This window comes from Chryseobacterium sp. Leaf201 (assembly GCF_001421435.1).
GTDB lineage: Bacteria > Bacteroidota > Bacteroidia > Flavobacteriales > Weeksellaceae > Chryseobacterium.
Genome location: NZ_LMKA01000052.1, coordinates 1 through 57,671, shown reverse-complemented (window position 1 = coordinate 57,671; position 57,671 = coordinate 1). Strand labels below are relative to the sequence as shown.

57 protein-coding genes and 9 tRNA genes (1 of these 66 running past the window's edge) are annotated in these 57,671 nt (G+C 40.5%); 19 read left to right on the top strand and 47 right to left on the bottom strand.

Going from position 1 to position 57,671, the window contains the following annotated elements; all coding sequences use genetic code 11:
- The 3 genes from ASE55_RS04560 to ASE55_RS04550 all read right to left on the bottom strand — a co-directional run.
- Positions 1–270, bottom strand: partial view of a hypothetical protein gene (locus tag ASE55_RS04560; protein WP_056216082.1) — the 5' portion only. It extends 132 nt beyond the left edge of the window; the window shows 270 of its 402 coding nt (coding positions 1–270); the start codon lies at positions 268–270; its stop codon lies off the left edge, out of view.
- Positions 271–349: 79 nt separating this feature from the next.
- The gene (gene mqo / locus ASE55_RS04555; RefSeq protein ID WP_056216080.1) at positions 350–1,855 is read right to left on the bottom strand and encodes a malate dehydrogenase (quinone); all 1,506 of its coding nucleotides are present in this window, start codon (positions 1,853–1,855) and stop codon (positions 350–352) included.
- A 234-nt stretch (positions 1,856–2,089) separates the two neighbouring features.
- Positions 2,090–3,133: an NAD(P)H-dependent glycerol-3-phosphate dehydrogenase gene (locus tag ASE55_RS04550; protein ID WP_056216079.1), complete on the bottom strand. Its 1,044-nt coding sequence runs from the start codon at positions 3,131–3,133 to the stop codon at positions 2,090–2,092.
- Between the two features lie 226 nt (positions 3,134–3,359).
- On the opposite strand from ASE55_RS04550, the gene ASE55_RS04545 reads away from it, so the two are divergent.
- Positions 3,360–4,379, top strand: a complete 1,020-nt coding sequence (locus tag ASE55_RS04545; RefSeq protein WP_082474345.1) for a M23 family metallopeptidase — start codon at positions 3,360–3,362, stop codon at positions 4,377–4,379.
- 85 nt (positions 4,380–4,464) lie between these two features.
- Here the strand turns inward: ASE55_RS04545 and ASE55_RS04540 are convergent, their stop codons facing one another.
- The 6 genes from ASE55_RS04540 to ASE55_RS04515 form a co-directional block, all read right to left on the bottom strand.
- Positions 4,465–5,115 (bottom strand): NAD(P)-dependent oxidoreductase, encoded by a 651-nt coding sequence (locus ASE55_RS04540; protein ID WP_056216077.1) that lies wholly within the window; start codon positions 5,113–5,115, stop codon positions 4,465–4,467.
- A gap of 56 nt (positions 5,116–5,171) precedes the next feature.
- Positions 5,172–5,582 (bottom strand): Rrf2 family transcriptional regulator, encoded by a 411-nt coding sequence (locus ASE55_RS04535; RefSeq protein WP_056216076.1) that lies wholly within the window; start codon positions 5,580–5,582, stop codon positions 5,172–5,174.
- Positions 5,583–5,680: 98 nt separating this feature from the next.
- The gene (locus tag ASE55_RS04530) at positions 5,681–7,150 is read right to left on the bottom strand and encodes a serine hydrolase (RefSeq protein WP_056216074.1); all 1,470 of its coding nucleotides are present in this window, start codon (positions 7,148–7,150) and stop codon (positions 5,681–5,683) included.
- A gap of 86 nt (positions 7,151–7,236) precedes the next feature.
- The gene (locus tag ASE55_RS04525; protein WP_056216073.1) at positions 7,237–7,812 is read right to left on the bottom strand and encodes a helix-turn-helix domain-containing protein; all 576 of its coding nucleotides are present in this window, start codon (positions 7,810–7,812) and stop codon (positions 7,237–7,239) included.
- An 87-nt stretch (positions 7,813–7,899) separates the two neighbouring features.
- Positions 7,900–8,850, bottom strand: coding sequence for a hypothetical protein (locus ASE55_RS04520; protein ID WP_056216071.1), 951 nt, complete (start codon positions 8,848–8,850; stop codon positions 7,900–7,902).
- 144 nt (positions 8,851–8,994) lie between these two features.
- Entirely contained in the window at positions 8,995–9,429 is a 435-nt protein-coding gene (locus ASE55_RS04515; protein ID WP_051349344.1) for an FKBP-type peptidyl-prolyl cis-trans isomerase, read from the bottom strand.
- 230 nt (positions 9,430–9,659) lie between these two features.
- Here ASE55_RS04515 and ASE55_RS04510 point away from each other — a divergent pair, with 230 nt between their 5' ends.
- On the top strand, positions 9,660–10,661 hold the full coding sequence (locus tag ASE55_RS04510) for a catalase (protein ID WP_056216069.1): 1,002 nt from the start codon (positions 9,660–9,662) through the stop codon (positions 10,659–10,661).
- Positions 10,662–10,751: 90 nt separating this feature from the next.
- On the opposite strand, the gene ASE55_RS04505 is transcribed toward ASE55_RS04510, so the two are convergent.
- From ASE55_RS04505 to ASE55_RS04475, 7 genes are all read right to left on the bottom strand, one after another.
- Complete coding sequence (locus tag ASE55_RS04505) at positions 10,752–11,798, bottom strand: TerC/Alx family metal homeostasis membrane protein (protein ID WP_056216067.1); 1,047 nt, start codon at positions 11,796–11,798, stop codon at positions 10,752–10,754.
- 138 nt (positions 11,799–11,936) lie between these two features.
- A complete protein-coding gene (locus tag ASE55_RS04500; protein ID WP_056216065.1) occupies positions 11,937–12,548 on the bottom strand; it encodes a TerD family protein in 612 nt (203 codons plus the stop codon).
- An 87-nt stretch (positions 12,549–12,635) separates the two neighbouring features.
- The gene (locus ASE55_RS04495; RefSeq protein ID WP_056216063.1) at positions 12,636–13,583 is read right to left on the bottom strand and encodes a hypothetical protein; all 948 of its coding nucleotides are present in this window, start codon (positions 13,581–13,583) and stop codon (positions 12,636–12,638) included.
- Between the two features lie 15 nt (positions 13,584–13,598).
- Entirely contained in the window at positions 13,599–14,768 is a 1,170-nt protein-coding gene (locus ASE55_RS04490; RefSeq protein ID WP_082474344.1) for a toxic anion resistance protein, read from the bottom strand.
- Between the two features lie 5 nt (positions 14,769–14,773).
- Positions 14,774–15,328, bottom strand: a complete 555-nt coding sequence (locus ASE55_RS04485; protein WP_056216061.1) for a TerD family protein — start codon at positions 15,326–15,328, stop codon at positions 14,774–14,776.
- Entirely contained in the window at positions 15,318–16,142 is an 825-nt protein-coding gene (locus tag ASE55_RS04480; RefSeq protein ID WP_056216059.1) for a phosphoribosyltransferase family protein, read from the bottom strand. Before ASE55_RS04480 ends, ASE55_RS04485 begins: the two co-directional genes overlap by 11 nt.
- 4 nt (positions 16,143–16,146) lie before the next feature.
- The gene (locus tag ASE55_RS04475; protein ID WP_056216057.1) at positions 16,147–16,824 is read right to left on the bottom strand and encodes an HAD family hydrolase; all 678 of its coding nucleotides are present in this window, start codon (positions 16,822–16,824) and stop codon (positions 16,147–16,149) included.
- Positions 16,825–17,178: 354 nt separating this feature from the next.
- Here ASE55_RS04475 and ASE55_RS20280 point away from each other — a divergent pair, with 354 nt between their 5' ends.
- The 4 genes from ASE55_RS20280 (at position 17,179) to ASE55_RS04465 (ending at position 19,637) form a co-directional block, all read left to right on the top strand.
- On the top strand, positions 17,179–17,355 hold the full coding sequence (locus ASE55_RS20280; RefSeq protein WP_157844630.1) for a hypothetical protein: 177 nt from the start codon (positions 17,179–17,181) through the stop codon (positions 17,353–17,355).
- A complete protein-coding gene (locus tag ASE55_RS19820; RefSeq protein WP_082474343.1) occupies positions 17,352–17,558 on the top strand; it encodes a T9SS type A sorting domain-containing protein in 207 nt (68 codons plus the stop codon). The genes ASE55_RS20280 and ASE55_RS19820 overlap by 4 nt, the downstream gene beginning before the upstream one ends.
- Positions 17,559–17,846: 288 nt before the next feature.
- Complete coding sequence (locus ASE55_RS04470) at positions 17,847–18,152, top strand: hypothetical protein (protein ID WP_128414498.1); 306 nt, start codon at positions 17,847–17,849, stop codon at positions 18,150–18,152.
- 57 nt (positions 18,153–18,209) lie between these two features.
- Positions 18,210–19,637 (top strand): hypothetical protein, encoded by a 1,428-nt coding sequence (locus tag ASE55_RS04465; RefSeq protein WP_056216054.1) that lies wholly within the window; start codon positions 18,210–18,212, stop codon positions 19,635–19,637.
- A gap of 279 nt (positions 19,638–19,916) precedes the next feature.
- On the opposite strand, the gene ASE55_RS04460 is transcribed toward ASE55_RS04465, so the two are convergent.
- The gene (locus ASE55_RS04460) at positions 19,917–21,455 is read right to left on the bottom strand and encodes a SulP family inorganic anion transporter (protein WP_056216052.1); all 1,539 of its coding nucleotides are present in this window, start codon (positions 21,453–21,455) and stop codon (positions 19,917–19,919) included.
- Between the two features lie 529 nt (positions 21,456–21,984).
- Here ASE55_RS04460 and ASE55_RS04455 point away from each other — a divergent pair.
- Together ASE55_RS04455 and ASE55_RS04450 are read left to right on the top strand one after the other, a co-directional pair.
- The gene (locus tag ASE55_RS04455) at positions 21,985–22,401 is read left to right on the top strand and encodes a hypothetical protein (RefSeq protein ID WP_056216050.1); all 417 of its coding nucleotides are present in this window, start codon (positions 21,985–21,987) and stop codon (positions 22,399–22,401) included.
- Positions 22,402–22,413: 12 nt separating this feature from the next.
- Positions 22,414–22,755 (top strand): hypothetical protein, encoded by a 342-nt coding sequence (locus ASE55_RS04450; protein ID WP_056216048.1) that lies wholly within the window; start codon positions 22,414–22,416, stop codon positions 22,753–22,755.
- Positions 22,756–23,671: 916 nt separating this feature from the next.
- Here ASE55_RS04450 and ASE55_RS04445 read toward each other — a convergent pair.
- From ASE55_RS04445 to ASE55_RS04435, 3 genes are all read right to left on the bottom strand, one after another.
- Positions 23,672–23,965, bottom strand: coding sequence for a phosphate ABC transporter substrate-binding protein (locus ASE55_RS04445; RefSeq protein ID WP_185116273.1), 294 nt, complete (start codon positions 23,963–23,965; stop codon positions 23,672–23,674).
- Positions 23,966–24,584: 619 nt separating this feature from the next.
- A complete protein-coding gene (locus ASE55_RS04440) occupies positions 24,585–25,160 on the bottom strand; it encodes a hypothetical protein (protein ID WP_056216047.1) in 576 nt (191 codons plus the stop codon).
- 171 nt (positions 25,161–25,331) lie between these two features.
- A complete protein-coding gene (locus ASE55_RS04435; protein WP_056216045.1) occupies positions 25,332–26,849 on the bottom strand; it encodes a TROVE domain-containing protein in 1,518 nt (505 codons plus the stop codon).
- Positions 26,850–27,188: 339 nt separating this feature from the next.
- On the opposite strand from ASE55_RS04435, the gene ASE55_RS04430 reads away from it, so the two are divergent.
- Positions 27,189–27,635: a VOC family protein gene (locus ASE55_RS04430; RefSeq protein WP_056216043.1), complete on the top strand. Its 447-nt coding sequence runs from the start codon at positions 27,189–27,191 to the stop codon at positions 27,633–27,635.
- A gap of 58 nt (positions 27,636–27,693) precedes the next feature.
- Here ASE55_RS04430 and ASE55_RS04425 read toward each other — a convergent pair whose 3' ends face one another.
- From ASE55_RS04425 to ASE55_RS04310, 25 genes are all read right to left on the bottom strand, one after another.
- The gene (locus tag ASE55_RS04425) at positions 27,694–28,245 is read right to left on the bottom strand and encodes a 3'-5' exonuclease (RefSeq protein WP_056216041.1); all 552 of its coding nucleotides are present in this window, start codon (positions 28,243–28,245) and stop codon (positions 27,694–27,696) included.
- Positions 28,246–28,344: 99 nt separating this feature from the next.
- Positions 28,345–28,890, bottom strand: coding sequence for a 3'-5' exonuclease (locus ASE55_RS04420; protein WP_056216039.1), 546 nt, complete (start codon positions 28,888–28,890; stop codon positions 28,345–28,347).
- An 85-nt stretch (positions 28,891–28,975) separates the two neighbouring features.
- Entirely contained in the window at positions 28,976–29,539 is a 564-nt protein-coding gene (locus ASE55_RS04415; protein WP_056216038.1) for a metallophosphoesterase family protein, read from the bottom strand.
- A gap of 215 nt (positions 29,540–29,754) precedes the next feature.
- Positions 29,755–30,699, bottom strand: a complete 945-nt coding sequence (locus tag ASE55_RS04410; RefSeq protein ID WP_056216100.1) for a peptidase — start codon at positions 30,697–30,699, stop codon at positions 29,755–29,757.
- 128 nt (positions 30,700–30,827) lie between these two features.
- Positions 30,828–31,841 (bottom strand): RNA ligase, Rnl2 family, encoded by a 1,014-nt coding sequence (locus tag ASE55_RS04405; RefSeq protein WP_056216036.1) that lies wholly within the window; start codon positions 31,839–31,841, stop codon positions 30,828–30,830.
- Positions 31,838–32,410, bottom strand: coding sequence for a DinB family protein (locus ASE55_RS04400; protein ID WP_056216035.1), 573 nt, complete (start codon positions 32,408–32,410; stop codon positions 31,838–31,840). The genes ASE55_RS04405 and ASE55_RS04400 overlap by 4 nt, the downstream gene beginning before the upstream one ends.
- Entirely contained in the window at positions 32,397–32,780 is a 384-nt protein-coding gene (locus tag ASE55_RS04395) for a cyclic-phosphate processing receiver domain-containing protein (RefSeq protein WP_056216033.1), read from the bottom strand. Before ASE55_RS04395 ends, ASE55_RS04400 begins: the two co-directional genes overlap by 14 nt.
- A gap of 75 nt (positions 32,781–32,855) precedes the next feature.
- Positions 32,856–33,665, bottom strand: coding sequence for a hypothetical protein (locus tag ASE55_RS04390; protein WP_056216031.1), 810 nt, complete (start codon positions 33,663–33,665; stop codon positions 32,856–32,858).
- A gap of 12 nt (positions 33,666–33,677) precedes the next feature.
- Positions 33,678–33,965, bottom strand: a complete 288-nt coding sequence (locus tag ASE55_RS20730) for an ATP-grasp domain-containing protein (protein ID WP_056216029.1) — start codon at positions 33,963–33,965, stop codon at positions 33,678–33,680.
- An 8-nt stretch (positions 33,966–33,973) separates the two neighbouring features.
- On the bottom strand, positions 33,974–34,453 hold the full coding sequence (locus tag ASE55_RS20725) for an ATP-grasp domain-containing protein (RefSeq protein WP_056216027.1): 480 nt from the start codon (positions 34,451–34,453) through the stop codon (positions 33,974–33,976).
- A 121-nt stretch (positions 34,454–34,574) separates the two neighbouring features.
- Complete coding sequence (locus ASE55_RS04375; protein ID WP_056216026.1) at positions 34,575–35,060, bottom strand: ribonuclease H-like YkuK family protein; 486 nt, start codon at positions 35,058–35,060, stop codon at positions 34,575–34,577.
- Positions 35,061–35,222: 162 nt separating this feature from the next.
- Positions 35,223–35,296 (bottom strand) — tRNA-Leu (locus ASE55_RS04370).
- Between the two features lie 50 nt (positions 35,297–35,346).
- Positions 35,347–35,419, bottom strand: a tRNA-Glu gene (locus tag ASE55_RS04365).
- Between the two features lie 80 nt (positions 35,420–35,499).
- Positions 35,500–35,585: transfer RNA gene (locus tag ASE55_RS04360), tRNA-Tyr, on the bottom strand.
- Between the two features lie 157 nt (positions 35,586–35,742).
- Positions 35,743–35,824: transfer RNA gene (locus ASE55_RS20275), tRNA-Cys, on the bottom strand.
- A gap of 649 nt (positions 35,825–36,473) precedes the next feature.
- Positions 36,474–36,546 (bottom strand) — tRNA-Glu (locus ASE55_RS04355).
- Between the two features lie 192 nt (positions 36,547–36,738).
- Positions 36,739–36,812: transfer RNA gene (locus ASE55_RS04350), tRNA-Arg, on the bottom strand.
- Positions 36,813–37,706: 894 nt separating this feature from the next.
- A complete protein-coding gene (locus ASE55_RS04345; RefSeq protein ID WP_056216024.1) occupies positions 37,707–37,925 on the bottom strand; it encodes a hypothetical protein in 219 nt (72 codons plus the stop codon).
- A 25-nt stretch (positions 37,926–37,950) separates the two neighbouring features.
- Positions 37,951–38,970 carry a tetratricopeptide repeat protein gene (locus tag ASE55_RS04340; RefSeq protein WP_056216022.1) on the bottom strand — a complete coding sequence of 340 codons (1,020 nt, stop codon included), beginning with the start codon at positions 38,968–38,970 and terminating at the stop codon, positions 37,951–37,953.
- A complete protein-coding gene (locus ASE55_RS04335; RefSeq protein ID WP_056216021.1) occupies positions 38,963–40,669 on the bottom strand; it encodes a hypothetical protein in 1,707 nt (568 codons plus the stop codon). The genes ASE55_RS04340 and ASE55_RS04335 overlap by 8 nt, the downstream gene beginning before the upstream one ends.
- Positions 40,659–43,046 (bottom strand): hypothetical protein, encoded by a 2,388-nt coding sequence (locus ASE55_RS04330; RefSeq protein ID WP_056216019.1) that lies wholly within the window; start codon positions 43,044–43,046, stop codon positions 40,659–40,661. The genes ASE55_RS04335 and ASE55_RS04330 overlap by 11 nt, the downstream gene beginning before the upstream one ends.
- On the bottom strand, positions 43,037–43,780 hold the full coding sequence (locus ASE55_RS04325) for a hypothetical protein (RefSeq protein WP_056216017.1): 744 nt from the start codon (positions 43,778–43,780) through the stop codon (positions 43,037–43,039). The genes ASE55_RS04330 and ASE55_RS04325 overlap by 10 nt, the downstream gene beginning before the upstream one ends.
- Positions 43,753–44,886 (bottom strand): AAA family ATPase, encoded by a 1,134-nt coding sequence (locus ASE55_RS04320; RefSeq protein WP_056216015.1) that lies wholly within the window; start codon positions 44,884–44,886, stop codon positions 43,753–43,755. Before ASE55_RS04320 ends, ASE55_RS04325 begins: the two co-directional genes overlap by 28 nt.
- Positions 44,887–44,915: 29 nt before the next feature.
- On the bottom strand, positions 44,916–45,443 hold the full coding sequence (locus tag ASE55_RS04315; protein WP_056216014.1) for a DUF4919 domain-containing protein: 528 nt from the start codon (positions 45,441–45,443) through the stop codon (positions 44,916–44,918).
- On the bottom strand, positions 45,421–46,089 hold the full coding sequence (locus ASE55_RS04310; RefSeq protein WP_238584992.1) for a hypothetical protein: 669 nt from the start codon (positions 46,087–46,089) through the stop codon (positions 45,421–45,423). The genes ASE55_RS04315 and ASE55_RS04310 overlap by 23 nt, the downstream gene beginning before the upstream one ends.
- A 154-nt stretch (positions 46,090–46,243) precedes the next feature.
- On the opposite strand from ASE55_RS04310, the gene ASE55_RS04305 reads away from it, so the two are divergent.
- From ASE55_RS04305 to ASE55_RS04260, 10 genes are all read left to right on the top strand, one after another.
- Entirely contained in the window at positions 46,244–46,954 is a 711-nt protein-coding gene (locus ASE55_RS04305; protein ID WP_082474341.1) for a DUF434 domain-containing protein, read from the top strand.
- A gap of 2 nt (positions 46,955–46,956) precedes the next feature.
- Positions 46,957–47,607 carry a hypothetical protein gene (locus ASE55_RS04300; protein WP_056216010.1) on the top strand — a complete coding sequence of 217 codons (651 nt, stop codon included), beginning with the start codon at positions 46,957–46,959 and terminating at the stop codon, positions 47,605–47,607.
- A gap of 176 nt (positions 47,608–47,783) precedes the next feature.
- A complete protein-coding gene (locus tag ASE55_RS04295; protein ID WP_056216008.1) occupies positions 47,784–49,148 on the top strand; it encodes an SDR family oxidoreductase in 1,365 nt (454 codons plus the stop codon).
- 7 nt (positions 49,149–49,155) lie between these two features.
- Positions 49,156–49,228, top strand: a tRNA-Asp gene (locus ASE55_RS04290).
- 8 nt (positions 49,229–49,236) lie between these two features.
- Positions 49,237–49,308: transfer RNA gene (locus ASE55_RS04285), tRNA-Gly, on the top strand.
- 182 nt (positions 49,309–49,490) lie between these two features.
- Positions 49,491–49,919 carry a hypothetical protein gene (locus tag ASE55_RS04280; protein ID WP_056216006.1) on the top strand — a complete coding sequence of 143 codons (429 nt, stop codon included), beginning with the start codon at positions 49,491–49,493 and terminating at the stop codon, positions 49,917–49,919.
- Positions 49,906–51,825, top strand: a complete 1,920-nt coding sequence (locus ASE55_RS04275; protein WP_056216004.1) for a hypothetical protein — start codon at positions 49,906–49,908, stop codon at positions 51,823–51,825. Before ASE55_RS04280 ends, ASE55_RS04275 begins: the two co-directional genes overlap by 14 nt.
- Before the next feature lie 5 nt (positions 51,826–51,830).
- Positions 51,831–51,899 (top strand) — tRNA-OTHER (locus ASE55_RS04270).
- Between the two features lie 19 nt (positions 51,900–51,918).
- Positions 51,919–52,236: a hypothetical protein gene (locus ASE55_RS04265; protein WP_056216002.1), complete on the top strand. Its 318-nt coding sequence runs from the start codon at positions 51,919–51,921 to the stop codon at positions 52,234–52,236.
- Complete coding sequence (locus tag ASE55_RS04260; RefSeq protein ID WP_185116272.1) at positions 52,233–53,018, top strand: TatD family hydrolase; 786 nt, start codon at positions 52,233–52,235, stop codon at positions 53,016–53,018. The genes ASE55_RS04265 and ASE55_RS04260 overlap by 4 nt, the downstream gene beginning before the upstream one ends.
- A 62-nt stretch (positions 53,019–53,080) precedes the next feature.
- Here the strand turns inward: ASE55_RS04260 and deoD are convergent, their stop codons facing one another.
- Complete coding sequence (gene deoD / locus ASE55_RS04255) at positions 53,081–53,791, bottom strand: purine-nucleoside phosphorylase (protein WP_056216001.1); 711 nt, start codon at positions 53,789–53,791, stop codon at positions 53,081–53,083.
- Positions 53,792–54,167: 376 nt separating this feature from the next.
- The gene (locus ASE55_RS04250) at positions 54,168–57,275 is read right to left on the bottom strand and encodes a VIT domain-containing protein (RefSeq protein ID WP_056215998.1); all 3,108 of its coding nucleotides are present in this window, start codon (positions 57,273–57,275) and stop codon (positions 54,168–54,170) included.
- Positions 57,276–57,671: the final 396 nt, after the last annotated feature.

Sequence of the window (57,671 nt, the reverse complement as noted above, 5' to 3'; positions counted from 1 at the left end):
AAAAACGAGGGTGAACCAAAAGTCTCTCATAAACGGAACGGGTGTCCAGTTCGGGTAAATGGTAATGTTTTCCGCATGAATGAGGCGGCTTTTGTGCTCCGACTGGTTATCATAAAGATAAGTGGTATTCCAGATCCTGATCAGGTTCCCCAAAAACGGTGATGCCGGAAAACAGCAATGGACAATGACCTGCTGCTCCTCTTCTATTTTTGCCTGAAGGGATTCTAAGAGTTCTTTTACAATAACCGGTTTTACAAGGGTATCAGACATCTTAATTTTAATGATAAGTAATGGGTAATAAGTAATCTGTAAAGATAATTGATTATCACCCATTGCTCATTACAGGGGTTTAGTATTCAAGTTTTAATTTTTCCTTTGTATAGTTCCTCACTTTTTCTGTAAGCTCAGGATTTGCAGAAAGCTTCTGACCGTAGGAAGGGATCATCTCCACTAATTTTTCTTTCCATTCCCCGTGCAGTTTTTCAGGAAAGCACCTTTCAAGGACATTCAGCATGGCATAGACTGCCGTTGATGCACCGGGAGAAGCACCTAAAAGGGAAGCAATGGTTCCGGCTTTATTGACCACCACTTCAGTACCGAACTCCAGCTTGCCGCCTGCTTTTTCATCTTTTTTGATGATCTGCACCCTTTGTCCGGCCACTTTCAGTTCCCAGTCCTCTTCTCTGGCATCTTTAACAAACTCCCTGAGGTGCTGTATCCGCTGGGCTTTGTTCATGGCTACCTGCTGAACCAGGTATTTTGTCAGCGCAATATTATGCCACCAGGCCCCGAAAAGAGATTTTATGTTTTTTGTATTGACACTTTCAGGAAGGTCAAGATAGCTTCCTTCCTTCAGAAATTTTGTTGAAAATCCGGCAAAAGGGCCGAACAGTAAGGCTTTCTGGCCGTCAATAATCCTTAAATCCAAATGCGGAACAGACATAGGAGGCGCATCAACAGTCGCCTGGGTATATACTTTCGCCTGATGTTTCTCTACCAGTTCCTGATTGTGGGTAACCAGCCACTGTCCGGAAACCGGGAACCCTCCGTAGCCCTCGCTTTCTTTGATATCGGAACTTTCCAGCAGCGGCAGTGCGTAACCGCCTGCACCGATGAAAACGAAGCCGGCTTCCACTTCCTGCTTATGGTTGTTGATCCTGTCTTTCACCTTCATTTCCCAGGTTCCGTCTTCTTTCGGATCAATGTCTTTTATTTCATGGTAGAGGAAAACCTCCACATTGGAATCTTCCAGCAGGTGCCTGCCCATTTTTCTGGTCAGGGTCCCGAAATTAACGTCTGTACCCAGATCCATTTTTGTAGCCGCCATCACTTCTGAAGGATTTCTTTTGCTCATTACCAGTGGAATCCATTCTTTCAGCTTTTCATGATCGGTAGAAAATTCCATTCCTTTAAACAGAGCAGAACCGGACATGATTTCATGACGCTTCTTTAAATATTCAGCATCTTTTTCACCGAATACCAGGCTCATGTGCGGACATGAATTGATAAAGTCTTTGGGCTCGTGGATATATCCTTTGGTAATTAAATAAGACCAGAACTGTTTGGAGATCTCAAACTGTTCGGCAATGCTTTCCGCTTTGGAAATATCTATGGTTCCGTCAGGCTTTTCAGGCGTATAATTAAGTTCACAAAATGCAGAATGCCCTGTTCCTGCATTGTTCCAGGCTGCGGTGCTTTCCTTGGCAAACCTGCCCAGTCTTTCAAATATGGCAATATCCAGATCCGGATTAAATTCATGTAATAAAGTAGCTAAAGTGGCACTCATGATTCCGCCACCGATAAGAACAACGTCGTATTTCGGTTTCGGCGTTCTGCTTGTAAGCGATTGTGACATAATTTAAAATTTAAATATGATATCAAATTTCGTGAAAAGTTCTCAGAGTAAAGACTTGTTTAAAAAGTTTAACAATCTTATTTTATATGAACCTTGATATAGCTTATGGAGTACAGGCAAAGCCATTAAGGCGTAAAATCTCAACCCTTATTCCATCCGGAATAAAGAAAACACCATTAAGTAACGGTTTTAAACGTCAGATGCAAATTCTCTAAACAGTCCGGCCTGCCTGAATTAATTTAGTTTTGTTGTGAGTTTTTTGTATTGCTTTTCTGCATTTTTCCCTTCATACAGGATTCCGTAGATGGTATCGATAATCGGAAGGGCGAGCCCTTTTTCTTTGGATGTCTTATAAATGGAATCCGCCGCATAATATCCTTCTGCCACCATGTTCATGGACTGAATTGCAGATTTCACCGTATAGCCTTTCCCGATCAGATTTCCGAGGTTCCTGTTTCTTGAAAACAATGAATACGCTGTTACGAGTAAATCCCCTAAATAGGCACTTTCATTCACGTCCCGCGGTGCTTCATAGATGGCTTCAAGGAAAGTCTCCATTTCCCGGATGGCATTTGAAACGAAAACAGCCGTAAAGTTGTCTCCGTATCCAAGGCCGCTGGCGATCCCGGCTCCGATAGCGAAAATATTCTTAAGAATTGCACTGTACTCGTTTCCTAAGATATCTTTGCTGGAACGCATCTTGATAAAATCAGAATTGAATATGTCTACCAGTTTCTGGGAAGTTTCTTCTTCTACGGTAGCAACCGTAAGGTAGGAAAGCCTTTCCATGGCTACCTCTTCGGCGTGACACGGCCCGGCAATCACCGCCTGGTTCCTGAACCCGATCTTGAATTCATCTCTCAGGTAATGGGCTACCACATCGTTTACTTTAGGGATAATCCCTTTAATGGCAGAAACAAAAATCTTATCTTTGTACTCACAGGTCATATTATCCATCATATCAGAAAGATAGATTGACGGCGTGGCCAGCACAATGGTATCACAGGCAGATACCAGCTCATTGATATCGGTAGTCAGCTTTAAATTTTTAAGGTTAAAATTAACTGCCGTAAGATATGTCGGATTATGGCCTCTCTGCTCAATGGCTCCTTTTACATATTCATTTCTTACGCACCAATGCACTACTTTACAGTTTTCAACAAGCATTTTTACAATAGCCGTTGCAAAACTTCCGCTCCCGACAACCCCTACCGCAACATCATTTTTGCTTTTTTTCGTATTCGATTTAGATTCTGTATCCGTTTTCTTTTTAGCCATGATAGAAAATATGAATTGCAAATATATTAAAACAAAGATTGAAGCATGCCTTTCGATGCATGATAAAATCTGGTTTCGGATAAAATTAATATTTAATCACAATTAAATATCTAATTCCCCGTTATTTACTTAAATACTTAAAGTGTTGTTAAAAATATGCCATAAAGTATATTTTTAATTAAATTTGCAGGCTTAAACCGTTTTGTAATATACTAAGAGAAGAAAAATGAAAAACTTTCTAAGCAGCAAAAGGAACATAAACATCCTTCTGGGAGGGCTTTTATCAGTAGTTTTTGCACAGGGCATGTTCATTGCCAAACTGTATTCTGAAAAAGACGATAAAAATTATGAAGTAAATCTTGTTAAAATAAATACTGAAAAAGACAGTGTTGATTATTTAAAAATGAAAACGGATCTTACTTTGGTAGATCAGACGGTTACAGAACTGAATTCTTTCCTGAAATCCAAAGATGTGCCCAGCGAAAGACTGACGATCCTGAGTAAAGACAGTATTTCCAATTCCATTTACCTGGCCAAGCAGGCCAACCGGTACAGCCAGTACCTGATGGACCTTCAAAAAAAACTGATGCAGGTACCTCTGGGAATGCCTACTGAAGGATATATTTCATCAAATTTCGGGATCCGAAAGAATCCGATCCCTTTTAAAACCGTTTTGGCCTCTGTAAAGTCCACTCCGGGGAATACACCAAAGCCTGCCGCGGCTCCTGCTGTTCCGGAAGTAAAGGCTGAACCGGTAGAAAGAATTATTGAGGTTACCGACAGTTATGGCGAGAAAAGACAGGTCAAGGTGATGGTAACGCCGAAAGCGGCTCCTGCAACTCCTGCTCCTGCAGCTCCATCAACAAAAAATACAGCAGGCAGCAGTGCGGAAAAACCGGCAGAAAGGAACAATCCTCCGGCGGAAGCGGACCAGATGCAGTTTCATAAAGGACTGGATATCGCAGTGCCGTTCGGTTCAGATGTGGTGGCAACGGCTGCCGGAACAGTCATTTTCTCAGGCCAGAAAGGCGGTTACGGAAACTGTGTGATCGTATCCCACGGAAACGGACTGGCAACGCTTTACGGACATTTGTCCCAGCTGGTGGTTAAAGTGAACGACAAGGTAAAAGTGGGACAGGTAATTGCCAAATCAGGAAATTCCGGACGCTCTACAGGCCCGCACCTTCATTATGAAGTGCATAGAAACAATACGCCTGTAAACCCGAAACTGTTTATGAATTTATAAGAGATTAAATGATTATATTGAGCAATTACGGCGGCCTCGTTCAGAACGAGGCCGCCGTAATTTTTTAAGCCGATTCTAAAAAGATTTAATAGGCCGCTGTAAAACGCTCACGGATATGATTATTCTGCTCCAGTTCATCTACCAGTGCTACCGCAACATCTTCTACCGAAAGCACGCTTCGTCCGTTTTCATCAAATACCGGATTTTCAAGGGCTGTCCTGTAGCTTCCTGTTCTTACGCCTGCCGTTCCGGGATGCATTTCGATAGCCGGGCTGAAGAACGTCCAGTCCAACGTATTGTTTTCTTTAATTTTGTTCAGGTAATCTCTTGCGGCAGTAGCTCCCGGTTTGATATCGGCAGGGAAATCCGGACCGTCAACCAGTTGTTTTCCGTCAATGAACAGACTGCCTGCCCCGCCAACGGTAATGAATCTTTTTACCCCTGACTGTTCCACTGCTTTTTCAATATTCACGGAACCGTTCAGGAAATCATCATACAGGTTTGGATTGGTCCAGCCTGCATTGAATGTACTGATGACCGCATCATTCCCTTTTAAAGCTTCCGCTAATTCCTCAACATGGTTTACATCAACACTCTTTGCCGTTACTTTTTCATTCTGCTGAACTTTTGAGGCATCCCTTACGACCGCTTCCACTTCGTATCCTCTGTCTGATAATTCTTTAACTACCTGTGTACCCACAAATCCTGTGGCTCCGATTACTGCTACTTTTTTCATAATTTTTTATTTAAATTAATTGTAATAATTTTTGTTACATTTATAATCAAAAAAATTTAACTGAAATGATCTGTAAATTCTTTAAGGGTTTTATTTCCAAGAAATTGTATAACCAGCTGATCTGTTTCCTTAAACAGGTCGTTTAAATGATTATTGATTTCTTTTCCGACCGGGCAAAGCGGATTGAGCTTCTGGTTCTTTTTACCTAAGACATCCGTATTTTTCACCGCAGCATAAATCTCCGCAATCGTAATGGCCTCCGCATTTCTGGATAGCTGACTTCCACCTTCTTTTCCCTGTCTGCTGATCACCAAACCGGCTTCTCTCAGAACACTCAGTTCTTTGCGTACCATTACAGGATTAATGTTAATGCTTCCTGCCATCCATTCAGAGGTAAGCCAATCCTGCGGGCTGTCCGCCAGGAGTGTCATGATATGTACTGCTGTTGCAAATCTTGTGTTACTCATCTTGATTACCCGACAAAGGTAAATAATTTTTTAATTGTAACAAAATAAATTACAGTTAAGATTTAACTGTAATTTATTTCATTTTATTTTATTTAACCTTACTTTGTTTCTATGTCTACAATCTTCTTTCCTGCCTCGCCAAAGTATTGATTGATCAGGGCTTCATAAACGGTATATCCGTTTTCAACATTGGTGAAAATGACAATGCCCTGTTTTGTTTCGGGCAGAAGAAAAGCAATAGTATTGACACCTTTATCGGAACCGCCGTGGGAAAGGGCGATCTCATGGTTTTCCAAGTCATATATTTCAAAGCCAAGCCCGAAATATTTATCGTTTTTGATCTTAACCTGCCTGGTTTTCACCGCTTCAAAAACGGCTGGTGACAGCAGGTCGTCGTTATTCAGTACAGCTACTAAAAATTTACCGTAATCTTCTACCGAAGTGATGAGATCATCTGCTGCATTCGCTGTTTTATTCTTTACCGTTTCATAAGGTTTCCCATTTCTGTCGTAACCTGTAACCATTCTTTCCGAGTCTTTTTTCTCTTTCCAGACATAGCTGGTGTCATTCATATTCAGAGGCTGGAAGATAAGTTCTTTTGCCAGCTGTTCCAGGCTTTTATGGAATTTGTTTTCGATTGCTTTCCGAAGATATTCAAAACCTTCTCCTGAGTATTGGTAGCGGGTTCCGGGATTAGATTCAAAACTTAACGTATTATCTTTACGCTGCCATCTCCAGTTCGGGAAACCGGTCTGGTGGCTTAAAACCAATTTTGTGGTTAATTTTTTATGCCGGGGATCCTTGGCAAGATCAGGATCCGTCCAGTAATGATAAAGCGGTTCATCAAGGCTCCATTTCCCGAGGCTTACCAGCCGTAGGGCAACCATTGCAGTTATCGGTTTGGTTAAAGACGCCACATTAAAAAGACTGTTGTAAGGTGCCGCTGCTTTGCCGTCAAGCGTTCCGTATACTTTTACCTGTGTCAGTTTACCACCTTCTATAATGCCCAATCCTAAAGTCGGAATGTTGTTATTCTTCATCAATTGTTCGAGAGGGTCTGTAATTTGTGCCTTATCCGGCTGTTGGTGATCATAGCTGAGGACATTACTCATCATCCAGTTTCCATCCTTTTTCACCCAGACCGTCGTGAATCTTGCCCGGCCTCCCAATACATCTTCCTTATTCCTTTCCCGGATATAAAACTGATGTTCCCCGGACTGTACCGCACCATACAGATTCCCGTTATTATACAGAGGGAAAACCTCCAGGCTGCTTTCTATTACTTTACGGATGGGCTTCTGATCAGGATTGGAACAGATATTCTGTCTTGTTCTCTCGAGAAATAATTTTTTATCCTGAAAACCGCCTTTGTCATGGTAAAACTTAAGATCTCCGGCTACTGATTTTTCCAGGTAGGTCATATCACAGTTATTGAAGCCGCGCTCAAAAAAGAGGCTGTCCTGTTTTTTCAGTTCAATAAATAAAGGTGAGTTTTTATCAATTTGGGCTTTCAGGCTCCCGATGAAAAGGAAGAAAATAAAGATGCTGATGCAGGTATGTTTTGTCATTGGATTATTTTTGGCAAAGATTCAGAAATAATTAAATAAAGCCTGAAAATTTAACCTGACAAAGACCTGACAATTGCCTGCCAGGTTTATATGATGCTGAAATTCAGCTTATAGAAAAGTTTCTGTTTCCTGTCTATTTCATATGCATTTCTTAGGATTATGTATATATTGGCAAGGGTCAGCAGGATCATGGTGATGAGAACAGAGTTCGACCCAAGCTTAAGAAAAGCGACCATCATAAAAATAACCGGCGAAATGACGGCCAGGAATATCTGGAGGGAAATAATCTGTTTTGCTATTGAAGATTTCTGTTTTGTGAAAAACATCACCAATAACGGCAGCAGGAAATTAGCAACCGGGAACCACGCAAAAGGAAGCGAAGAAATATTAATCATTTTAACCTGAGTGTAGTTAACAGGCCTTTCTTTTTCTCCTGCAAGAACAGGCTCTTCAGCTTTTATTTCTATCTCTGCCGGAATATCCTGAGCCAATAACTCTTTTTCAGTGATGTTAAGGCTTAAGGCCAAAGTTTTCAGCGTGTACCCTTTAGGATCGGCTCCTGCTTCAATCCGCTGAATCGTCCTGACGGAAATACCTGACTTTTCGGCCAGTTCTTCCTGGGTGAGGTTCTGTTCTTCCCTGATTTTTTTTAATTCTGACATCCGTAACAATAATCAGCAGCAAATGTACAGATTCAGACGCTTTTAACCTCCGGTTTAAATAAAAATCCGGTTTTATTCCTTCCCAGACTATAAGATCAGCTTATCCAGATCAAGAAGCAGGTAATTGATATTCTGATTGATGGTGCGTGTTGCCGACTGCATCTGGTTCAGCATAGCCGCCCTGTTGTGCAGGTCACCGGAACGGTAATATCCTCCGTCACTGAAAATAACGGAACGGTCCGCGGCGTTCTGATCATCATCAAACTGATAATGCAGCCACCGCTGTTTCATGCTGCTGATAATGGAATGTTTTTCTTTGTTTGAAAATTTCTTTTCTGTATACATATACCAGATAAAAGGCGGGAAATTAAGGGATTCCAGTTTTTCTTTCCAGATGTCCCTCAATAAATTCCTCTGGTGGATGAATTCCACTTTTTTTCCTTTGGGATTGAAGGTAGCCAGACCGAATCCTGCACCCAAGGCACCGCCGCCGATATCAATGGCACTGCTCCATGCATCATCTTTCACAATTCCGCCTGCGATGGATGCGGCCGCTCCCGTGACAATGGAATATAGGATCAGTCTGTTATTCCTGGAATCATTCAGGTTATCCACATAATTGCCGATCTGTGCCACCCGCTCCCCTTCACAGTCAAATTCTGCGGCTACTGCATCCAGTTCCGTCAGAGCAATGGTTATTTTGCTGTTGATCCTGCTTTTGAGCTGTAAAACTTTTACCTGGGAGGCAAGGGAAGTGTCTTTTTTAAGCTCCATGATTTCATGAACCTCATCCAGATTATCCAGGGCATTTAAAATCAGGATGCTCTGGTCAGAAAAGTTATCCGTCAGTTCACGGTTGGCCGCAATAATGGAATCTGAATTGTAAGACGGTATTTTATCTGAATAATTGTATTTAAAGGGCGCTTTGCAGTAACTGTCCCTTAAAGTAAGGATATTCTGCCTGATGGCCTGGTTTTTCCTGGAAATACAGGAAGTCAGCACACAGAGGGCCGTTAAAATGCAAATCAGCTTTTTCATTTCATTGTATTTTATCAATCAGCAATACAGGTTTAATTCTGTTGTGATTACTCAACTGTTTTTAATTAATCTCCTGACTAAAATACGGAAATAAAAAAATTTACCCGGATTCCGGGTAAATTTTAAGCTATTTTTAAGGTGGGTTTATTTAATTTCCAGCAACTCAACTTCAAAAACAAGGGTACTGTTCGGCCCGATTTCCTTGCTGATCTGCTGATCTCCATACGCTAAATGCGGCGGGATAATCAGTCTCCATTTGCTTCCTGCAGGCATCAGCTGTAAAGCTTCCGTCCATCCTTTAATTACTTTATTCAACGGGAATGAAGCGGGAGTTCCTCTTTTCACAGAACTGTCGAAAACTTTTCCGGAAATCGTGGTTCCGTGGTAGTGGCATTTTACGGTAGACCTCGGGCCCGGCTTTTCTCCGTCTCCTTCTTTGATGATCTCATACTGAAGTCCGCTTGGCAGCTGAACCACAGTTTCACGCTTGCCATATTCTTCCATGTACTCTTTACCGTCATTCAGGTTCTTTTCTGCCTGCTCTTTTTTACGCTTAAATAACATATCTGCTACGCCCATAATTGATATTTTTTACAAATATAGCATTTTTTAAGGCGTAACGATGAATGCTGCAAAGTGAGAACTTTTCAATCTAAGACTGCTTTATTCTGCCTAACCTTTTTGTTTTCAGAATTTTAAACTTAAATCCGTTAACCATAAACCTTTATTGTTGAGAAAGTTCAAATATCATTAATACTGTATTAACACAGTTTCAAAAACTTGGCGTTATAATTGGACTCAAAAACTAAATGCCAAATCCATTAAAATATAATAAGGAATACGATAAGCTGACTGCAGACGAAGAAAAACTTCTTGAAATTAATAAAAAAAGTATTTCAGATTTCGTTGAACAGTCACCCACGACAAGTGACGTTAACTACGCCACCCGGAATGCCCATGCAAAGACCTATGCGGTTGTAAAAGGCAAATTTCTAATTGCCAAAAATATTCCTGAGGAATTCCAGCCTTTTTTTGATGATGAAAAATATGATTTAACGATCAGGTTTTCCAATGCGCACCTTAAGGTTACGCGTGGCAGAAAAGATATTCCTGCATATGGATTTGCCGTTAAAATAAAGGACAACAACGGTACGCTCATTGCGAATTACCCTTTGGTTAATTTTCCTTTATTCCCGATCAACTCGGTAAGTACTTTTTTAAAACTGTTTACTTCGGTGAACCAGTTCTTTGTTAAAAAATGGAGTTCCTTTTCCCTGATGCTGCAGATTATCAAAGTCATCCCTTCTACGTTTACCGCTTCTTTTGTGAAGAATATAATTAAGCTCTGGAACAAAAGGAATGATTTTCTTTTATCATTCGACTTCCATTCTGTCGGGGTATACCGCCTGGGAGACCACATGATGAAGATTAAACTGAAACCGCAGTCTGTGGACAGGCATTTCGGGAAGAAACTGAAAGTGAAGGATGCAATTGAAAATTATTTAACGAACCAGGATTTTACCGCTGATGTTCTGATCCAGATCTGCTACGATTTAAAAAACCAGCCTGTCAATCAGCTGAATGTGGAGTGGAAAAAGTCGCCTTATATAAAAATCGGGGAAGTGAAAACTGACAGGAATTCACTTCTGGATGCTAAAGCCTGCGATAACGAAATGCTGTCATTCAATCCTTTTGAAAACAAGCTTTTTTTTCAGCCTGTAGGGAAAATCCAGAAACTGAGGGATGAAGCGTACAAAGTTTCAATCCAGACCCGGCGTAAGATCAATAAGCTGCTGAAATACGAACGGTAACCATTCATTACTTACCTATTCGATCAATCAGATTCAGTCATAAATAAAAAAAGGCTCTACATATATTGTAAAGCCTTTCTATTTAGTAGTTTATTGTCCGAGTTTTTGCTGCCCGTCATCTTCTTTTTTATCAGGGAACATAATTGATAAAAGAACGGAAATGACCAGAACCCCACCTACAATTCCCAATGAAACCGGAGACGGAATATGAATCCACGGTGCAATAAGCATCTTTATACCGATAAAAGTAAGGATCACGGCCAGACCGTAAGGCAGCTTGCTGAACATGTGGATAAAGTTTGCCAGCAGGAAATACAGTGACCTTAATCCTAAAATCGCAAAAATATTGGATGTGTAAAGGATAAAAGGGTCATTGGAGATGGCAAAGATCGCAGGGATGGAGTCCACCGCAAAAAGCACATCCGTAAATTCAATTACTGCAACCACTACCAGAAGCGGCGTTGCCATTTTAACTCCGTTCTGAACGGTGAAGAACTTATCTCCGGCATAATTATCAGAAACTTTCCAGAATCTTTTAATCAGCCTTGCTCCTGCGGTATTGCTGTAGTCTTCATCTTCATCACCGTCACCACCTCCCCAGGATTTAATTCCGGCATACACCAGGAACAGACCGAACAGCGCCATGACAACGTTAATCTTCACTGCATGCCCGAAAATATTCATTTCAGGAAGATAGGTCAGATTGATTAAACCCACTCCCGCAAAGATGAATATTGCCCTGAAAATCAGTGCCCCGATAATCCCCCAGAAAAGAACCTTGTGGTGAAGGTATTTCGGGACTTTAAAAAACCCGAAAACCAGGATGAATACAAACAGGTTATCTACCGAAAGGGCTTTCTCAATCCAGTACGCCGCCTGATATTGGGTAAATTTCTCTACTGCCAGCGCATGACTTTCCGGACCTATATCTGAATTATAAACCCAATAGACCACTCCGGAAAAAACCATAGACAGCGAGATCCATACAATTGACCAGATGGTGGCTTCCTTAGAGGAAACTTCATGACTCTTTTTGTTGAAAACCCCTAAATCCAGGAGCAACATGATAACAACTGTTACCGCAAATCCCCAAACCAGACCGGGATGAAGATCTAAAATACTTTGATGTGTGTCCACTTTCTAATGTGCTTATGATACATAAAAGCAATAGCTGTACAACAGACAGTTATTGCTGATTTTTGATATTTAAATTTTATCAGGGGTAAAACCGGATTAAGCCTGTTTATCCCGATATCTATTTAACCGTTTGTATGTCTACAGATACCTCTGCTTTACAGTTTCAACAGTCTCCTCCAGTTTCCTGTCTTTTGTAGGATCTCCTACGGCATTGAACTTCCACTCTCCATTTTTCTTGTAGAACACGCCCATTACCATTGCTACATGACCTTTGAAAGAAGCATCATTGGCAATATCATATTTAGCGAAAACTTCTCTTACATTGGTAGGCGTTCCTTCGTAAATCCTGATTGACGCGAAAGGAATAGTCCCGAAATCCTGTCCTTTATAGCTGTTCAAAACCAAAGCAACATGTTCAACACTGGAATCCAGACCGCTGAAATCTACGGTAATTACTTCATTGTCAAGCCCGTCATCCCCGTTTACGTCACCTGTTAAATCATCCCCGCTGTGCTTTACAGATCCGTTTTTGGATTTCAGGTTGCCGAAGTAGACTACTTCCGTGGCATTTTTATTTGAATCGTATAAAATACAGCTTCCGTCAAGATCCACAGCTTCTTTTGAAGTTCCTCCGAAGAAGCTTTTTTTCTCTATTGCTCCCCAGTTGATCCCTACACAAGCCTGCGTAAGCGTTGTTCCGTTTTCTTTTGTCAGGTTGATCCTCTGACCTTTCTGTAAGTTAATCGCCATTATTTTTATGTTTAGTATTATTATTCTGCAAAACCGCTCGTCAGCTTTAAATTTAATGTCTTACGGTTTCACGATTTGGGTTCATTGTTAATTATTCAGGTTTAAATTCAGCATCGCACGAAGGATATTGGTTTCTTCATTGATGTCGAATATCCTGCTCATGATGTCTACATTTTCCAGGTTCCTCAGATAATCCTGCAAAACGGTGATCACCTGGTCCGGCAGCATTCTTTTTCTTTCCCCGATGGTTTCCTCCAGCTTCTGGTTTTTGTTCCGCAGCTGCTGAACGAGGGTCTGCCGGTTCGATTCATTGGGCATTGTATCCAGTTTCTCCAGTTTTTTGGGATCAATCAGGTACATCTTCCTGCCTTCAATATCAAATATAAAACAGTCATCGGTCTGAAACAGCTTAAACAGTTCATACTCATTCCCCGAGATATTGTACCCACAGACAAAACGGACCTTAAAGTTCTGGATATTAAGCCTTCCCAGTAATTTCCTTTCAATCTGATAATCATGGTACTGATATGCCGGAAATGAACCGGACTTCAGCAGTTCTTCATCCACCCCGGTCCTGTAAAATTCGGCTGCATACTTTTTATAGAAATACAGCACGTTTTCCCAGTTCAGCCGGAATTTATCTTCCGTAAGGTCTTTATACAGGTTTTTTAACTGGTTGGAAAATATACCGCTGTACATCCTCCGGTCTGTTTCAAAACCATCAGCCTGCTTTTCTTCAAAGCCTGAAATGTATTTGTTGTTGACATCAATTTCATTGATTACCGCCAGCATATCATTTTCCTTCTGCCTTTTAATCTTCGTCAGAAGTTCGATGAGGCTGTCGGTATACTGCAGGTGGAACAGCTCAAGCTTACTGTAATCAAGTGCCTTATTTTCCTGAAAAAGATGGTGTATAACATCGGTTTTAATATAGATCGAGATTATATCGGCATTTTCAAAAAAATTGGCAAGAAGCTTAAGTCTTGTTAATCTTCTTTTACTTTGGGACAGTATGTTTACAGCTTCATCATCCACCTTTTCAGGGTATTATTATCCTCTTACGTTTGCTTTCAGTTCGTGCTCCAGCGTCATCAGGTCCTGATCCAGCTTTCTTCTTCCTTCCGCTCCCTGCTTCTGGATCTGTTTTACTTCATTCAGGGTACTGATCAGTTTTGAAGTGGTCTCTCTCAAGGTTTCCACAGAAACTACGGTCTGTTCATTGGCTCTGGCTACATTGATTGAGTTCTGGCCCAGACGCTCTGCATTTTTCTTCAGGATTTCCTCTGTGGTGGCAGAAACCTTCTGCTGGATCTCAATGCTCTGCTGCTGCCTGTACATGGCCACGGCCAGTGAAAGCTGGTTTTTCCAAAGCGGCAGCGTGGTCGTTAAGATCGTCTGCGCTTTTTCGGCAATGGAAACGTTGTTGTTCTGTACGAGCCTGATCTGCGGAAGCGACTGCATCATGATAAGGCGTACCACTTTAAGGTCTGCCAGCCTGCGGTCCAATCTCGCGATGAAATCCCTTTTGTCTGCAATTTCATAATCCTGATAGTTCTGCGGAGCAGCCTCCATTGTTGCAAGCTCGGCCGCTGCTTTTTCCATCCTTAGGTTTCCGGCAATCACCAGTTCTTCAATCTGCTTGATCGCGTTCACATTGCTTTCAAAAATCGTCTGCAGTACGGCATTATCTTTTGTCGAAGTAATGATTCCCGCATTTACTTTGTAGGCAATCTGATCGATATTGTTGATGATCTTGTCATATTTCGCGAATAAATTCTCCACCTGCGTCATCAGCGTTTTCATGAACGGCAGCTTGCTTAGAAAGCTTTTGAACTTATTCTGGTTGAGTTCTTCAACATCCACGTAATTAAGCTCGACCAATAAATTATTGATCAGCTCTCCCACTTCTCCGGAATTGGAACGTCTTACATTCCCCAGGAAACTGTCACTCTGGTTGGAAAGTGTCCGCTGAAGATCAGCTCCGAAGTTTACGATTGATCCCGGGTTGGTTTCATCAATGGAATCTGCAAGCACTTCATATTTCCTGCGCTCTTCTACCTGTAACTGAGACAGGTTGACGTTTCCGTCCCGGTCTACCACTACCGGTGCAGACCCCTGATTAGCTGCCGGCACAGGCTGCTGCTGTGGTGCAGGCTCAAAGGTTTTAAGCGGTTCAATGGACTGAAGCGGGTCTATAGGTTGGTTAGGTTGATTATCCATAGTGATTATTGATACATTGATACAAATTTGTCAAGACCTTCTCGCTGTCCGCTTCCTACGGCCTCGAATTTCCATTCTCCGTTTCTGTTGTAAATTCTTCCGAACTCCACAGCGGTTTCAATGGAGAAATCTTCATCCAGTTCATATTTTAAGATCTCTTCATTGGTTTCGGTATTGAAAATCCTGATGAAAGAGTTTCTTACCTGCCCGAAATTCTGTCTTCTGGCATCTGCCTCGTGAATGGTTACCACGATCGTGATTTCCTTTACGGCATCATCAATTTTGGTTAAATCAATATTGATCTGCTCATCATCTCCTGATCCGTCTCCTGTAAGGTTGTCCCCTGTGTGAATAACCGCTTTGTCCGGAGACTCCAGGTTGTTGTAAAAAATAAAATGGTTATCTGAAACCAGTTTTTTATTTTCGTCCAGTAAAAACAGGGAAGCATCCAAATCGAAGCCTGTTCCTGTTGAGGTGTTGTTAATATCCCATCCTAATCCAACGGTGAATTTAGGAGCGTTTATATTTTCTCTCTGTCCTTTCTGTAAGTTAATAGCCATAATATAATTCAGTTTGTGTTAAAGTGTTTATATTGTTTTCGTAATCTTTTATTAAATGATAATTGTTGCTGATCGCCAGCTCAAGCAGGTGATCCATCTGTTCTTTTTTTACTTTAGACGAAAGATAGTCAAATTTACCTGATTCCAGGCCTAAAATATATTTTACAATCCTTGTATTGAACTGGAAACTGGGTTTCACCATCACTTCTGCAATATGTTCCACACTGTTCACAGCATAGTAATTAAAAAAGTTTTCAATCTTCGGATCGATATCAAAATTCATCAGTTCAGCATAGTACATAAAAAGGAAGTCCCCTTCTACGTTATACTGCTCCAGGATTTTATTTACGGTATACTCATGGCTTCCCGTTATTTTAATATCGTCTATAAAAATACAAAGTTTTCCCTTAAGAAAATCCCTGTCCAGGTAATAGGTGTCATTGGAAATTAAATTTTTCCGGTCTTCAAAACTCAGATTTCCATAATCTGTGGTATAGGTATGGTTTCTGTTGATTTTTGATAAGATGCTTGATTTCCTTCCTTTTTTAAACAGGTAAAAATCAAGATATTTCTTAAAGTAAAAACATAGAAAATTGGAAGCGGTAGGAATGGCCATGTAAGGGCTTGGCAACACTACGATTTCTTTTTCCGTATCCAAAAGGCTGCTGTGTTCGGCAACGAAGCCATTGAATAGTTCTTTGGCAAATTTCTCCGCGTACGCCTTGTCGCCATATTTAAAATAGCTGTATTCTTCCGGCGAAAAAGTGAACTCATCGGCCGAATGAATGGGATGTAAGCTGTATCTTCTGTTCATATTATTATAATATTGGGTGTTTGAGCAGGTGTGCATTAAAGCCGAAATCTTTTGCGCCCTTGTAATCTGCAACCGGGTTGTCTCCGATGTGCAGGATGCGGTGCAGATCCACCTCCTGGTTTTTAATCAGGGATTTCACTTCCCGGAATATCTGAGGGCTGGGCTTTGAGCAGTTCGTTTCATCGGAATATACATGGAAATCAATATACTGATCAAGATTTTCATTCATCAGGAATTTCCTCATCGTTCTGCCTTTGATAAAGCCTGTATTGCTCAGAATACTGATGGTTTTCCCCTGACTCCTTATTTCTTCAAAAAATTCATGTAAATTTTCGAAAATCACCACCGGCTTATATTCCAGAAACAGGTCTTCGCTTTTTTGGTAGAACCGGTTTAATTTCTCCTGGTCCAGTTGTTTAAGGTCCACATTTAATGAACCCAGGATCAGCAGATAAATTTCAAAAGTATCCACATTCCCGCCGATTACTTCATTGATGGTATTGCAGAGATCATCATAATATTTTACAGCTTTCGCTACTTTATCCATCGGTTGGTCAACCTCGAAAAACGAGGAAAACAGCTCCACTCTTTTTGCTTTGAATTCAGGATGGGATTTGATGAGGGTAAGCCACAGATCGAAGGAAAAATGCGAATGACTGCGGATGTCTATATCTGTTTTCAAAATCTTATAAGTTAAAGTTTCATTTAGCTTTTTCTTAGAAAAAATGAATTGATTTCAGGTTTGATCATTAGTTTTTTATCTGAATTTTACCAACTCTCCCCAAAGATAGAATTTTTAAACTTATGCTGATTTTTTTTAAGAATTATTTAAGATTTCCGCATATAAAATGAGCCTGTAAAAATGATGGCACCCGGTACATATATAATAACCAAAAAAGCAATTACATCCCATATAATTAATTAAAAGCCTTTAAATTTAAATACAACACAATATAAATACCACATATGATAATATTAGTGCTATTTCTAGCACACTAAATAAATAATTATTAAGAAAATCTCTTTATTATCATTTTTGCTTGCAGTACTTTTTGCTGCTGCACAAACCCCAAACTATATTCCGTCTTCCGGTCTGATTGCCTGGTGGAGATTTAACGGAAATGGCAATGACGCAAGCACCAACGGCAATACACTTACCGTAAATGGCGCAACACTCACTGCAGACAGGAACGGCAACCCCAATTCTGCATAGCTCCTAATCCGGCAACAGATTACATTCAGGCCAGTTTTCCAGTGAAAGGATCAAAATCCTATAAAATAACAGATATGAACGGCAGGCTTTTATCTGAAGGGAATGTGACTGACCAGGAAAAAATCAGTGTTTTACAATTGATCACAGGTGCTTATTTCATAGAAATAGAAGGCATAAAAAAACTGAAATTCCTTAAAAAATAATCCTAATAAACCAGCCCTTGTATATTCACCTCAGATGATCTGAGGTGATTTTTATTTATACGGCCATTAATTTTTAATCTACTGATTTTCAATTAATTTTTCAAAAATCCTGCTTTTTGCATTCATAAGTGTTTATTATTGTATTTTTCACATTCATAAAACAAAATCAAAAGATTTACACAGCCATATCTCGTTAACAAACAAAACTTTACATCATTTGGCTATTAAATAAATTTGTTTACATTTGCACCATTAACCGTCTTAAGCAGGGCTGTTATTAACACACTGATGAAAAAAAAATATATAAAAGCAATGGAAAGATTCTGTTCCTGCCAGATCAGCATGAGCCTGATTTGGATTGTATGGCTATTCCTATCCTTTTCTGCTCCTGATTATTTCCATGCAGGAGAAAATACTAAAATGATCATCGGTACAGGCTCCATATTTTATACAGGGTTAGCCGTAACCGCTTTTATACCTTCTATAGTAAGCAGACTGCCGTATGTCTCTTTTATACCCATTTCTATTTCAGAATTACCTTTAAATCGCCCACACCCTCCAGGAGCAATACCTGTGCAGGATAACGAATATTAAAAAAAACAATGCAACCCAAAGTAGGAATGCAAATTATTAATTAAAAAAAATGCTAAAATGAAAAAAAGAATTATTCTTCTAGGAGCTTTGACGTTAAGCTCACTTATTTACTCCCAGGTAGGGATAGATACAGAAACACCAAAAGCCACTCTGGATGTAGCAGCAAAGCCTTCTGACCTAACCAAACCGGACGGTTTTATTGCTCCCAGATTAACAGGTATGCAACTGAAGGCTAAAGATGGTTTGTATACTGCTGACCAGAACGGAACCATTGTTTATGTAACGGCACCTTTGGATAACAGCAGCGCAACCGCATCTACAGCAGATGATGTTACCGCCAAGACCACAAATGTAACTTCTATCGGACATTATTACTTTGACGGAACCGTTTGGCAGACAATGAAAGCTTCCGAACCCTGGAAAGTATCGGGAACCACGAATGACGCCGGTTCCAATATTCAGGATATTTACCAGACAGGCAAAGTAGCCATAGGTATAAATCCAGGAATTACGCCAATTGCAAACCTGCAAATTAATGAAAATAATACTTCCGGAGCAGCCGGCACTTCGTATGGTGTCTACAATCAGCTGAGCTCCAACAAGCAAGGAATTAAATATGGGATCATTAACTCGTTATTTGATAATTCCACTTCCGGAGCAGGAACCTTAATCGGCATAAACTCTTCCGCAACAGATACTTCAACAGTAACAAGAGGAGGTTATGGTGGCGTATTTAATTATAATTTGACAGGTGCAAAAAATAATGGAAGCTCTACTCATGTACACGGAATAGCCAACAATATAAGCTTAAACGCCATAGGCGGTGATCTTACGGCGGGATATTCCTATGCCAATATAGCGAATGCTTCCGGTAATGCAACAAACGGTAATCTGACCATTGGTGGTGCGCTTCGTGCCTATAGCGGTTATGCACTTCCTGCTGCCTCCACAGGCTTTACCTTTACTGCAATTGGAGACGATGTAATGGGAGGACATTTTACGGCCAGGCCTTCAGCTAATGGTGGTACTATAAATATTGCGAGAATTATCGGCTCTTCTAACCAATTTGAGCCAAGAGGAACGGGAGGATCTATTAATATCACAGGTATGGCAGCCGCTTTGAGATCTTTAACAAGCTTTTCAGGCAACAGCAGTAAAACCATTAATAACCTTTACGGCCTGATTATCGAAAGCACACAAAGTGGAGGATCGGTATCTATAGCGAGATCCTACGGCGTCTATATATCCAATTACCGTTTCACGGGTGATAATCCTGCCACTGCATTTAACCTTTATTCAGAAGGTGCAAATACGAAGAACTTTTTCCAGGGCAAAGTAGGGATCGGTACTGGCGCAACAGCACCGGTATCCAATCTGAAAGTAACAGGGTTACAAAATCTGCCTGACAATGCAGCAGCATTAGGTGCAGGTATGGAAACAGGAGACTTTTATCATACTGACGGCATTGTAAAAGTGGTTTATTAAGATAATTGATCATCAAATTATCAGAAATCCACATGGGTTATCTTAACCATCTAATCAGTTACAGAAAAGCGGGATATTTCTATCCCGCCTCTGTAATTTTTTGAAACACTAAAAGAAAAAGTAATAGAGTAAGTATCACGTCAGGAATCTTGTTACTGAAATTATTCTGTAATGGAGTAAATAAATGATCAGAATATTATTTTCAGGCATTTATCATCAAGATCTTCTTTGCACAAACTCATAGTTTCAACGTTTCCGGCTTCAGATTTCCGGCCCATTCTAATTTTCAGGCATCACCTTATACGTCGGATCCTCCTGGATATTTACTTCAACAACCGCTTCGGCATTTTTCAGCATCTTTATACAGTCTCTGCTGAGGTGTCTTAAATGTATTTTTTTGCCCATTTCACTGTATTTTCTTGACAGTTTATCCAGGGCATCAATGGCACTCATATCAACAATCCGGCTTTCCCTGAAATCAATAACCACAACTTCCGGATCGCCCGACGGATCAAATTTATCGGTAAAAGCAGTAACGGAACCAAAAAACAGCGGCCCGTAAATTTCATAATATTTAATCCCGTCAGCATCCACATGCTTTTTGGCGCGGATTCTTTTTGCATTGTCCCATGCAAAAACCAGCGCTGAAATAATCACACCCACCAAAACAGCCAGGGCCAGATTATGAAGGATAATGGTAATTAAAGCTACTGTAATCCCGACAAAAATATCGGATTTCGGCATTTTGTTGACAATCCTGATGGATACCCACTGGAAAGTACTGATGGCCACTACCATCATTACCCCTACCAGAGCAGCCATCGGAATTTTCTCAATGAACGGAGCACCCACAAGAATGATAACTAAAATAGTCAGCGAAGCGATAATCCCTGAAAGCCGCGTCCTGGAACCTGCATTGAGATTCACCAGGGTCTGTGCTACCATTGCACAGCCGCCCATGCCGCCGAAGAAGCCGTTGGTTATATTGGCCAGTCCCTGGGCTATCGATTCTTTATTGGCATTGCCTTTTGAATTTGTAATTTCATCTACCATGGATAAGGTCAGGAGCGATTCAATCAGCCCTACCCCGGCCATGATCAGCGCATAGGGAAAAATAACCTGCAGCGTATCCAGCGAAAAAGGAATCTGTGGAATATGGAACTCAGGCAGCGTTCCGCTGATGCTGGCGATATCGGCAACGGTCTTAGTACTGATCCCGAATCCCGAAACCACGGCAAAGACAAGGATAATCGCTACCAGAGATGCGGGAACCACTTTTGTAATTTTAGGGAAAAAGTAGACAATGGCAACTGTTAAAGCCGTTAATCCGGCCATGATATACAGAGAACTTCCCTGCAGCCAGCTTACAGCTCCGTCTGCCCCGGTAATCTTAAACTGCTCAACCTGGGCCATAAAAATAATGACTGCCAGACCATTCAGGAAACCGTACATAACAGGTTGCGGAATCAGCCGGACGAATTTCCCCCACCGGAATATCCCAACCATCAGCTGCAGGACACCTCCCAGCACAACGGTTGCAAAAAGATATTCTATCCCGTGGGTCTTGATCAGCGCTATCAGTACCACGATGGTAGCCCCAGCACCGCCTGAAACCATACCGGGCCGGCCGCCTAAAACAGCAGTAACCAGCCCCATCATAAAAGCAGCATACAGACCTGTTAAGGGAGAAAGCCCCGCCAGGATCGCAAATGAAAGCGACTCCGGAATCATGGTCATGGCTACGGTAAATCCGGCTAACAATTCGTTTTTATAATTTATTTTTTTCGAAAAATCGAACAGGCTTAAGGTATTTTTCATGAGGCCCCAAAGGTAGGCACTTGATTTTTTTTGCACAAACTTTATCCCGCTGCACTGCCGGAAACAATTATGAGCCCTACAATGCTGTTAAACACCCCTAATGCTTTATATTTTTAACCTATATTTTATTTTGTATAATTAATTTCAATTGATTTTAATCATTTTATTTCTAATTTTCTTATATTTGAAATTAAAGTTGATTAATTTTAGAAATTATAAATAAATACAGTTTACAGGTTATCTTAAAATGAAGCTGTGGAAATTGAGCAGGGATATTTAAATCTGTACAGCTGACCTTGCCGGATATATTTTAAGGAATAAGCAGCAATATCAGTCTGAATCTTATCAATCTAACGGATATGAACAAATTGTATGATTTTTGCTCCTTACATCTCGCAGAGAAATATAATAATGACTGTAATAGCCTGGAAAAAATTTATCTGATAAGATTATTTATTCCATCAATCAATTTTTACAGACAGATAAACTGCCTGTTGCTGTATTCATACTGCTAATGTTTACTTAAATAATGCTATACAAAGAAATACATATAGGAAAACTCATCAGAGAGAGAGTGGAAGAACTGGAAATCGGTACTGAAAGAGTCTGTAATTTCCTGAAAAAGGATGAAGAAAGCCTTGAAAAAATCTATGCCGGTGCTTCCGTGGATACAGAAGTACTTTTAAAATTCTCGAAGCTGCTGCAGTATGATTTTTTCAGGATCTACAGCTCCCACCTGATTTTATATTCACCGCCTTCTGCTGTTGATAAAAGCAAGAGCCTGAATTCTGAAAAGATCCCCTATTTCCGGAAAAATATTTACACCCAGGAAATTAAGGAATTTATCATTGGTAAGATAAGGTCCGGCGAGATGACGCATGTTGAAATTATCAATGAATATTCCATCCCCAAAAGTACCCTGCATCGCTGGCTCCAGAAAACCTAAATCCTGAATATCATGCGCCCCAATTATAAAAAAATTTATCAGGATATGCTTAAGGAGAAAGATCCTGAAAAGCTGAAAGATCCTAAAGTCCTGAGGCTTTTGAATAATTTAAAGACTTCTGAGGACATTTTAAAACTCAACGATCTGATTTTCAAATCATCCAAAGAAAGCCTGAAAAATAATCAGCAGCTTAAAACCTATGACAAGAAGACCATGCTGAAGCTCCTGCAGTATCAGCAGAAACACAACCTGTCCACCAGCTTTATGTCTAAAAAATACAGGATCAGCAGAACGACCATTGCCAAATGGAAAAAGACTTTTGAAAAAGAATTTGAAAAAATACAGGCTCAGTAAACAGAGCACAGCAACATAAATAAATCCGGAAACGATACGCATCATTTCCGGATTTTATGTATTAAAGGCAAAAGGCAGGAAAAGAAAAAATGCGGGGCACGTCAAGCCGGAGTCGAACCGGATAATCTTGCCGGAATTACCGGCTTCATTATTCCTCCCCAAAGAGACGATGTATCTTTCCCTTACGGCACTTTATGTATAAAACAAAGCAACAGTCAAAAAGCGCAGTCGTGCTCTAACCAGCTGAGCTACTCTCCCTTATCCATCTGTGTTTTGTTTGTGGAAGAGGCGGGGCTCGAACCCGCGACCCCGTCGGTCATAGCGAAGTAACGCTGTTCTACGGCACTTGTTTTTATTAAAATTAAAAGAGGTAAATAATGAAAAAACTTATATAAACCATTTTCAGATTTATTTTTGGAGTTGAACCAATATCATAAGATGTACCGAAGTAAGTTTTCTCTACGACACTCTTTATTATAATCAAGGTAAAAAATTAAGAATCTTTCAGTGCATTTGCTCTACCCGCTGAGCTACTTCCCGTTTACAACAGAGAAGACAGGATTTGAACCTGTGACCCAATGATTAATATTCGAAGTATGATTCTAAAACGACACTTGATTTTTATATTTTATAATTTTATTCTAAAAATACAAGGCAAATATTGATAAAAGTTTTACTTAAAAACTGTCTAGCCACTCGACCACACCTTTCGGCGAAAGGATTCGAACCTTTGTAAAATAACGAAGTAACTTTTATCTACGGCACCTGCAAAATAATTTAAACCGAGCAACTTTTAAAAAGAGTTTTTAGTTCAATGAAAGCCGAAGGAACTCTTTCTTACGGCATCGATTATTTTTAACGTAAGGTAAAAAATCAAACAGAGACTTACCGACAGAGTGATACCATTATACTATCCCTAATTTTCGAGAACAGGATTTGAACCTGTATTGCTGTCCCCACGAAGAAACTCTGCTTTACGACACTTACTTTTCAGTTTCCATTGGATTTTTCTGTATTTTTTCCAATTTCTCTGAAACTTAATTTCTTTTGAATTAATTGTTTCATAGCCATGTGGGAAACAATAAGAGCAGCCCATTTCATTTCCATATAAAATTCTGGAAATCCGGATATTTGAAATTTTCTGCGGGAAATCAATTAATCCGTATTTATCGATTCCGAAAGCTTGTCTTAGTGACTTAAATTTTTTCATATGTATTGAGTATTAACCTCAATACAGTGTTTCTTTCAGACATTTTTTATAATGATTCATTGTTATTGTTTTTTTTGTAATTGCGTCAGTACGCATTCTTTTTATGCTGTTGAAATTTCTTTTAAAACCAAGTAATAATTATAAGCGTTTTGATATTGTTCAAGTTATAAGTTTGATCGATGGAACTCTTATGGACGACATTGGTTAGTTTAAACCGAAACCGAGCAATCTTGCGAAAAGACTCTGTGTCAATTGGAAGTCGAAGGATTTCTTTTCTTACGGCATCGGTTATTTTTAAGTTCTTATGGTTATTGTTATTTGTTGCTGCAAAGTTATTGCGGTAGTACGCATTTTTTTTACGCAGGTAAAATTTATTTAAAATTAAAACCAAGTAACAGGGTATAAGAGTTTTTAAATAGTATTCAAATTGGAAGTTTGACGATGGAACTCTTATGGACGACATTGGTTAGTTTAACCGAGCAATCTTGCGAAAAGACTCTGTGTCAATTGGAAGTCGAAGGATTTCTTTTCTTACGGCATCGGTTATTTTTAAGTTCTTATGGTTATTGTTGCTGCAAAGTTATTGCGGTAGTACGCATTCTTTTTACGCAGTTGAAATTTATTTTAAAAGTTTTACGACTCTATGATGGAAATTTATTTGTCGTTCTTTCATTTTATTAATTTCAGTTTTTAATTCTGATTCATTAACTTCAAAAACAGGCTGTATGTTTTCCAATTCACTTAACATTAACTCCGTATACTCTGAAAATTCAATTTTACCTTCATTTTTTCTATAAAAAACATAAGGATGCCCAATCCATAATTGTGACCAGCCTGATGAATTGTTTTCAAAAATATATTCCCAATCCTTTAAATCTGCAAGATCTACACAGCAAGTTGGTTCAAGAAGAATCTTATCATCTTTCTTTAAAATCAACCCACCATTAAATAACATCAGATAATCTTCGTCTTCAGTTTCGACATCATTAAAAACTACTTTCAAAATAATTCTTAAATTTTCATCATCCACAGTTTCAATATCTACAAAATAAGAACCTTTCTTAATTGGATTCAAATCCAGATTTAATGTTGATATAGCTTTTTGCCACCTTTGATGCAGAGCTTGGTGAATCTGAAAGTTCGGGCAATTCATATTCTTCTTTCGAATATCTGAAAGGATTAATTTCAATGACATTAAAAAGTTGTATCATTTTTATGCGGTTTTTATTTTTAGCCCCGATTGAAGCGGCATCCTTTTTCTGAAATGGCTTGAAAAAAGCGCTGGTGAAAAAGATACAGCGGAAAGCGGGATTAAGCTCCTAAAAAAATTAATGGTTATCAGTTTTATTTTTAAAAGCAGTGCCTTTTACAGCACTACTTTTTTAATTATTTCTACCGCAGATTTCCGGTCTTCCAAAGCATTCAGTACATCGAAAGTCTTGTCGGACCAGCCTGCGATAAGGTATACATCATTTTTTCTGACATCCAGCGGCTGTTTTCCGTAACCCGCCAGGTCAAAAATATACAATTTTGCATTGGGACTGATACTTTTGTACCGGTTCCATGAATTTTCAAAAGAGTTTCCGCCGCCGTTGCTGTTCCAAAGCTGTGTATCGGTGAACAGCATTACTTTATCCACGCTTTCTTTTCTGGCAATCAAATCTTCAATCACCAGATAACCGTTTGTGGAATAACCTACTTCACCTTCTCTTTTGTAAAACGCGTCCACATTTCTCAGTATTCCGTTTTTAGGCATCGGCACTCTTTTCCAACGGTCGCCGAACATACCGGAAACCACATTTCTGCACTGCGACTGCAGCATCATCGACATCAACAGGCCGATATCATACAACAGAATCTTAGATTTCGGGGAAACCGGCTGCTGCATTGAACCGGAAACGTCTGCCGCAATAACCACCGAAGCATCGAAACCAAAACCTTTGATATTTTTCGCACTCACCATTACCGCATTTTCCAGTGCTTCCAGGATCGAGGACAGGTAAGGTGAATCGATGGCTTTCAATTCGCGATACGCCGCCAAAAACCTGAACGGCAGCTGCTTTGAGTTTCTTACGGCTTTTTCATCCGACAAATAGTTGCACACTTTGTACATTGCATCTGAAGAAACACCAGCTTCCAGAATATTTCTGAGATTCCGCAAGGTTGCCATATAGCCCAGTTTGTTGCTGAAAATCAATTCTTCCCATTTGTTTTTAAACGCTGATTTTCTTTCTGCATCATCCGCAAATTTTGTCTGACCCAGCACAGAAAGTTCAACTTCCCAGGTGTATGGAGTTTCCAATGCATCGTTGACGATCTTGTTGAAGATTGCCTGTTGGTTTTCATCCTTTGCTTTCGGGTGAACCAGGAACAATGCGTCTTTCAACGTAACTTCAGCTTTTCTGTTGTATTTTGCGAACTGGTATTCATCAAATTTATTGAAAGACTTCACCAGACCTTTCTGGATCTGTTTTGAAAGTTTATTCAGCTTTTTCGTTTCTGTTCTTTCGTTGGCCAATTGGTAATACGCCAGCAATTCCGTGATTTCGTCTGCTCTTTGGATCACTCCGTCAACGGTTCTGCTTACCAAGTCAGTACCTGAAACCTGTTTTGCCAGTTCGGTCGTCAGAACCAATGGAATGGAGCGCAGGTACATTTCTTTCCTTGCATAGACGGCCAGCTTCGCCACGAATTCCGGGTCGTTTTTCTGGATCAGAGACTGGATTCTTGTCAGCCTGTCAGTTCCCTTTTCATATGAAGTGTTTGATAATCCTGTTGTAACAACAGCACTGTACAGTTCTTCTGCAGGGGTCATCGTGAATGCTTTCGCGCCTTCGTAGTTGGTCACTACTTTATTTTCTTTTCTTAAAAAATTAAATTTCATGGTTACTGTTTTTATGGTTAAACATTTTTGAGGATTATCATTTCCTCCCTGATTTCTGATGCAAAGTAATGACGGTATTGCGCAGTGTTTTTGCGCAGTTAAAATTTATTGGAAAGTTTCTCAGGGAAACTCCAAAAGACAAAAGCTTTTCATTCTATGTAAGCCAGAACTGCTGATCCTGAACTGTTTTCTGTCAATCAGCCTGTCAGGGTTTTAAACCCTGACAGGCTGATTGAGCTTAAATAAAATCTCTCTATTATTCAGTTTAGATAAAGAGATTAGCAGACGGCAACTTTTGGAAATCCGTTGTTTAGCTTTGTATACATTAAAATTTAAACGATGATTAAAGGATTATATGAAACCCATATTCAGGTAAGCAATCTGGAAAATGCTGTGCAGTTTTACACTGAAGTTTTGGGATTGGAACTGGCTCATCGGGATGAAACCCGCCCGATTGCTTTTTTATGGATCGGTAAAAACAAAGAAGCCATGCTGGGTTTGTGGGAACAGAAAGAAAACCTGCAGGCCAGGCATTTTGCCTTTTCTGCTGATCAGGAAGACATCCTGAATTACAGTGCTGAGTTTTTGAAAAGCAAGAAATTAAAGCCTTACAATTTTCTCAAAGACGGCATTGAAGAACCCATGGTTTTTGCCTGGATGCCGGCTCTGGCCATTTATTTCAATGATCCTGACGGAAACCAGCTGGAATTCATTTCCATTCTGGAAGGCGACGGAAAACCGGGGTTAGGCGTAGTTTCTTATGAGGAATGGCTGAATCAGAAATAAAAAAACTCCCTTTTTAAAAGGGAGCATTGTTACATTTTCAGATTGCTAAACTGTTACATTACTGTTGCTTCAGGCACCAGTGCAATATTTTCGCAATATTCTTCGCATCATCCACACCTCTGTGATGGGTGCCTTCCAGCTTAAGATTCAGTTCACCTAAAGCTCTTGCCATACCGACACTTTTACGGACGGTCGGATGCGTTTGTCCGAATAAGGTTTTCACATTGATGTGGTCATCACTCAAAGGATAATCCACCCTGAATCTTCTTGCCTGGTTTTGCAGCATATTCAGGTCATAGTTTCCGTAGCTTGCCCAGGTCAGGTCTTCAGAACTGTATTCTGCCCTGAGGATATCCAAAGCGTCTTCCAGTAAAATACCTTCATCATCCAGCATCTGCTGGGTAATGGAAGTCAGTTCCGTACAGAACGGACTCACTTTTGAGTATTGAGGTTTCACTAAAATGCCCTCATTCCGTGAAATCTTACCGGTTTGCGCATCCATGATACACACGCCGATTTCTATGATTTCACTTTCCTGTCCTCTCGGCGGCCGGTCTTCCCAGCATGTGGCTTCGAGGTCTATAATTAATATATTGTCTGTTGTTTTCATTTGTTTAAATATTTGTTGTAAAAAGTGGAAGATGGGAGCAGGAAGATGGAAGTTTATGACGGTGATTATTCACTTCCAGCTTCAGACTTCCAACCCAAATTATTCCAAAATTTCCCTTAAAATTCTGGCGGCATTGTAAGCGTCGTCCGCACCGCTGTGATGGTTCCCTTCAAAATCCATATTCAGGGCCTTGAGGGCTCTTTTCAGTCCCATCATTTTATAAAGTCCGTTATAGGCTCTGAACTGATGCATGATGTTGATATAATTTCCGGAAAAAGGATTTTCGATACCGAGATAATCACATTGTTCTGCAACCTGCTCTTTATCAAAGCTTCCGAAACCTGCCCAGGCCAGCGAAGGCGAATTGTATTCATCCCTGATTTTCTCACAGGCTTCTTCAAAATGGATTCCTTTTTCATTTATCAGCTGCGGCGTAATCCCTGTCAGGTCAGTACAGAATCCACTGATTTTCGACCGTTCGGGAATGACGTAAATGCTCTGCTTTTTGGAAATTGCTTTGGTTGCCCTGTTCAGTTCGCAAATCCCTATTTCTATGATATCGACTTTCTGCCCGGCAGGAATCCTGTCGTGTTCCCAGCATGTAGCTTCTAAGTCGATGATGAGTATTTCATTTGTTGTTTTCATAATTCTGATTTAAATAATGGAAGCGGAAGTTGGAGGCCGGAAGTGAATAACAGACTCCAGAAACCTCCTCCCGGCTTCCCTCTCATTAATTTCTCGGTGCAAACGGCGGCACCCACTTTTTCTTCTTCATCATTTCCCTGACTTCTTCGTAAGAAACCGGATAAAAGTGATGGCAATCCACACCGACATCAATGCTTAATGCCATTTCATCATCCGGCAAAGTTCCGTGGGAATGGCCGTAGAGCTGCCACGTTCCCCGGTGTGAACCGTTCCAGGTCCGCATGGCGTAGTGAAACAGAATGATTTTCTGCTTGCCGTTGCTGTTTTCCGGCTCGTCAATCCGCAGTTCGTGGTAATCCCTTATGGATTCAAAACGTTTCGGATAAGTCAGTGCTGCCCCTTCATGATTGCCTTTGATCAGGTGGATGTTTCCGTTCAGCCTGTCCAGCAATTCTCTGGTGAAATCCGGTTTGCCTAAACTGACATCGCCTAAATGGTAGACGGTATCTTGGGTTCCGATTTTCTCATTCCATCTTTTGATGAGTTCTTCATTCATGTGTTCCAGAGACTCAAAAGGCCTTTCGGAAAATTTTATAATATTTTCATGACCAAAATGATGGTCTGCTGTAAAAAATATATTCGGTTTCATTTTTTGATTTTGTTTTTAACCACAAAAGACCTATTTTTTTAACGCTTAAGAACACATTCATTTTTTAGTTAAATGCTTTGAAAACATTTTAATTTACATGAGATGAAAATCAAAGATTTTCAAAAACTTAAGTGTTTTTTTTCACATCTGTACTTAAACTTAAAAACAGCTTAAGTGTTAAATCTTTTTTGGTTTTAGTTTAATAAACATTTTAATTAATTTCCTTGAAACGCCTTATAAAAAGCAGTTTCAATTTCCATCCGGTCGCTTTCCGTATATTTTCTGGAAAAATGCACCGGAACAGCTTCCTTTACTTCACAGTCCTTCATGATTTTTCCGGATGCCGAAGCAAAGCTGTGATAATTAATGTCTGCCAATTCCTGATCTTCATCCTTGTAAAAGGTTTCGATATACACCAGGTCCGCTTTTCTAAAGACTTTTTTTATTTTTTCATAATTGATTTCAGCTACTGCATGATCCATAATTATACCTAACCTGTAACCTTCATTACGGGTCAGAAAATGAAACAGTTCAGAAACTTTGTAAACGGTTTCTTCAATCTCAATTTCTTTCTCCGAATCCTGAGTTTCGAAAGCGGTCTTCAGTTCACTGATCCACTTTCCCTTCTTAAACCCGGAAGCCTTTTCATTAAAGGTAACCGAATCTTTTTCCTTAAACAGATACGCAACTGAATCTGTTTTATGGTCAAGAACTGCAAAATCAACACTTACATTTTCATCTTCAAAAAGGACATTCTGAGTCGTGACAAATTCTGGGTTCCAGTGCGGCGGGCGGATTTTGTACACCTTGATTTCCGCTTCTGAAACAATTTCCCGGATTTCATATTCAATAGCCTTTTCATCAATTAAATTCCAGGTATAGGATTTCAACCTTGCTTCGACCTGTTTATGGATATTTTTTGGTCCGCAGATCACGATTTTTTCTCCGCTTCCGATCTGATGCCTGAAAATTCCGTCGAAATTTGAAAAATGGTCAATATGTGTATGGCTGATGAATAGAGCGGAAACCGACTGTATTTCTTTTACCGTCAGCAAACCTGCTTCACCACAATCACACAGATAATGCTTCCCGGAATTCGGGATTTTTATTAATATGCTGATGTCTTCTCTTAAAAGGCTTTTTATTTCTGCCTGTATCATTTTTTTCCAGTTTTTATTAGCCACTTTTTTCCTTTTCCATATCTGAATCCCTAATGAAATGACAGACTCAATGGTAAATTCTGTGGCTTTTATTAATACACAAAAAGTTCCGGTAAAAATTACCGAAACTAAATTTTAAGCGTCATCAGCTCCTGTTTTACAAGATCAATGACCAAAGAATTCAATTTTTTATTGATTCTCTTCTGCTCATCTTTTTCTATGGCTGCGAAAGCTTCCGGGAAATCTTTCTCAAAATCCTCCAGAACATCCTGTGAAAAAAGACCGATTATTTTCCCCATCATTTCAGGTTCGAATTCACCGGTTTTGCTCATGACGTTATTCAGCCTGTTTACAGTTACATAGCTCCGGATTTCTTCCCAAATCTCCCGGGCTTTTCCGCTGAAATGAACATCTTTCCTGGCGGGCCTTTCTTTTCTGACTACTTTTGATTTTTCGGTCCATTTCTCGTTCTTATTTTTCAGAATGACCCTGGCGCCGTTTCCAAAATACCTGGTTTTCAAAGTTTTAATAATGGTCCCTTCACACATATTATCTTCAATTTCAGGCAGGCCCAGCCATGCCGGAATTTTAGAACCAAAAGCATTCGGAAACTTCAAAGCCTCTTCCAAAGTCCCCTGAAACAGGATCTTCGCATAGAAGAATCCGGTTTCCTCAAAAATCTGATTGGCTAAATCCGTATCCAGATACGTGGTGCCGTTCAGTTTGATATCAAATCCGTAAAATTCGTTGTGCGGCGCATACTCTATGCCTTTCTGCACTTTGATGGCATCTTTTACAGGCGCTACTTCTTTATGTTTGTATCCTCCGCCGAACAGTTCGCCGTAGATCACCACCGTTTCCATATCCGGATAAACGGCTTTCACTTTCTCGAAGATATGAATTACATTTTTTCTGTAACGTTCTAAAATATCATGTGCATTGTAAAACTTCTCATCCTTTTCGATGAAAGCGGTTCTTTTGGCCATCTTAATCTCCTTTCCGTCGGTAAAGAAAGAGAGATTGGCACCGTGAACCTTTTCCTGCACGATGAAAACCTCATCCCCGAAGCCCTGCATCCTGATCTGATCAATCACGCGGGCCTGGTAAGCATTTTCTATTGTGTTATATGTTTTGAAAATCATTTTTTTAAATTTTTAATCGTTTCTAACTCATTATTTTTCATCTGAGCAAGGTGTCTCCAGGCATGAAGTGAAAGAAAATAAATGTATTCATATACATTGATTTTCCCCAGCTCATTTACGGTCATTGTTGTTTTACAGAGAAGACCTTCACCATTTTCCATCAATTCCAAATAATTTAAGCACTGATGATACTGCTGAGAAATCAAACTTCTGATTTGATTTAAATTCAACTCTCCTTTTGGCTCCATATGCTCGGGTCTCACCCACTCAAAAGCACCATACTCACCTACTTTATCAAATTTATCTTTATTGAAACTGTAATTCTTTATTTCAAGATTCAAATCAAGATTAAGATAATTCCGCATTGCTTTTTTTGAACCTTTTTCAATAAGAATCAACAGATAAAAGTTCGTCAGACTGATGTGTTCTAAAATCTGCTGAACCGTCCAGCCTCCGTTTGAAGGTTTATAATTTAAGATTGTTTTATCTTTTTCAAACCACCGGTCGAGCTCATCAAAACTGAATTTCAAATGCATTTTCACATGCTGAATTAATCTAAAAATCTCCATTACGTTTTTTAAAGTTATTTAACAGGCTTTCGATATTTTCTTTTCCTACCGGATTCATGGAATGGCAGTAGAATTCAGGCAGTTCCGCATCATGATCCATACAATATTCTATCAGCCATTTTGCACAATCGTAGCCTGTTTTTTCTACATATTCCTGAGAATCCTGTTCTAAATAATGCTCATCAGCAAGGTCATGATCAAAAGAAATCATTTCCGGAAGTCCTTTTTCCAGGATCCTGCTGACAAACTGCGCATAATTCCGGACAACATGCCAGTCTTCCCTGAGGAACATATCCTGTTCTGTATAATGATATGCATCAAGCGGGTATCTTATATCGTCCAGAAACAATAATCTTTTTGTACGTTCCATTGCTTTAATTTTTTAAAATATGATACAGTAATTGTTTCATGGGTTTTAATCCTTCACGGAAAAGAACCGGAACTTTTAAAGTCCGTCTTCATCATTATCTTCATCCTCATGGATCCAGCTGACAACGGTATCTAAAAAGTGGAGCCTTATTTCTTCAAACCTCGTGATGTTCGGGATATGGTTTATTTCCAATAAATGCCTGGTTCCGTCTTCGCAGACAATATAGTCGTTGGCTATGAGATCCATCCCGATCCGGTCTTTCAGGTTCAGCGTATCTCTCAGAAGACCTTCGTCAATGTCCATGAACCGTACCTGTGCAGGATGAATGGATTTTAACCAGGTATCTCCTTCCAGTTTTATCTGCCAGGATTTTCCGCCAATATGCAAGATCCTCACGGCTTCACCTTCAAAATAGGGTTCCAGTACCGCATCCTCTGTGCTCTCCCAGCTCCCGGAAAACTTATGCTTATTTTCCCCGCAATGCCAGTTCCCCCATTTGGCAACCCGTTCCGTATCTGTTGTTACATAGGCACCTTCTGAAATAAATCCTCTCGGGGAACTGAATTCAGAAAACTTCATGGCTTTCACCAGGCAGGGTATTTTAAGCCTGCATTCCATCATTCCGTATGCATTCGGGAAGCACGGGCCGTTCCATAAAGCCAGCCCTGAAATAAAATCGAGATCATTTTCAAAAATCCCGTGATAAATTACTTTATCTACCGGCAGCATCCCTACGCCCTGGGCTTTTTCGACATATAATATTCCGTCTACAACTTTTATTTTCGGAACCGACTGATGCCAGATGATCAATCCTTCAAAATGTTCCCGTATATACCGGTATTCTTCTTCGTGCAAGCCGATAACGGCTATCCTGTTATATTTCATGTTGTTATTCTTTTAATCTGAAAAGTAAATATTCAATGCTCTGATGATACTTTTCACGTTGCTATTGGGATAAAACCCGGAGCTGTTGATGCAGTTGACTTCAACAATCTTCCAGCCTTCACCGGTTAAACAGATATCCATGACAAAAGCTTCTTCAAGATTGAAAAGCCGGATCATTTCACTGGCGAAATTCAATCCTTCTTCTGAAACTTTTTCCTCGAAAGGGGCATGGTCATTAAATTTATAATATCCTGCGTCTATAATTTTTCCGCCGACAATCCAGAGCCTGGCTTCTTTCACGGTTTGCTTTACTTCAGAACCTGTACCAGAGCATCTTCTGTAATCCTGTTGGATTGATTTTCCAGTGATTCGAAAACGAAATCTTCCCATTCTGTTCGGTTAAAAACCTTTCCTGTAAAAATCTTCGCTTCACTGTAGGGTTTGATGAATTTGAGTTCATCTTTTTTCCAGTTTAAAGCTTCTGGGATTTTGTGAACGGAAACATTATGATTCAAAAGGTTTTCACCATAATATTTGGAATACACCTCATACAAATGACTGCCTCCGTAAAAAGAACCGGGAACCCATTCTGTATTTTGTTTTGCCAGTCTTGCAATGGTTACCGATCCATACACGAAAACATCTTTCCTGTCTGTTTCGCAATCAATTCTTTCCGCATTTGGAGGGATATTAATGACCTCGTAATCAATATTCAATTCTTCCAGAGCATCAAAAATTTTATAATGATCTGGATCTGAGTATACATTGGCCTGGATTAAAAAATACATGGTTATCAGTTTTTAAGGTTCTTTTTATCTTTTTTTGGACGAAAGCCAAAGAGGCGGATGCACGAAGGTTATATCATGGGTTAAAAACTTCCCGCCTCCTGTCCTCCCGCTTCCCGCTCCGTCACACCATCATATCAGCACAATTGGAACTTGCGAATGCATAAGGTTTTGCTTTAAATACATATCCCATTCCCAGAATGTAGCCCATGGCGTCTTTCAAAGCGACATTGGATTTAAAATCAGGGTCGGTGTTAATGTCTGCGTGTACCTCCATTTCCACATCATACGTTTCCAGGACAGCACAGATGGCATAAGCGATCTCTACAGATTTGTTGACTTCATTCAGCATCCGTTCCTTGATACTGATACGCTGGAATTCTCTTTCTTTTCTGATAAAGGTAAACGCTCCTTTTCCCTCGCGGATGATTACGACTGCCGTAGCATAATTAATAGCATCACCGTATACATGGGAATCTGATCCCACACACACTTTCAGCCGGTGCCCGTTGGCCTGTTCTCGGAGGATGGCTTCTTCTACCAGCTGTGTGATAGGGTTGCGGAAAATTTTTCCGTTCATATTCTGCCATTTTTGTTGTTGCGTTTCCATTTTTTCTACATGTTAAGTTTTATACTTTTTATAATTCATAAATGATCATTGATCCCTGATTTTTATTTTCGGCTTTTTCTAACCACCCATTTTTGAGTTATGGGTGATGAGTTATGAGTTGTGACTTTTGATTATTACACATTGCTCATTATTCATATTCTGTACGGGAAAAGGGATTCGAACCCTTAATGTCCTGATCCTAAATCAGGTGCGTTTGCCAGTTCCGCCATTCCCGCAGTTTTTGAAACCTATTCAATTTCTTTTTACTTTTTACTTAATAAAATTGTACTCTATAAGGGAATCGAACCCTTATTTTCTGCTCGAAAGGCAGGCGTCCTGAACCGTTAGACGAATAGAGCAATTAACCGACTGACCAGGAATCGAACCTGAACAACAAGAGTACATTTCCTGCATGCTGCCGTTACATTATCAGCGGTGTTGGTGGAAGCAGCAGGATTCGAACCTGCTCAGCAATAAACAACAGATTTACAGTCTGCCCCGACTCTCCAGCTTCGGCGTACTTCCTTTTTTTATGGTTGATAAGCAATGGGTAATTTTACCAACTTACTTTTACCCGGTTTTTAAAGAAAACAAAGCCTGTCATATTTTTGTTTTGATATAAGAACTTCTGCGCCTGACAGACTTTTGCTTTTCTCCGGAACTCATCTTATTGAGTTATTTGAGATGGTTATGGGAGTCAAACCCACTCAGCTTACGCAACGGTTTTGCAGACCGCCCCGACTCTTCCACTTCGGCGAACCATCAATTTTTGGATAATAAGCAATTGGTAATGGGTGATTTTACCAACTTACTTTTACCCGGTTTTTAAAGAAAAACAAAGCCTGTCTTATTTTTTTGTTTGATATAAGAACTTCTGCGCCTGACAGACTTTCACTTTTCTTCGGAACTCATCTCATTGAGTTAATTTTGAGATGGTTATGGGATTGTTCATAACCATTTATTTTTTATTTGAATTCACGAATGTTTCACATTTCAAACCCACTCAGCTTACGCAACGGTTTTGCAGACCGCCCCGGCTCTTCCCCTTCGGCGAACCATCAATTATGGGTAATAAATAATTGGTAATGAGTAATTTCTAATCTCTAATCTCTCACTTCTGTATTTAATTAACGTTCATCTTTTCCTTCATTATTCATTTAGAGTTAAGAGAAAGCCTGTCTGTATATGTGTTTTTATAAAGATCTTCTGCGCTCGACAGACTTTTTCTTTTTCTCTTCTGAAACAATTAACTTCATTATCTGTAATTTCGGAAGGATTGTTCATGAATTTTATATTTAATTTTTGTATTCACGAATCCTTCGGATTTCGAACCTTCAGCCTCGGCTTATGAAACCTATTCAATTTCTTTTTACTTTTTACTTTTTACTTTTACTTTTTACTTAATAAAAATTGTACTCCATAAGGGAATCGAACCCTTATTTACTGCTCGAAAGGCAGCCGTCCTAAACCGTTAGACGAATGGAGCAAATGTTATGGAAAGCAGGGTTGTTCACCATCTTTATATAACGTTTTCATGGTTCACGAATTCCCGGCATCTGATCTTGTGACCTCTGCCTCCAGGCAGGTAAACAACCACTGTTATCTTTCCAGTTTTGCAGATTCACTTCAATATTTTTTCCGGGAGACAGCCGGAGCCAAAATTTTCCGTGAATCTTTGTAATTCTGAGAGGCATCGAACCTCTAACCTCCAGTTTAGAAAACCGGCACTCTATCCAGTTGAGCTACAGAACTGTTTTTGTAATCCCGAAGGGCTGTTTATGAATTTCAGGACTGAAGAAACATAAAAAAAGCGCCTCTTTTCGGGAGGCGCTTCATATTATTTAACGTATCAGTTCATTAACTGACGCTATTATATAAGCACCTTTTATCCACAAATTCACTATCAAGAATACATGCATATCCCACTCCCATCGGCTCCAGTCCGTTTTGTCCTGAATATAAATCAGCTATGTTATGTAATTGTTTCATTGTATTCCTGTTTGTTAAAAATGTTTTTTGAATGATTAAAAACGTGTTGCTTTTAATTTTCGGTTGCAAAGTAAGTATGATTTTTTTTAATCTGCAAATTTATTTTTCACCTAATGAATTGAAAATCAGTATTTTATATATTAATTCCAGCGTAGGGAATTCCTGTCCGTACTATGGTACAGATGCCTTAATTACCTAAATGACTGTCTCTCATTGGGTTATCGATCACGCTTTATTTTCGTATTAATTGTTCATTGTTGATTAAATAATTTTCACTTTTCCGGTTATTTTTTTTCATTCTAAATAATTTCCGTCTTAAAAACACAAAAAACGCCCCGTTTACTGAGGCGTTTTTACTATATCTTGATAAAATTTTACAGGTTTATTGTAAATAATTTTCAAAGCAAGCACATTCCGCCTCATTCCATATCATCCATTCATATCCGAACAATCCCTTTAGTGAAGGGCTTCCGCATAGGTTGACATTGATATGTGCTCTTTGTATTGTCATAATTTTGTTGAGGCAAAGATAAATGTTTTTATTAATATTTTAACGTATTTTATGATATTCCAATAAATGATGAGGTATCAAGATCCTAAAACCCACCTTACAGATTTTCATCTTCATCTTCTTCATTCAATAGTTTACCTAATTCTTCAAGATCCGGAAATAAGCTCTTTTGATAGTCTGACAAACTTGGTAGTAGCGATGATTACCACTTCTTTGGCTTCCATTAAAGAAAGCTGAGGAAATATTTCCCTTATTTTTCTAATCGCAAACAATGGACTTTTGTACCTCGTCATCATTTCTTTTATGATTTTATAGATATCCTTACCTTCATGCTTGAAGTAAATATATTTTTTGGTGTAGTCCATTTTTTTTGTATTAATGCTTACCTATTTAATTCCTGAACATTCTGTTTCGCCCCGTCTTATATCTGGAAATATCCTTTAAGATCATATCATCATCAGGATTGAAATGTTTCAGTTCATTAACGATTTCAGAACGGGTAGCTGTTTTTTCGGCAATAATTTCATAGGCGATATCCCGTGTGGCTTTCTGAAGATCGGGGCTTTTCCTGAATTCATATTTCATCGCTTCAAGATACGTGATCTTCTGGTCTGAAGTGGTCTTTTCATACAGATGCCGGATTTCCTGCCCAAGCTTTTTAACATCAGAAATATTGGCAAAGTAATTATTCAGACAGTTGAAAGCATCCTTATTTTCTTTCCAACCTTTCAGCAGTACTTTTTGGGCCTCTGCGGGCAGCTCCATTTTTTTGCGGTAAACCAGTGCCCCTTTTACCATCTGGCTGTTGTTCACATAATCATCGGCAACCATCTGATAATAGGCATTGGCATTTTTCATATCGTTAATTTCCCTGTACAGATCGCCTACTTTTTCTTTCTGCTCCAGTTCTTTGTAAAGATCAATGGCCTTCCTGTACTGTTTTGCTTTTTCATAACACTGGGCTGCTTCGGATCTGTTTTTTAATTTTTTAAGATAGATTACGGCTGCTTCATTATAAAAGCCTCCTTCTTCCAGCGTTTTTGCAGCGCGGTAATGGTTCTGCAGAAGATTCATGTACACTTTTGCTGCTTTTTTGTATTCCTGTTCCGCGATATACTGCCTGGCAAGCTCTTCATATTTATTCCGGATCCTGTCGAAAAGTGAAGATTCTATATAAAAATTATCGCCGCCCGACCTGCCTTTGCGGCCTGATTCCTTTTCTTTTTCTTTATCCTCAAAGTTTTTAAGCACCATCATAATGATGACAGCCACAATCAGGAAAATAACAAGTTTCCCGATCACGCTCCAGAAACTCTCATGAAACAGCTGCGCAAGCATCCCGATTACTTTGAGAAAGACCAGAATAAAAAATGCGGCCAAAAATTTATCTGTAAACCTCTGCTTATTCATCCTTATCCGATTTTAAAATGGTTTTATCATCACTGAAGAGACGGTACAGAAGCAGGACAACACAGATCACCAGCACCCAGACAAACCAGTTGTATCCGAACATTTCAATAAGGGGATAAAAGAGATAAACCAGCATGGCTGTTAAAATTAAAATCAGGATAGCTTTGGTTCTCCCGGGGATGTTTCTGCCTCCGATATTCAGTTTTTTTCTTTTTACGAAATATGAATACAAGCCGACAATCCCCGTCATCAGAACAATTAAGAAAATAATTTCCAGAATATGATGCTTTGTTTCGGAACCCGCCTTTTCAAACGCCCGGAATTTTCCTGCCTGTTCCGGTTTAAATGGAGGCTCCTCATATTCTTTTGTCCCGTACAGCCTTCCCAGGGAATCTTCGATCAGGACCTGCTTCTTTTTCCAGATATGTTTTACAATACCTTCATCAGCAGGTCTCCCTGAACTTACTTTACTTAGTGAATCTGCAATTTTCTTCCTGTACTTTTCTTCATTCTGCACCAGGTATTTTACAATTTTTTTATGGTATACTTTTTTGAGTGAATCCTCAGAACTCTTTATTTCCTGTGCAACCCCGTCTATTTCTTCAGAAATCTTTTCAATAGGCCGGCCTCCGTTCTTCAGATATTCCCGGTAGCTGTTTTTATTATCCTGATCCTTGTACCAGCTTGCCGCCCTCTCATGTTCATTCAGCAGATCCCGCCTTTTTGACCCGTACAGAGAATCAATCTTCATGTCTATATCCGTAACGCCTGACTGATAAGCTACAACCGGTGACATCATATTTTCATCAACCTCTGAAATTTTGCCTGAAGAAGGGGTCTCCTCAGACGGAGGAGATTCAATCATCTGATAGAGTGAAAACCACACCACGCCTACAATAATAAATACCGACCATAAGACCCAGCTGTACTTTGCGGGGGAAAAAGACCGCTCTCCGGAAGTATTTCCTGGAAACAGTTTCCCTAATCCTATTTTTTCTAAAAATTTAAATTTCCCGAAACCGTTGCCTCTTGACGTCCCCATGACATCAAGCGGAATCCCAAGCTCTACTGCCCGGTCGGGATATTTCTCAATGTATTTCAGGTATTTTTCAATTTCCTTTTTATTGCCTGCCATTACCTTTTTCAGGTCAAAAGGAAGATCTTTCATCCATTCTTCTTCCGTTTGCGGTTTCTGAAGGGCTTCCAGGACTTTTTCATCGTCCATTTCCACCGTAAAGCTTTCAATATTCTGTGGGATTTTTACCCCGTTCAGCGGTTTCCGTACCTGATCTCCTGACTGTCCGGGATCCCGGATCAGGGAAAGCCAGTGGATTTCTTCCTCTAATTTTACCAGTCCGAAGTCAGGATGCATGATAAGAAATTCCGTTTCAATACTTTGCCATTCTTCCGGATGTACTTTCGGATAAAAATCTGTGTTTTCCGGAATGAAAAGCCTGTTACCGACACATTGAAAATAAGCATTTTTACCGATTTCGTTCAAAGCTAGATCCGGGAAAACCAGAAAACAGCCGTACAGCACATTCGGTTCAAGTGACGGAACAGGAAACGATCTGACGCTGCTTAATCCTATCCCCAGAACTTCCATTTCATGAAGCCATATCAACGGTGAAGACTCTTTGATTAAAAGCCCTTTTTTAGGATAGTTATTTTTCGGAAAGGGTGTGATTCTAAGCTCCATACTCCAGAATATGTTTAATGAAAGCGTCCATATAATCAGAATACATATCGTCCATTTCCCTTACTTTCAGCTTTGTTTCCTTCGGCAGGTAATATTCCGAACCTCCGAACTCTTTTTCGGTAGCCAATGCCAGATACCCGTAATGGGTGGAAGGGACGTAAAATGCAGGAATATTTTTATTGCTGCTCATAAAGGTCATCATTCCGCGGGAATCCGTAACAACTTCGCTGCCGTCGCCGAAAGTAAATTTATTTTTATGCTGGGCAGACCAAACCGTGATCTCCTCTGTATTCTTATCAAAGCTGTAGGCATTTTCATCATGTTTCGTTAAAGCCCATTTGGATACAACCAATTCATCTGCAGCGTTAATCCCGATTCTGGTAAAATTACTTAATATTTTTATTCCTCTGTCTTTCAACCGGTTTATTTCAGCTTCGTTTTTTACATCATTCCTATAAATCTCGTCATCATTTTTAACCTGTTCAATTGAAATATTCCCTTCTGTACCGGCCTTAAAAACAAAAGGTGCATGCTCTTCATGCAGGTAAAAGCTTTTGTTAAAATAAAGCAGCCTGTAACCCGGCGGGATATTCTGTCCGGTAAGGTTAAGTTCAGAATATTCTTTTGTAACCAGGTTCAGTTTGGAAAGTATATTCCTGGCCGGCCGGTACTGTGCCAGGATATAGTCTCCCGATTTATTTTTGGTGAGTGAAAACTGCCCTCCCGGTTTTACTGAAATATCTTCCAGAACCACTTCACAACCCCGCTGGATACTGGTATTCTGATAAATATTTCTGTTATAATAGTTGTCTGACAAATAGGTTTTCAGCAGTTGTTTCTTATTGCTTAGAATATAAAATTCCCCTTCATACAGAAACGTTTTCATCCTGTCTTTGGGTGTTGGGAACAGCAGCGGGTAGTTTTGCGGAACCAGGACTTTGATTCCGTTTCCGGAACCTGCCTGTCCCTGTTTATGTTTCGGAGGGTTTGCCCACAGTTCTTTCAGTGGGAGCACCATTTTCTGAACATGCTTCCTTGTGCCTTTATGGTGTTTGTAAAAGTTCAGCTCGCCATTTGAGGAAGTGGTGACCAGGAATTTCAGCCGGTCCCTGTTTTCGTGAATGACTCTCTGAAGCTTCTGATGTTCTAAATTTTCCTGATTGGTGATGAAAAAAACTTCCAGTTCCTTTTCCGTATGTTCTTCATTAAAAAACTTTTCCAGTGCCTGGGAAACTTCCAAGACCGGACTTACCTGATTCAGATGATCAATGACTTCATCCGTTGTATTTAAAGAAATCGGAATTATATTTTGTCCTAAAGCAAAAATTTTACATTCCGAATGCGCTTTCGGATGTTTGATAACGGCAATGGCAGATGCAAACGCCAGGACTTTCGGGGTTCCCCAGTTTTTCAGGGAGGTGTCAATCAGGATAATCCTTTCAAAAATATTTTCTTCAGGCGGAACTTCTCTTTGGATGTACAGAGCTTCGTGATTGGCCACCCGGTTCATGAAAACCTCATCTTCATTGGCAAATTCTGACAGCAGCATCCTGTTAAAATCACCTTTATTGGTCATATCAGAAATCCCTCCAATCGGCTGTTCACCGGGAGAAAGATGCCGCATCGGAATTTTCAGCCCGCTCCAGATTCTTTTAATCAGGCTTCCGACCTGGAATGTTTTGGGATCTTCAGTGAGTTCCTGAATAAAATCTTTTCCGTTGTCAACAGTGGTTTCCTCCTGAACTACTTCGTCTTCCAACCCGGGAATATCAACGACGCTTTTCAGCGATTCAATGATGGCTTCCGTGGTTGAAAATGTATTCTGAAGAAGTGCTAAAACTTTAATATCATTGTTAACGACCGAAAATGTCAGTGGTTTCTTCTCTGCCGATGCGGAAATTTTGTACGGCCTTTTTTCGAAAACCTTTATGATTAATTCTGAATTGCCGGCAGAAAGAATGTTATGCGTATTTTTAAAAACGGTCTTTAATAAGACCATTTTATTCTGTCCTTTTTTAACTGAACTTCCAAGGCTGTTCAAGTTCTTCAGGAAACGCATAGCCGGTTCAATATCATCCTTTTTCTCTGTCCCGAATGATTCGCTATGTTTTTTTAAATAATAAAAAACACCATCCATATTAAGGTATCCATCCTGCAGAGCATATAAAACGAGGAGCAGTGCACCGAAAGGCGGAAACCCCTGGTCTTTCAGTTCCTTTAATACCTCGATGACATAAGGCCTGTAGGCAATAGCCCCCACATTCGGGATCGAGATAAGGTTGTTTTCATGATAGCCCGAAGGGTCAGGAACATCTTCATCAGTGGTCCATTCCCAAAAATACCCTTCATATGACTGGAAATACGCTTCTAATTCCATTCCTGTGATTTTTCGGTGAGACGGAATGAGCTTACGGACAATTTCCGGAAATCGTTTTTAGTAACAGATATATAACTTCCGTCTTCGTTCCAGACAAGCCATTGGTCCAGTGTTTCATTGTATTTTTTCTGAAGCAGGATACTTATATTTTTAAATTCAAAATCAAAACCTGCCGGCAGAAGATGGCCGTCTTTCGTCCAGTATGTTTTTCCCGGGAAACCCAGTAACGGGGTTCCTAAAAACAGTGCTCTGTTGTTAATGACTGTCCAGTCTATTTTTTCGAGTTTAAATTTAGGCAGGGTAATCATCAAGTCTTTAATTTCAGCCATAGGAGATAATAAAGCAACCGCAGGCTGCACTTCTTCGCCGGGTTTCAGCCTGACCGTAATTTTTTCATCAATCCCGAAAAAATTGTTGTTGGACAGAGGGAAAGTCAGCCGTAATGCCTGATCAATGGCCGTCCACAGCAATGCAGTCCGTACTTTTTTACTGGGAACGAGTGCCTCTTTCCGAAATAAAAGCCCTTCTCTCAATTCATACAGCAAAAGATTGGGCAGCTGTTGAATTTCCGGTGAAGCAGCCTGTTCAGCGGTAAAACCTTTCAGCCAGATCACCTCTTCTTCCAGTGCGATCTGGATATTTTTCCAGTCACGAACCGAACCGAGAACATCTTCATCAGCACGCGGAAGCTCTGCCCAGAATTCTTTTACAGGCTCTGAAGGATCATTTGCCATAGACGTTCAATTTCCTGTTGAATATACTGTTTCTGTTCAGGGTTCCTGATCCAGTCGCAGCGGGTCTGGAGGTATCTTAATTTATCTTTGATTACATTCTGTTCTTCAAAACCCAAAGTTGCGCTTTCCCATTTTCCGACCAGGATTTTCACGTCTTTCATGATCTCTTCCGGATTCGGCGCTTTATTCTGCAGTGCCTGCGGATGGGATTTCGGATTATCGTCTTTTTCAATGGTCCGGTTGATGATTCCTTCCAGAATTTCAATCTGTTCCTGAGTATCCCAGATATGTTTCAGCACCCACAGGTCAGATAAAACGGCTTCGGTTCTTCCGCAGATCAGGGCACTTGCTGCAATCAGGTTCTGCAGTTTCACAGCCCTACGGTCGGAAATCGCAATGCCTGTATTCCTGAGGCTGATGATGGTATTGAGGTAAACTTCATACACCGGTTTTAGATCAACGCTTTTACAAAGACTCTGAAGTTCCCTGATTTCGTCCGTGAGAATTTCGGGTATTTCCGTTTCTGTAGCATTTTCCAATTTCCTTCCAGCCAGAAGTACCTGCTGAAGAAGCTCGGGATGTACATAATCCACATTGATCCGGATCAGGAAACGGTCGAACAGGGCATTTAATGCTTCATCTTCCGGAAGCATATTGCTGGCTCCCACAAACATCAGGGCCGGAAGATGCCGGGTTTCTTTCCCTCTCTTAAAGACCTTCTCATTCAAAGCCATCAGGAGTGAGTTCAGAATGGCAGAATTGGCATTGAAAATCTCATCCAGAAAAACCATGGAGGCTTCCGGCATCATGCCTTCGGTATTAGTCAGCAGTTCCCCTTCTTTCAGCTTCCTGATGTCAAAAGGCCCGAAAATTTCGTTCGGTTCCGTAAAACGGGTCAACAGGTACTCAAAGTTTTTCCCGTCTTTAACGGTTTTTGCCAGCGTTCTTACAATAGCAGATTTTGCTGTTCCGGGAGGCCCGTATAAAAAGGCGTTTTCCCTGGCCAGCAAACAGATTCCCAAAAGGTCTACCACATCATTCTTGCCGACAAAAGTGTCTTTGACGTAGGTAAGGACTTTATTTAATTTTTCAATATTCTGAGTCATTAATTACATTTTAAAATTTCCGCCTTTTTCTATTCCTCATTTCTTTTTTTAAAGGAAAAAGCAATTCTCCGGTAAGGCACCGTGATATCGAAATACAATTCAGATCCATCTTCTAACGTTAAAACATCCATATACTTACCTTCACTTTCTATTAATTTTTGCTGAACATGCTTTTTTCTCAGATGAAACTGTAAAAAATCAGTCTCGTCTGAAACCCTGGTTACAATATATGGATTCTGCATGGTTCCATCTCCGGTCTTTTCAATACAGTTTAAAATATGATAGCAGATAAACATGATACTTTCTGCTGCTTTTGTATTTCCGGTTTCCTTTAAAGAAAGGTATTTTATAAAATGTGCTCTGGGGCTTAACAGCACATTAACGGTAACATAATAATTCAGTTTTTCATACGCTTTATCCTCAAACAGTTTTTCCATAATGGTTAAATCCTCAGAATAAGGATCATAATCCGGACTGTTTATCACCAATTCCCTGGATTTCAGAAAATTTTCCTTGGTAGGATTTTTTACAAAATCAAATACGGTTTCCTGGCTCATGCTCTTGTGTGTTGCTAATTTTTAATTCTTTCCAAAACTCATCTTTATACAGTCCGAATTCCGCCATCAGCAGATGATTGATGTATGGGATTTCTGCCAGCCTGTAATCTTTTTTCTCTACAATTCTTTCAAGGTATAACTTCCGGTAGGTAGTATTGCTCAATTCTTCTTCCCAATTTACTTTTTCCAGGTTCAAATCAGACCCGATCCCGGAATAATGAAACTGCACCAGGATAGTTTCCAGCATCCTGACCAACGGATCTTCAGGATCAGCGTTTTGTAAGACCGCCATCATCTGCGGCAAAAACCTTAACGATAAATCTGCCGACAGGATTGAAGAAACATCCCTTTTTCCGGTAAAATCAGGAATTAATTTCCCGAGGCTGCCGGATGTATCTTTTCTCACCAGGCACAGCTGTGCACTGTGATACAGCACTTTCGCCGCCCATACTGCGGATTCTTTATGAAAACTGACCTGATCCGACAGAAATTCCAGCCGTTCTTTTTCAAATTCAGATTCAAAATAATCTGCGGCATCTTCCTCTTCCCTTGCAGAGATTTCCTGAAGGTCTGTATAAATGGTCATGCTTTCTTCCTTGCGGAGCAAAAACAGGGTATTTAAAAAAGGAGATCGGTTTTCCAACATCTAACAAAAATAAAATTATTTCCCCGGTAATAAAATTTTATTTAATGATTAGCCACCTATATTTCAGGCTATATTCCTAACGAAAAAAATATTCCTCTCTCTTGTGTACGTTAGGGCCACTGGTTATTTTAAAAAAATACATTTACATTTGGGCATGCAAAAAAACCGCGGAAAAAATACAGGTGACGATCTGCTTTTCGGTGCAGAAAAGCAGACCGGAAAACTGAAAATGGCAACTCAGGACATGCATTACCTGTTAAGCAGAGGATATGCTGAAAAAGCATCTTCGGAACTCACTGGAAACCGCTACCGTCTTAAAACCCGCCAGATCCAGGCAGTCCGTGCTGCTTCCGCCTCAGAAACCCAGATCCGGACCAGGGCAGACAAAGAACTTCAGATTTCCGCATTACAAAGTACAACCGTGCATCTGGACGGCTTTAATATCATCATTATCCTGGAAAGCCTGCTTTCCGGGGCTTATATATTCCAGGGAGCAGACAGCTGTTTACGGGATCTTTCCGGTGTGCACGGAACATACAGAAAAGTAAACCAGACCTTAAGATCCATCGAACTCGTTGCTGCATTCTTTCAAAAGTCGGGAGCCTCGAAATTAATCTGGATTTTCGACAGGCCTGTTTCCAACAGCGGCAGGATCAAACAGATGGTCCTGGATTTTGCCCGTGAAAATGAGCTGAACTGGGAAGCTGAACTGGAATTTAATCCGGACAGGTTTCTCGTGGAACATGCAGATATTGCCGTCTCTTCAGATGCCTGGATCCTGGACCATTGCCGGAACTGGTTTAACCTTGCCGGATACTTAATTGAAGAAGAAAAACTTGATGTTAACCTGGTAAAAATGGTTTAATCATGGATTTATTCAACAAATACCTCCCATTATTTTCAGAAGCCTGGAAAGAAAAATACCAGTCTGTTTTAGCTGAGGAGCATCTGTATAGCATAAGCAGTAACATTCAAAAATTTAAAACCGGAACGTTAGAATGGGATCTGCCTTTCTTTCATGAAGAAATAAAACCCGACCGTGCCGAAAGCTTCCGCATTTTTATTAATATTCTTGAAAGCAGGGATGCTGATGAACATAAGGCCCGGCAGATGGAGCAAATTCCTTTTGAGCACTGGCTGAATATCCTGGGACAGCGGGTTACCTCAGCCAGCATCCGGGACGAAAATGCCATTCCGCCGTCGCGGACTGTACTGATTGAAGCGTGTGAAAAACCTTTTAACAAAGAAGTGACTATCGCACAGCGGGCATGGGAAAAACATGCCGGCAGAACGGATGACCAATTCTGGGGAGACATAACAGGAAACAACAGGCAAAAGCAGCAGAACGTGATGGAGAAAATTCATTTTATTTTAGACCACACTACATGGTGGAACGTCTTTTTTCATTATAAGCACGGATTGGTTTTTGAAATCAGGGAAAAAGGCGGGCACGGTATCCGGTGGAGCCACGGCGGAGAACAGCTGATCGGGTTTCTGGAAGTTTTTATTAACGAGTAATGATCCGGGATTATCACAGAAAAAAGTACTTAATCTGGTCTGTCGGCATATTAACCTGACCTGTTCTTTTAAAAGATGATAAGAGCTATAAATTCAGGATTTCATAACATTTTTCACAGGTACGTAAAAACATTGCGCACTCCACAGATAATTTTGCCATTGTAAAATAAAAAGCAATGGATTTTTTTCATCAACACTTTACGCAAAATGAATGGGAATCATGTCTCAAGGTTTTGAATGCCCTGAAAGATGAGCCGTTCACCAATCCTGACAACCTTGTTTTTTCAGGGCTGATTAGCAAGATCCATAAAAACGCCAGAAAACAGAACCGCCAGGAAAGCTATTGGGAAATGAAATCGCACGACCTTGAAGTCAGTGCTGAATCGTTTCTGATGAAGAAAGCCCTTGCAGGAATTTCTGTTTTTTATGACGATCATAAAGACGAAACCCAGCTTACCCGGCTGCAGATTCCAAAGAACTGCTACTGCTGCAACCAAAGCTACCGGCATGCCCATTCTTTTTATACCAGGATGTGCCCGACATGTGCTGGAGAAAATTATGAAAGGCGTTTTTTATCAGCAGATCTTTCGGGACGGAACGTGATCCTGACGGGAGGCCGTGTAAAGGTTGGGCTGGCAACAGCCCTGAAACTGCTGAGAAGCCATGTCAACCTGGTTTTAACGACCCGGTTTCCGGCCCTGGCCCTGGAAACGCTGCAGCAGGAAGCCGATTATGAGAAGTGGAAAGACAGGCTCTGGATCTATGGTCTGGACCTCAGGAATTTAAAGGCAGTTCAGGAATTCACAGATTTTTATGCCTCGAATTTCAATACGCTGGATGTGCTGATTAATAACGCGGCACAAACCATAAAATATCCGGATGAATATTACCTTTCCGTCATCAGACGTGAAAATAAAATGCTGGCGGAATATAAAAACCATAAAAAACTGTTTCCGAATGCCACGGCCGTTTCAACCGAAATCGGGACACTGGAATATGCATGTAATGAAGAGACTGACATTGCCCTTACCCGTTTCGGACAGCCTGTAGACAACCGGGATAAAACGAGCTGGAACTCTACCCTGGAAGAGGTTTCCCTGTATGAACTGGTAGAGGTAAACCTGATTAATCATATCGCGCCTTATTTCCTGATCAAGGAATTAAAGCCACTGATGAAAAACTCATCTTTTAAAGAAAAATTCATCATCAATGTTACTTCTTCGGAAGGGATTTTCAGTTATGAAAACAAAACGGTTTTCCATCCGCATACCAATATGACCAAAGCTGCCCTGAATATGATGACGCTTACTTCGGCAAAAGAATTTGAAAAAGACTGCATCTACATGAGTGCCGTAGACGTTGGATGGATCTCCACGGGAGCAACGGAAAGCTTAAGAAAAAAACAGTTTGAGCAGGGGTATATCCCGCCGCTGGATTCTGTAGACGGTGCAGCAAGAATTCTGCATCCGGTTGCGGAAGGGATTAAAGGGAATTATTTCAGCGGTGTTTTACTGAAAAATTATAAAGTTCACCCCTGGTAAAAACAGAGAAGCGTTAGTTCAGCAGGAAGAATGCCGCCCTGTCACGGCGGAGGCCGCAGGTTCGAGTCCTGCACGCTTCCCAAAAACTGAAACGGTAGCTCAATGGAAGAGTACTGACCTGCCAAGTCAGAGGCTGCGGGTTCGAGTCCCGTACGTTTCTAAGGAGTACATCGTTCCAAACGGAAGGACACTGATTTCACTGATCAGAGATGCAGGTTCGATTCCTGCTGTACTCCCGGATAAAAGCATAAGTTGTAGTTTAATCCGGAAAAACATGTCCTTACCGGACAGGTTGCCGGTTCAATCCCGGCCTTTTTGTGCTTTATTAAAAAACAGAATATCATGATTAAAAAATTACTGGTTTTTTTCGGAATTATTGAAGAAGTCCGAACGCCTGTTCAGATGCAGTGGAAAGAACGGCCAGTGGCTGAAGAAAAGCTTCAGGTGGCTGCTCAGAAAAAACCGGAAATTATACCACCGGTTCAGAGAAGGGCCGTGAGAAATAAAAACAGGATCAGAAATATTGATGACCATACCGAAAATTATAAGGAGTACTGCCTGGAAAAGACCGGGAACCAGCACATCCTGAAAGCCCGGAATTATAAAATAACCGGCAAAAATGATGGTACGGAAGTATTTTTTATTCCTGAAGATGCTTTTATTATCCATCAGGAACATGACATACTCTGTATAGAGAAAGGATATTTTGTAAAGTATATCCAGCAGGAATATAACCCGATAACCCAGCTCAACGAAAATGCCTACGACTAAAGCGATAAAAAACTGTAAAATCTTTTCTGAGAAAGAGGCGCAGGAAATCAATACCGATGAATACTCATCCTTGGAAATCTATTCTAAGGACATGGTCTTTGATTTCACGGAAGTCAACGGTAACCTGCTGCTGCGCGGTGAAGGCTGCTGTTTTCCGAACCTTGTCAAAGTAAAGGGAAACCTGTCTGTGGATGCACCGGGCTGTTCACTTCCCGTGCTTAAGACTGTGGAAGGGAATTTTACGCTGCACTGCCCTGCAGCACTGGACGGGCTGGAGAAAGTAAAAGGAAACATCAAATGTATCATTGATTTCAGCTTCCCGCATTTAATGACTGTCGGAGGAAGTATCAACCTTAAAAATTCGGCTGTTTACGCAAGGGGTAAAAAATTAAAAAAAGGAAGAATCGTTATTCCGGTTAATCATCAGTATGAAATTGATATTCTGCCTGAAGACGGTATTTTCAATATTGATATTTTTGGCAATGACCTGGTTTTTCCTCATCGTGAAATTCTCGGAGCGGTTACTATTTTCGGTAAGCATATTTCTTTTCCGAATCTGGAATTCATTCATGGCCCGCTTGTCATGGGAAACCGTGAAAAATCAGTGCATGAATTTACCCATCATTTCCCTGTGCTGAAAAAAATTACGGGCAGCCTCAGGTTTGAAAGTACGAAAGCATCTTTTCCGCAGCTTCAGGAAACCACCGGAAAAATTCATTTTGAAAACGGCTCCTATATCAATTTCCCGGCACTGGAAAAAACAGGAACCATTATGATCAACCGCAACAGTGCTGCTGCTTTTCCTATGCTTCATGAAATTCACGGCAACCTTCAGAACCACGGTTCTGAAACCTGTTACCTGGACATGCTTGAGAAAGTAACCGGAAATTTTAATACGGATCAGATAATTGCAAAAAATCTGGTTGAAGCGGGAACGCTTATCATGCATAAATACTGCGAATTTAACCATCTGAAAAGAATTAACCAGAGGCTTGTGTTTAACGGCACCGTACATTTCAGATCTTTGGAGTACATCAATTATCTGACATCAGACCGACAGAAAGGATCAGAATTTCCGTCACTGAAAGAAGTAAACCATTATCTTTATGATGAGAATGAGGATTATGAAGATCTGGCTGACAAGATCTATTTTAAGGTGAGAGACCGGGTTTATATCACAAAGGACGAATGTATCATTTCAGGGTCATCATTGGAATATAATGTCCCGGGGTATTGTATCCATTCGCTGCAGAAGCTGGTTTCCGTTCTGAAACTGAGGCACAGCAGCTTTCAGCATTTTGTCACCCGGGAATATGAACGGGAATGGACGAATTACAGCTCATCTTATTTCCTGAACATTTTAAATAAAATTGAAAAACTCTGGGATAAAACGGAGCCGATAAAGCCTGAAGCGTTTTTTGATTCTTATGACCGTGAATTCAGGCTTTTCTGTTTCAGTTATGTGGGCGTAGGAACTTTAATGAAAAAACTCGGGGCCTTAAAAATCAATGAAGCGCAAATTCCGGTAAATTATTTTCAGTATGACAGGAACGGAAATGAATCTTCCGTAAAAAAGATAAACCACTATGAAGTATACGCCGTTGAAAACAGCAGGCTCGGCCTGTATTCCCGGGGAACAGATAAACATTCGTACGCCGTAAAATGTTGGTGCCCGTCCACGGGAAATGAACACTGGCTCTGGATAGAACCGCAGTATAAAAACAATGCTTTAACGGCTGTTGCGTCCACCTTCAGGATTCATGAAAATATTATTCCGCATATCAGATGCCTGAAAAGGCAGGGAGACCTGCTCATCTGTGAATTAAAAAAAGAGGTGAGCCCTGAAGGGAATATAAGGCCGTTAACCGCTACGGAATATTTCAGCCTTCTGGAAGCTGAAACCTAATCAAAGAAACAGTAGTTTAACGGAAAAACATTCCACGCACAGGAAAGTTGCAGGTTCGAATCCTGCCTGTTTCTGTTTTAAAGTGATGGCATTATGAAAAACGTATATAACAAAGGGACTTTCAGAAGTTATGAATGGGGGAAGATTCCACCCTATCTGAAAAAGTACGGCAATAAAAAATGGAGAAGAACGGAAAGTTCTGAAATAGAAGACCAGCTCAGTGAAACCGTCAGATTTTTTAAACAGAGAAGAAAAAGGAGAAAGTTAATCCGGGCTAAAATTACAAGAGAAATTAACGGAAGAACAGATTCCGATTACAGAAGTTATTATTCTGAAAAATCATTTAAAAGCTCAATAAGCCGGGCACATGTAACAGGATATTTTTTAATTAACAAAACCTCAAAAAAATGAATACACTGATTGATATCGGTATCAATTTAACCAATAAACAGTTTCACAACGAACATGAAGAAATTATCAACCGTGCCCTGGATCACGGTGTGGAACAGATGATCCTTACCGGCACAAGCGTACGCGGGAGCAGGGAATCTGCAGGGATTGCAGAAGATTATCCTGAAATTTTATATTCCACGGCAGGCATTCATCCTCATGACGCGAAGTCTTTTACCAGGCAGAGTATTCAGGAGCTCAGAACATTGCTGGACCAGAGCCATGTGGTTTCCGTAGGGGAATGCGGACTTGATTTTGACCGGGATTTTTCGCCGAGGCCCGTTCAGGAAACGTGTTACCGTGCCCAGCTCGAACTGTCCATTGAAGTTAACAAACCGCTTTTCCTGCATGAAAGATCTGCTTTCAGAAGGTTTAATGATATCACGGATGATTACCGTTCCACAATGCCGGAAGCGGTGGTCCATTGTTTTACCGGAACACTGAACGAAGCAAAAAGATATCTTGATAAAGGTTTTTACCTGGGATTCACGGGAGCAGTAAGCGATCAGAACCGGTTCAGCCATCTGGAAGAAGTGATCCGGTATGTCCCGCTTGACCGTATGATGATTGAGACCGATGCACCGTTTATGCTGCCGAAAAATATGCCGCGGATGCAGCACCGCAGAAATGAACCTGCATTCCTACCCTATGTGGCCCAGGCGATTGCCCATCTAAAGAAAATCAGTATTTCTGAAGTGGCTGATGAAACCACAGAAACGGCCCGGAAATTTTTCAGGATATAGAAAAAGAGCTCAGCACATCTGCCAGGCTCTTTTGTATGTTAAAATGTATATAAATATACTATTTACAGTCCTTTAATCGCCGATTCCAGCGCAAGCTCCATCATAGGCCTGAGGGCTCTTTCCCTTTCGCCGGCGGAAATTTTCTCGTGGGTCGGGATAATATCCGTTACGGTAAGGATGGTGGCTGCATTTTTCCCTAAATGCTGCGCATTGGCAAATAACCCGAACGCTTCCATTTCCACGGCCGGACAGTTGTACTTACCAGCAATAGCAGGAACAGTCGGATCTTTCCGGTAGAAAATATCACTGCTGTGGACATTGATGGATTTTGCCTCTAATGCAAGTTCACCGGCAGTCCGGTTCAGTGTATTAAAGATCGTTCCCTGGTGGGACAGAATTTCCTCTTCAATTCCCCAGGCATATTTTGCGTAGGTACTTTCACTGGCCGCTTTTTCTACATTCAGGATATCAAAAAGCTTAAGATCCGTACTGTATGCCCCGCAGGTCCCGATCCGTATTATGGTATCGACTTCATATTCGGTAAACAGCTCAAAAGAATAAATCCCGATGCTTGGGAAGCCCATTCCGCTCGCTCCTACGGTTATTTCTTTCCCTTTATAAAAACCTGTGTAATAAAAAATCCCTCTTGTCTTGCTGACCAATTCGGCATTTTCAAGATATTTTTCGGCAATGAACTGTGCGCGGAGCGGATCTCCCGGCTGCAACACGACTTTGGCAATCTCTCCTTTGCCGGCACTGATGTGAATACTCATACTGTTATTTAATGGAGCAAAGATAAAAAGAAAATGCTTTATGGCTGTAAAGAAACTTTGTCGGGAAGGTCGGGAAAGGTTATTATATTTACAGGCATCAATCCGATAAAATTTTAATATAAATGCTTAATTTATTCTGACTATAAAAAGTCTTATTTATATCAAATAAAAAAGCGCCTGCAGTGCTGCAAGCGCTCAAAACTCTGTCTTCTTCATCATACATCAACCATTATATAAACAGTTCCACCATTTCATTTATTGTGTTTTCACCTTCATTCTCTTAAGTTCTGCAGAGCAAACGATCTTATATAATCCAGCAGATTTAACATCTTAATAAAACCATATAATTTTATTTGAAAAACTGTTATTCTGATAATTAAAACTCAAACTCACCGATCAGGATACCGTCGTCAGTTCTTTTTCCATCTGTTTGCTGATTCTGGAACACCACTATTTTTCTTTCCTGTTTTCCGGTGGCATAATTGATAAAGACTTCCGCCATAATTGCTGTCGGCCCAGCTATGCCTGTCTGACGTTCCCCGAAGAAATTGGTCTGGATTTTATATTTTCCTTTAACGGCTTTTTTCAGCAGGAACTGTTCCGGGCCGAAGCCCCTGGTAAAATCATTGCTCAGCCTGCCGCCGATTTCCGTTTCCTTGTGGGAATAATAGCAGCGTTCATTGTTGGGATCCGTTACCCAGAGGTCGATGTCCGTATCATCTTTGTTCCAGCTGATCACTACCCTTACGTTGACCGGAAGTTCTGCGATGATTTTCGGATTGATGTTTTTAAGATCGAGCTTATCTCCGTACCTACTGATCAGCCTGTTGATTTCCATGATAACGGTTTCTTCAATTCCCTGGTCGCGGTCGGCCAGTTCTTTTGTATAGGATTGGTTGAGAATCTTATACAGGTTATCCAAAGCCTGCTGATAATTTCCGGTGTCTTCCAGAGCCAGGGCATAATCCCGGTAACTCTGCGGATCGAAAGGCCTCCATTCCAGGACCTTTTGGGTTGCCAATAATTCCTTGTCGTAGGCTTCAGCCTGTTTCAGCCTGTACGCCAGTAATTTATACAGCTCTTCGTTTTCAAGGTCAAGATCAGCGACGGAGCTCAATACTTTCAGGCCCGCTTTTCTGTCATTATTTTTAAACAGCAGCTGGGAAACATCAAAATAATACTGAGGCAGGTTCTCGTATGCTTTTCTGTTTTTAAGATATATTCCATAGATCATTTCCGGATTTCTGATCCCCCTGAACACCTTCATGTATTCTTCGCCTGACGGTATATCCGAAATAATGATTCTCCCCGAATTCATAACATCTGATAATTTATCCTGCTCATATCCCGTGCTGATTTTTATTCCCGGTGCTCTTCCTTGTAATGTTTGCACTGCATTACTGGAGGCAAGAGAAGACATTTCTTTTGTACTGATCTGCGGCTGTTCCCGAACCCGCTCGGAAGTCACAACAGTGGATGCGGAAGTAACCGATTGTGCGCTTCTTTTTATCCCTAACGCGCCTGTTAACACCACTTCTTCAATCCTGTTGTCAGGCTGCGAAACCTCTATGGCCTCGTCAGATTGTAGGCTTTCGTTTTCTCTTCTGTTTCCGGATGCGCCCGTTACCACAACTTCCTCAATTCTTACCCGTCTTCCGGTTACAGAATCTGTGTATCCGGGATCCCGGTCAGGTTGAGGATACCGTTTGGGCTTTTGACGGTAATCTTTTTTCCACCATGCTTTCAGGTTTTCTGTTATGGCTTCGGCATCGCTCATCAGGTCATTCACTCTTTCTTCTTTTGCGGCACGCCTGCTTTTCACCATTTGATCGAATGATGCTTTCAGCTCTGCAGGCGGGGCAATATCATACCGTACATAGTCTTCCACATTCTCCAGTACCATCAGGCTCATGGAATTGCTGACCAGGCCAAACTGCCGGCTGATGTTTTTAATTTCGGTTTTATTCTGCTTTTCAAATATTTCCAGTTCGTTCAGTTTCTTCTGGGCCCAGAATTTTGAAATTTCCCAGTCTTTTACCGATTGTCCGGCAGCATCCAGCATGACGGTTTTCACCTCTGTCACTTCGTTGCCATAGCCGAACTTCAGCTTAACCGCAGCCTGGTTTCCTTTTAAAATACCGGTCAGGACAAAATCCTGTGAGATGGTCTGTTTCAGCGAAGGATATACTTCGTCAACGGACGGATTGCTTTCAATGCCTAAAAACTTCAGCGGCTTGAACAGTAATTTCCTGACTTCCTTTTCAGGATCATTTTCATTGAGGTTCAGGAATTCGCCGCCTGTTCTGTTGCTGATGAATTTCAACCGGTTGAAATTTGCAGTATTTGATGAAGAGACGGTATATACCGGTTGTTTCCAGTCCAGTTTCAGTTCTCCGAAAGAAGCCAGCCCGTCGGTAAAAAACAGGATCTCATCTCCTTTTACCGGCTGCAACAATCCGAAATCAGTTCCGCCGTCATAGGTCACCTGTGACAAATACGATTTTAAACGGCTCCAGTCCCCGTTCCTGACAGTAAAGCTTTTCCCTTCATCAAATGTATTGCTGATGAAATAAATTTTTACCGACAGATTTTTATGGGTCTGAAAATAGGCTTCCAGCAAAGCCAGTTCTTTGGCATGGTCACGTTTGATTCCGCTTAATGAATGATCCCATACGATGGCCAGTTCCCCCGGAAGTTTTTTCGGACGTTCATTGGGGCTGATGTTCAGGTTGGCCAGGAAATAGGATGCATTGCCGGAAGCTTTCTGGATAAGGATATTCTGACTGTCGCTGCCCCGGGGAATATTGATTCTCAGATTATGCCCCGGTACATAGTTGGTTTTATGGATCTCTGCAGTCCAGGCATTGCCGTTTTTCACAAAATCAAAGCTGCCGTCCGGTTTTTCTTCAAGCTGAGGAGGAGCGGCATTCTGAAAAACAGTGGTTTTGATATGGAATTCCGGAATTTCAGATGAATAATTCAGGGGCAGAAAATACAGATAGCCGTTTTCTGATCTTTTCAGCTCGTCATGATAGGTAATCTGAACCGTCCTTTCGCCTCCGTTGGCAGCAATCGGGTAAATGGTGGTCCGGAAGTTATTGCCTTCCACTTTTTCCAGAACACCCGGGTCAACATTTCTTTTCCTGATGGTTTCATACACTTCTTTGGCCTTTTCTTTTTCTACCGGCACAGCACTGCGCAGCTTCCCGTTGATATCCAAAGCATATCCGCTGGCATTAATGCCTTCCGGAAGCGGAAAAGTCAGGCGCCCTTCTCTTAACCGATTGGAATTGTTTTTAAAGACCATCGTCACAACATGAGTAGAAAGGCTGCCTGTGATCTTGGTTTCGATCATTAATTTCTGAAGGACTACCTGCTTATTTTTTGCATACCCGCCTTTTCCGTCCGCCGTTTCAATCACCGGAACCTGCGCTAAGCAAACGGAAGAGACAAGAAACAGGAATTGTATATATAAAGTTTTCATAAGATAATTTTTAGGTTTATCATAGCTTATACTGATATAGATGCGGAAACCCGGGAAAGGGTTGGGACAGACGGTTAAAGTTTGTACGGATTCCCTGTATTAATTATAATTCCTCTTATATTTTATCCATTAATTTATTCCTATCACGACAGAGAAGATGATGAATATATATTATTGAAAAGTTGTTAAATAAAGTACAGAAAGTTATGTCGGAGAATTAAAATCTGTTACCTTATGAGAATAATTCAGCTTCAGGAAGGGAAGAATACTTTATTTAAGTCGAATAAGAAAGGACCGATAAAATTAGATTATTAAATATAATAATCCAATTTTAACTTTTCTAATTCTTAATTGGTTAATAGCATTATAAGTGCTGAGAATGTAATTTACTCAATT

Bases quoted from the DNA above. Each gene is read 5' to 3' on its own strand.
- deoD (WP_056216001.1), bottom strand. From the start codon at position 53,791: ATGAGTATTCACATCAGTGCCGGCAAAGGAGAGATTGCCAAAGTCGTG.
- ASE55_RS04325 (WP_056216017.1), bottom strand. From the start codon at position 43,780: ATGGCAAATGATCCTTCAGAGCCTGTAAAAGAATTCTGGGCAGAGCTT.
- ASE55_RS04445 (WP_185116273.1), bottom strand. From the start codon at position 23,965: ATGAAAAAATTTAAGTCACTAAGACAAGCTTTCGGAATCGATAAATAC.
- ASE55_RS04460 (WP_056216052.1), bottom strand. From the start codon at position 21,455: ATGAAAAATACCTTAAGCCTGTTCGATTTTTCGAAAAAAATAAATTAT.
- ASE55_RS04260 (WP_185116272.1), top strand. From the start codon at position 52,233: ATGAATACACTGATTGATATCGGTATCAATTTAACCAATAAACAGTTT.
- ASE55_RS04250 (WP_056215998.1), bottom strand. From the start codon at position 57,275: ATGAAAACTTTATATATACAATTCCTGTTTCTTGTCTCTTCCGTTTGC.
- ASE55_RS04335 (WP_056216021.1), bottom strand. From the start codon at position 40,669: ATGGAGCTTAGAATCACACCCTTTCCGAAAAATAACTATCCTAAAAAA.
- ASE55_RS04405 (WP_056216036.1), bottom strand. From the start codon at position 31,841: ATGATTTTCAAAACATATAACACAATAGAAAATGCTTACCAGGCCCGC.
- ASE55_RS04425 (WP_056216041.1), bottom strand. From the start codon at position 28,245: ATGAAAACAACAGACAATATATTAATTATAGACCTCGAAGCCACATGC.
- ASE55_RS04300 (WP_056216010.1), top strand. From the start codon at position 46,957: ATGGATTTATTCAACAAATACCTCCCATTATTTTCAGAAGCCTGGAAA.
- ASE55_RS04275 (WP_056216004.1), top strand. From the start codon at position 49,906: ATGCCTACGACTAAAGCGATAAAAAACTGTAAAATCTTTTCTGAGAAA.
- ASE55_RS04420 (WP_056216039.1), bottom strand. From the start codon at position 28,890: ATGAAAACAACAAATGAAATACTCATCATCGACTTAGAAGCTACATGC.
- ASE55_RS04520 (WP_056216071.1), bottom strand. From the start codon at position 8,850: ATGAAAAAGCTGATTTGCATTTTAACGGCCCTCTGTGTGCTGACTTCC.
- ASE55_RS04430 (WP_056216043.1), top strand. From the start codon at position 27,189: ATGATTAAAGGATTATATGAAACCCATATTCAGGTAAGCAATCTGGAA.
- ASE55_RS04330 (WP_056216019.1), bottom strand. From the start codon at position 43,046: ATGGAATTAGAAGCGTATTTCCAGTCATATGAAGGGTATTTTTGGGAA.
- ASE55_RS04485 (WP_056216061.1), bottom strand. From the start codon at position 15,328: ATGGCTATTAACTTACAGAAAGGACAGAGAGAAAATATAAACGCTCCT.
- mqo (WP_056216080.1), bottom strand. From the start codon at position 1,855: ATGTCACAATCGCTTACAAGCAGAACGCCGAAACCGAAATACGACGTT.
- ASE55_RS04465 (WP_056216054.1), top strand. From the start codon at position 18,210: ATGAAAAAAAGAATTATTCTTCTAGGAGCTTTGACGTTAAGCTCACTT.
- ASE55_RS04410 (WP_056216100.1), bottom strand. From the start codon at position 30,699: ATGATACAGGCAGAAATAAAAAGCCTTTTAAGAGAAGACATCAGCATA.
- ASE55_RS04305 (WP_082474341.1), top strand. From the start codon at position 46,244: ATGCAAAAAAACCGCGGAAAAAATACAGGTGACGATCTGCTTTTCGGT.
- ASE55_RS04265 (WP_056216002.1), top strand. From the start codon at position 51,919: ATGAAAAACGTATATAACAAAGGGACTTTCAGAAGTTATGAATGGGGG.
- ASE55_RS04480 (WP_056216059.1), bottom strand. From the start codon at position 16,142: ATGAACAGAAGATACAGCTTACATCCCATTCATTCGGCCGATGAGTTC.
- ASE55_RS04540 (WP_056216077.1), bottom strand. From the start codon at position 5,115: ATGAAAAAAGTAGCAGTAATCGGAGCCACAGGATTTGTGGGTACACAG.
- ASE55_RS04340 (WP_056216022.1), bottom strand. From the start codon at position 38,970: ATGAATAAGCAGAGGTTTACAGATAAATTTTTGGCCGCATTTTTTATT.
- ASE55_RS04535 (WP_056216076.1), bottom strand. From the start codon at position 5,582: ATGAGTAACACAAGATTTGCAACAGCAGTACATATCATGACACTCCTG.
- ASE55_RS04310 (WP_238584992.1), bottom strand. From the start codon at position 46,089: ATGTTGGAAAACCGATCTCCTTTTTTAAATACCCTGTTTTTGCTCCGC.
- ASE55_RS04320 (WP_056216015.1), bottom strand. From the start codon at position 44,886: ATGACTCAGAATATTGAAAAATTAAATAAAGTCCTTACCTACGTCAAA.
- ASE55_RS04515 (WP_051349344.1), bottom strand. From the start codon at position 9,429: ATGGGCGTAGCAGATATGTTATTTAAGCGTAAAAAAGAGCAGGCAGAA.
- ASE55_RS04280 (WP_056216006.1), top strand. From the start codon at position 49,491: ATGATTAAAAAATTACTGGTTTTTTTCGGAATTATTGAAGAAGTCCGA.
- ASE55_RS04450 (WP_056216048.1), top strand. From the start codon at position 22,414: ATGCGCCCCAATTATAAAAAAATTTATCAGGATATGCTTAAGGAGAAA.
- ASE55_RS04500 (WP_056216065.1), bottom strand. From the start codon at position 12,548: ATGGCGATTAACTTACAGAAAGGTCAGAGGATCAACCTGACAAAAGAA.
- ASE55_RS04440 (WP_056216047.1), bottom strand. From the start codon at position 25,160: ATGTCATTGAAATTAATCCTTTCAGATATTCGAAAGAAGAATATGAAT.
- ASE55_RS04375 (WP_056216026.1), bottom strand. From the start codon at position 35,060: ATGGAAACGCAACAACAAAAATGGCAGAATATGAACGGAAAAATTTTC.
- ASE55_RS04490 (WP_082474344.1), bottom strand. From the start codon at position 14,768: ATGGATAATCAACCTAACCAACCTATAGACCCGCTTCAGTCCATTGAA.
- ASE55_RS04510 (WP_056216069.1), top strand. From the start codon at position 9,660: ATGCCAAATCCATTAAAATATAATAAGGAATACGATAAGCTGACTGCA.
- ASE55_RS04545 (WP_082474345.1), top strand. From the start codon at position 3,360: ATGAAAAACTTTCTAAGCAGCAAAAGGAACATAAACATCCTTCTGGGA.
- ASE55_RS04345 (WP_056216024.1), bottom strand. From the start codon at position 37,925: ATGGACTACACCAAAAAATATATTTACTTCAAGCATGAAGGTAAGGAT.
- ASE55_RS04455 (WP_056216050.1), top strand. From the start codon at position 21,985: ATGCTATACAAAGAAATACATATAGGAAAACTCATCAGAGAGAGAGTG.
- ASE55_RS04435 (WP_056216045.1), bottom strand. From the start codon at position 26,849: ATGAAATTTAATTTTTTAAGAAAAGAAAATAAAGTAGTGACCAACTAC.
- ASE55_RS04530 (WP_056216074.1), bottom strand. From the start codon at position 7,150: ATGACAAAACATACCTGCATCAGCATCTTTATTTTCTTCCTTTTCATC.
- ASE55_RS04295 (WP_056216008.1), top strand. From the start codon at position 47,784: ATGGATTTTTTTCATCAACACTTTACGCAAAATGAATGGGAATCATGT.
- ASE55_RS04525 (WP_056216073.1), bottom strand. From the start codon at position 7,812: ATGTCAGAATTAAAAAAAATCAGGGAAGAACAGAACCTCACCCAGGAA.
- ASE55_RS04415 (WP_056216038.1), bottom strand. From the start codon at position 29,539: ATGAAACCGAATATATTTTTTACAGCAGACCATCATTTTGGTCATGAA.
- ASE55_RS04550 (WP_056216079.1), bottom strand. From the start codon at position 3,133: ATGGCTAAAAAGAAAACGGATACAGAATCTAAATCGAATACGAAAAAA.
- ASE55_RS04400 (WP_056216035.1), bottom strand. From the start codon at position 32,410: ATGGAGATTTTTAGATTAATTCAGCATGTGAAAATGCATTTGAAATTC.
- ASE55_RS04470 (WP_128414498.1), top strand. From the start codon at position 17,847: ATGAAAAAAAAATATATAAAAGCAATGGAAAGATTCTGTTCCTGCCAG.
- ASE55_RS04395 (WP_056216033.1), bottom strand. From the start codon at position 32,780: ATGGAACGTACAAAAAGATTATTGTTTCTGGACGATATAAGATACCCG.
- ASE55_RS20725 (WP_056216027.1), bottom strand. From the start codon at position 34,453: ATGTATTTTTTAATCCAGGCCAATGTATACTCAGATCCAGATCATTAT.
- ASE55_RS04315 (WP_056216014.1), bottom strand. From the start codon at position 45,443: ATGAGCCAGGAAACCGTATTTGATTTTGTAAAAAATCCTACCAAGGAA.
- ASE55_RS04390 (WP_056216031.1), bottom strand. From the start codon at position 33,665: ATGAAATATAACAGGATAGCCGTTATCGGCTTGCACGAAGAAGAATAC.